A 54,999-nucleotide genomic window follows, 5' to 3' on the forward strand; every position below is an offset into this window, starting at 1 on the left:
AGCACCAGCCCCGAGACGACGAGGGCGCCGAGCACCACGCCCGACAGGACGCGCAGGCCGAGATCGCCGAAGGACCGCCGCGACGGCGCCGCCCCGCCGGCCATCACGGCGCCCGCCGCCGACGGCCGTCCGATGCCCGGAACCGGCGCGCGGCGGATCTCTCATGCAAGCCGGTCACGGCGCGCGCCCGAGCCTCAGACCTGCATGATCTCCTTCTCCTTGGTGGCGAGGACGCCGTCGATCTCGGCGATGAACTGATCGGTCGCCTTCTGCACGTCGGCGGACTGGCGCTTCTCGTCGTCCTCGGAGATGGCGCTGTCCTTGAGGAGCTTCTTGAGGAGGTCGAGCCCGTCGCGGCGGACGTGGCGGACGGCCACCCGCGCCTCCTCGGTGTACTTGTGGGCGACCTTGACCATCTCCTTGCGACGCTGCTCGTTCATCTCGGGGATGCGCAGCCGGATGGTCTGGCCCTCGGTCTGGGGGTTGAGGCCGAGATCGGAGGCGCGGATCGCCTTCTCGACGGCGGTCACCATGCTGCGGTCCCAGACCGAGATCGACAGCAGGCGCGGCTCGGGCACGCTCACGGTGGCGACCTGGGCCATCGGCATCGTCGCGCCGTAGGCCTCGACCTGGATCGGGTCGAGCAGGCTCGGCGTGGCGCGGCCGGTGCGCAGCGATCCGAGATCCTTGGACAGCGAGGCCACCGCGCCCTGCATGCGGCGCTTGATGTCGTTCAGGTCGAAGTCCGGTGTGGCCATGTCGTCAGGTCCCGACATTCTGCGGAGGAATCAGGCCCGCGCCGGTCGGCGGGGCCAGGTGAATGCGTCAGAGGCGAGCGCGTCACAAGTCGGCGCCTCAATGAACGAAAACCCGGTCGCCCGCAAACGGATGCCGATCGTCAGGGCACCACGTGCGTGCAGGGCGCGCCGCCGGTGAGGATCGCGGTGATCGAGCTCGGCGCGTGGACGGAGCCGACCACGATCGAGAGCCGGCTCTCGCGGGCGAGCGCGAAGGCCGCGGTGTCCATCACCTTGAGGTCGCGGGCGATCGCCTCGTCGTGGGTGATGCGCTCGTAGCGGGTCGCGCTCGGGTCGGTCTTCGGGTCGGCGGAGTAGACGCCGTCCACCTGGGTCGCCTTCAGGACCGCGTCGCAGCGCAGCTCCGCGCCGCGCAGCACCGCCGCGGTGTCGGTGGTGAAGAAGGGGTTGCCCGTCCCGCCGGCCAGCACGACCACCTGTCCCTTGTCGAGGTGGTGCAGGGCGGGCTGGCGCGCGAAGGTCTCGCAGATCGTCGGCATCGACACCGCCGACATGGTCCGCGCCTGGACGCCGGCGGCGTTCAGCGCGGTCTCCAGCGCCAGCGAGTTCATCACGGTCGCCATCATGCCGAGCGAATCGCCGGTGGCCCGGTCGATGAAGCCCGCCTGCGAGATCCTCGCCCCGCGGATCATGTTGCCGCCGCCGACGACGAGGGCGACCTCGATGCCGGTCGCGATCGTTCGGGCGATGTCCTCGGCGAGCCCCGCCAGCGTCGGCGGGTGCAGCCAGTAGCCGTCCGGGGCGGCCAAAGCCTCGCCGGAGAGCTTCACGAGGACACGGCGAAAACTCATCTCCGGCATCGATCATCCCCGTCGCCGGGCCGCGCGGGCGGCGAGCCCCTGAACCGGGGGGCTTCTACGCGAAGCCGCCCGGCGGCGTCGAGGGCGCGGAGCGCCTTTGCGCCGTCCCGGGGTTGCGCAGGCATTGCATCGGCATTGCATCGCCTTGGCCACGGCATTGCCCGATCCGTTCGGTAACCGTACAGGCTGGGCCGGCTAGAGGGGTGCCAGCCTCGGGCTGCGCCGGTGCGATTCGCACGCGGAGCCCCGGGACGATCATGGACCGACGGGCCCAGACCAGGGCCCGCACTCGACCGGAGCCGCGCGTGTCGCCCACCACCCTACCGGCCGCGGACCCGATGCGCCCCGCATCCGCCGCCGGCCCCGACGTCGTGATCGCGATCCCGGTCCGCAACGAGTGCGAGCGCATCGCGGCCTGCCTCCGGGCGATCGCCGCGCAGACCGAGCTGGCTCCGGGCCGTCTCGGCCTCGTCCTCTTCCTCAACAACTGCACGGACGGGACGCCGGAGATCGTCGAGGCCGCGCGGCCCGGCCTCGGGATTCCCGTGCGGGTGATCACCGCGACCTACGACAAAGCCCATGCGGGCTGGGCCCGCCGGGCCGCGATGGATGCCGCCGCCGCCTGGATCGAATCCGGGCCGGGCGGGGGCACGCTGCTGACCACCGACGCCGACAGCCGGGTGCCGCCGGACTGGGTCGCGCGCAACCTCGCCGCCCTGGAGGCCGGCGCCGACGCGGTGGCCGGCCGGGTCGAGCTGGCGCCCGAGGAGGCCGCCCTGCTGCCGCCCTCCCTGCCCGCCCGCGGCCGGCTCGAGGACGCCTACGACGCGCTGCTCACCGAGGTCGAGACCCATCTCGACCCCGACCCGCACGATCCCTGGCCCTGCCACCGCACCACCATCGGCGCCTCCCTCGGCGTGCGCCTCGCCGCCTACCGGGCCGTCGGCGGCATGCCGGAGATCCCCCTCGGCGAGGACGGCGCCTTCGTGGCGGCGCTGCTGCAGCAGGGCTTCCGCGTGCGCCACCCGCGCGACGTGGTGGCGATCATCTCGGCCCGCCTCACCGGCCGGGCGCCCGGCGGGGTCGCCGACACCATCAGGGCCCGCTGCGACGAGCCCGACGCCCTCTGCGACGCCCGGATGGAGCGGATCCCGCGCTCCATCCTGCGCTACGCCCTCCGCCGCCGCATCCGCCGCCTGCACGCCGACGGGCGCCTGCCCGGCTGGGCCCGGATCCTCGGCGTGCCAGCCGCGGAGATGGCGCGCATCGCCGGCCTGCCCCGCGCGGCGCTCGCCATCGCGGAGATCGAGCGCCTGAGCGCCCGCCTTGCCTACCGGCCGATCGGACCGCGCCACCTGCCCGGCCAGATCCGCCTCGCCCGCCTCGCGCTGGCGCTGCTGCGGCCGGTCGCGCGCCAGCGCGCCGCGGGCCGCGCGGGACGGTCCGCACCGGCGCCGGAGGCCGAGGCGGCGCTGAAGTAGCAAGGCCCGGTCGGCCCCGGCCTCCTGTCGACTGCGGCCACGCTTCGGCCGATCTCCGTATCCCGACGGGGCTCCGCGGCGCGTCCGCGACAATCGCGGCAGGGCTCGCTTACATATTCTGTATGCAACTTGGCCCGCGGCTTGCTGAGGGCGGCTCCGTAGCGAAGGAGCCTCCATGACGGCAGCCGACACGGCCTCCGACCCGGTCCAGCTCAGCGTGCGCGGGCTGCGCAAGGCATTCCCGGCCCGCGGCGGCCCGGTGCCGGTGCTCGACGGGCTGAGCTTCGACATCCACGAGCGCGATTTCGTCAGCATCATCGGCCCGTCGGGCTGCGGCAAGACGACGGTGTTCAACGTCATCGCGGGCCTGCTCGAGCCCGATGCCGGCACCCTGCTGTTCCGCGGCAAGCCCGTGACGGGCCTGCGCGGGCGCGTCGGCTACATGATGCAGAAGGACCTGCTCTTTCCCTGGCGCACGGTGATCCAGAACGTCACCCTCGGCCTCGAGATGAAGGGCGTCGATCCGGCCGAGGCGCGCGACACCGCGCGCGAGTACCTCGCCCGCTTCGGGCTCTCGGGCTTCGAGAACGCCTACCCGAAGACCCTGTCCGGCGGCATGCGCCAGCGCGCGGCCTTGATCCGGACGCTGATCATGGACCCGGACATCCTGCTTCTCGACGAGCCGTTCTCGGCCCTCGACTACCAGACCCGGCTCTATCTCGAGGGCGTGCTGCTCGACGCGGTCGAGACCTTCGGCAAGACCGTGGTCCTCGTCACCCACGACATCGACGAGGCGGTGGCCTTGTCCAAGCGCGTGGTGGTGCTCGGCGGGCGTCCCTCCCGCGTCAAGAACGTGCACCGGATCGAGCTCGGCGACCGCTCGCCGATCGGCGCCCGCAGCGACCCGCGCTTCTCCGAGCACTTCCACACCCTGTGCGGGGAACTCGACATCCAGACCCGGGCGCCCGCGGCGGCCCGCGTGGAGGCCGCCTGATGACGACGCATCTCATGACCGGCCCCGCGATCGAGCGCGCCGCGGAGGCCGACGAGGCCCATGAGGCCGCCGCGATCCGGCGCGGCCCGGGGCCGCTCGCGCGCGCCATCGACACCACGCTCGGCCGCGCCCTGATCCAGATCGCGGCGGTGGCAATGTTCTTCGCCGCCTGGGAGGTCGCGGTCGATGCCGGCTGGCTCACCGAGTTCCTGGTCGGCGCGCCGTCGGGGATCTGGCGGGTGTTCCGCGCCAGCGTGCTCGACGGCAGCCTCGCCGTCGACACGTGGTACACGGTGATCGAGGCGCTCATCGGCTTCGTCATCGGCACCGCGATCGGGTCGCTCGCCGGGCTCGGGCTCTGGTACTCGGTCCTCGTCGCCCGGGTGGTCGAGCCCTTCATCGTCGCGGTGAACTCGGTGCCCAAGATCGCGCTGGCGCCGATCGTGATCCTGTGGTTCGGCACGGGCTTCGTCTCGAAGGTGGCGCTCGCGGTCTCGCTCACCGCGCTCGTCGCGCTGATCGCGGCCTACCAGGCCGCCCGCGACGCCGATCCCGACCTGCAGGCGCTGCTCGCCTCGATGGGCGCCTCGAAGAACCGGATCTTCCGCAGCGTGATCGTGCCCTCCACGCTGCCGGCGATCATCGGGATGTTCCGCATCAACATCGGCTTCGCCCTCGTCGGCGCGGTGGTGGGCGAGTTCATCTCCTCCCAGCGCGGCCTCGGCCACCTGATCTACAACGCCTCCTCGCTCTACGACCTCAACACCGTCTGGGTCGGGCTGTTCGTGCTGATGGCGGTGGGCTTCGTGCTCTACCACGTCATCGATTTCGCCGAGCGCCGGATCCTGCCCTGGCGGCAGGTCTCGACCGCGGGCGGCGTGCAGGTCTGATCCCAGCCCCCTCGCCCGCCGGCCCCCGCCGGCGGCGCCCACAGCCCCTTGCCCCCTCCCAGCCCGAGAGCCCCGAGACATGACCAAGCCCTTCCGTCCCGTCGCCCTCGTCGCGGCGCTCCTCGCCTGCGCCAGCCCGCTGCCCGCGATGGCGGCCACCCTGAAGGCCACGGTCTCGCAGGCCTTCCAGTCGATGCTCTACCTGCCGCTCTACGTCGCCATCGACGAAGGCCTGTTCGAGAAGGCCGGCATCGACGTCACCAAGGAGACCGCGGGCGCCCCGAGCGTCGCCCTCTCGGCGGTGATCTCGAAGAGTGCGCAATTCTCGATCCACGGGCCCGAATGGACCGCGGTCGCGGCCTCGAAGGGCGCGCCCGTCAACGTGGTGGCCAACGTCGTCAACGGTGCCGCGGTCTGGATCGCGGCCGCGCCGGACTTCCCCTTCAAGGACGTGAAGGACCTGAAGGGCCAGACCATCGTCACGGGCCTGATGCCCACCACCTCGACCTCGCTCTTCCTCAAGCTTCTCAAGGAGAACGGGATGAGCAAGGACGACGTGACGCTGACGCAGGTGGCGCTCGGCACGGAGCCGGGCCCGTTCCTCGCGGGCCAGGCCAAGGTCGCGGTGATGTACGAGCCCGGCCTCGACCAAGTGGTGGCCAAGGGCATGAAGGTGGTGCTGGGCTTCCCCGAGAAGTACGGCCCCTACGCCTTCTCGGCGGTGAGCGCGCGCAAGGACGTCGACCCGGCCGTGGCCCAGGCCTTCGTCAACGGCATGCAGGCGGCGATCCGGCTGATGCAGGCCGAGCCCGCCAAGGCGGTGGCGGTGGCCAAGAAGGAGTTCCCGAACCTCGATCCGGCCGTGGTCGAGGCGGCTGTGAAGCGGATGATGGCCGAGAAGGTCTATCCCGAGACCGTGGACATCGCGCCGGATGCGCTGAAGCTCGGCCTCGACACGCAGATCGCGCTGGGCAACCTCGCGGCGCAGCCCGATTATGCGACCTTCGTGCGGCGGGACTTCATCACCAAGGCGATGGCCGGGAATTGAGGGCATGATGCGGGACGCGGCGCCGATGCACGCCCTCGGCCTCGCCGAGGCGATCCGGGACATCCGGGCCGGGCGGCTCGACGCGGGGGCCTACGCAGCCGCCCTCCACGCACGGGCGCGGCGGCTCGATCCGGCGATCGGCGCCTTCGTGCGCCTCGCCGAGCCCGAGGCCGCGGCCTCGGGCGGCGGGGCGCTCGCCGGGGTGCCGGTCGCGGTCAAGGACCTGATCGCGACGGCCGACCTGCCGACCGGTTACGGCTCGCCCGTCTACGCCGACCACGTGCCAATGGCCGATGCCTGGGTGGTCGCCCGCCTGCGCGATCTCGGCGCCCGGGTGATGGGCAAGACCGTCACCACCGAGTTCGCGTGGCGCCATCCCGGCCCGACGCGCAACCCCTGGAACCCGAGCCATACGCCGGGCGGCTCGTCGAGCGGATCGGCCGCCGCGGTGGCGGCCGGCTTCGCCCCGCTGGCGCTCGGCACCCAGACCTTCGGCTCGGTGATCCGCCCGGCGGCCTATTGCGGCGTGGTCGGGCTGAAACCGAGCTACGGTGCGATCCCCCGCGCCGGGGTGCACCCGCTCGCGGGCTCCCTGGACCATGTCGGGCTGTTCACCCGCTCGGTGACGGATGCCGGACTCGCGCTCTCGCTCCTCGCCGGGACGAGCGCGGCGGACCCGCACGGCCGGCCGCTGCCGCCCTTCCGGGTCGATCCAGAGGCGGGGATCGCGCCGCTGCCCGCGCCCCGCCTCGCCCTGGTCCAGAGCGGGCCCTGGAGCGCGGCCGAGCCCGCCGCCCGGGCCGTGCTGGAGGGCGCGGCGCAGCGCTTCGCGGCCGCGGGCGGCACCGTCGAGACCTTCGAGCTGCCCGCCGCCTTCGCGCCGATGGCCGAGGCGGCCCGCACGATCCTGGCCTGCGAGGCCTCGGCGATCTTCGGCGGCCTCGTCGCGGCGCGTCCGGATGCGGTCAGCGCCGTGCTGACGGATCTGGTGCAGGAGGGCGCCGGAATCGCGGCCCCCGCCTATATCGCGGCGCTCGCGCTGCAGACCGACCTGCGCGCGGCGCTCGGACCCACCCTCGACGGGTTCGACGCGATCCTGACGCTGCCGGCGCCCGGCCCCGCGCCCGAGGGCACCGCCTACACGGGGGACGCGTCCCACTGCGTGCCCTGGACCTTCCTCGGCGCGCCCTGCCTCACGCTTCCCGCGGGGGAGGCTGCGGGCCTGCCCCTCGGCATCCAGCTCGTCGCGCCCTACCGCCACGACCTGCGCCTCCTGCGCACCGCGCGCTGGTGCGAGCAGGTGCTCGACCGGGCGGTGCGCTTCCCCTCCGCCTGACGCGCGGAGGGGAAGCCCGGTTTCCGGCGCCGCCGCGCTTGCGCGGCGCGGAGGATTGGGCTCTTCCGCGCGGCAGGCCGATCCCTCCCCGTCCGCGAGTCGCCCCATGCTGTCCCTGAAAGACCTGCGCGCCGAGATCGCTTCCGGCCGCCTCTCGCCGGAGGGCGCGATCGCCCGCACCCGCGAGGCGATCGCCGCGCGCGAGCCCGAGATCGGCGCCCTCGTGAGCCTCGCCGAGGCGGCACCCGTGCCGGCTTCGGGGCCGCTCGCCGGCATCGCGGTCGGCGTGAAGGACGTGATCGACACCGCCGACCTGCCGACCCAGATGGGCGCGTCGATCTATGCCGGCTGGCGTCCCCGCGCCGACGCGCCGGCAGTGGCCCGGCTGAGGGCGCTCGGCGCCGTACCGCTGGCCAAGACCACCACAACCGCCTTCGCCTTCATGGACCCGACCGCGACCCGCAACCCCAACGCGCCCGGCCACACGCCGGGGGGCTCCTCGGCCGGCTCGGCCGCGGCGGTGGCGGCCGGGATGCTGCCGCTGGCGCTCGGCACCCAGACCGGCGGCTCGGTGATCCGCCCGGCGGCCTTCTGCGGCGCCGTCGGGGTGAAGCCCTCGTTCCGGCTGCTGCCGACGGTGGGCATGAAGTGCTTCTCCTGGACGCTGGACACCCTCGGCCTCTTCGCAGCGGGCGTCGCCGACGCGGCCCATGCCCTCGCGCTGCTGGCCGACCGCCCCGGCATCGACCTGCCGGCGACGGTGGACGCGCCCCGCATCGGCGTGCTGGTGCCCGAGTTCTGCGCCGCGCCCGAGGCCGAGGGCCTCGCCGCCCTCGAGCGGACGGCCCGCGCCGCCGAGGCCGCGGGGGCGCGGGTGCGGCGCGTCAGCCTGCCGCCGCTCTTCGGCGAGGCCTTCGCCCAGCACGGCACCATCCAGGATTTCGAGGGCGCGCAGGCGCTCGCCTGGGAATACGCCGCCCATCGCGAGGCCCTGCCGCCGCTGCTGCGCGCGCAGCTCGACGCGGCGCAGGACATCCCGGCGGCGGCCTACGATTCCGCCCGCCGCGTGGCCCACGGCGCCCGCCGGTCCTTCAAGGATCTGATGCGCAACTCCGACCTCGACGTGCTGCTGACGCTGCCCGCGCCCGGTGCGGCGCCCGCCGGCTACGCCTCGACGGGCGATTCGCGCTTCAACCGGCTCTGGACGCTCCTCGGCGTGCCCTGCGTCACCGTCCCGGTGCCCGGCGATCACCTGCCGCTCGGCGCGCAGATCGTCGCCGGCTTCGGCGAGGACGGGCGGGCGCTCGCCGCGGCGCGGTTCGTCGAGCGGGCGCTGGCCGGTTGAGGGACGGAGCCGGGCCGGGAAGGCGGCGCGCCTATTCGGTCCGCAGATACGCCGACAGGTTCCGGCGGATCCGCTCCAGCGGCACCTCGGACGGGTCCGGCAGGGTGAAGGTCGCGCCCGTGATGGTCTCGTAGGCGCGGATATAGACGGCGGCCGTCTCCAGCACGACGTCCGCCGGGATCTCGGGGATCGGGTCGGCGTAGGGATCGCAGCGGGCCACCACCCAGTTGCGCACGAAATCCTTGTCGAAGCTCTCGGGCGCGGCGCCCGCGGCGAAGCGCTCGGGATAGCTCTGGGCGAACCAGTAGCGGCTGCTGTCGGAGGTGTGGATCTCGTCGGCGAGCACGATCCGGCCCTCGGCGTCGGTGCCGAACTCGTACTTGGTGTCGGCCAGGATCAGCCCGCGCTCGGCGGCGAGCGCCTGCCCGCGGGCGAAGAGCGCGAGCGCCGCCGCCGACACGGTGCGCCACTGCGCCTCGGTGAGCAGGCCCTGACCCAGGATCTCGGCCTCGGTGAGCGGCGCGTCGTGCCCGCCGTCGAAGGCCTTGGTGGTCGGCGTGATGATCGCCTGCGGCAGGCGCTCGTTCGGCCGCATCCCGTCCGGCAGGGTGTGGCCGTACAGCGTGCGCGAACCGGCCTTGTACTGGGTCAGGATCGAGGTCGAAGTCGTGCCCGCGAGGTAGCCCCGCACCACCACCTCGACGGGCAGGATCGCGAGGCGGCGCCCCACCACCACGTTCGGGTCCGGATAGGCGAGCACGTGGTTGGGGCAGATGTCCCCGGTGCGCTCGAACCAGTAGCGCGCGGTCTGGGTCAGCACCTGTCCCTTGAACGGGATCGCCGCGAGCGCCCGGTCGAAGGCGCTGATCCGGTCGCTGGTGATCAGGATGCGGCGCCCGTCGGGCAGGTCGTAATTGTCCCGCACCTTGCCCCGGTAATGGTTCGGCAATTCGGGCAGGCTCGCCTCGGCCAGGACCTGATGCGCGTGGCGGGCGAGGGCGGCCGTATCCATGCGAGACGCTCCGTGAGCTTTCCGGTGCCCCCTCGATGGCGGAGGCTCGCGCCCAGTGCAAACGAAACCGCGATCGAAACGCCGGCCGACTCAGATCAGCGCGACGCTCTTGATCGCGGCGAAGACCCCGAGGCCCGGCGCGAGCTTCATCTCGGCCACCGAGCGCCGGGTGAGGCGCACCACGAGGGCCGCGCCCGCGCAATCGAGCCGCACCGCCGTGCTCGGGTCAGCGGCCCGGCCCTCGGCGATCTCGGCGACGCGGCCCTCCAGCACGTTGAGGGCGCTGGAGCCCTCGGGCCGGGACAGGCTCAGGGTGACGTCGCGGGCCGAGACGAGGATGCGCAGGGGCGTGCCGACCGGGCGGTCGAGGAGCGGCACGTGGAGCGGCCCGGCCCGCGTCGCGAGCCGCGTCAGGGCGAAGGCGCGGTCGTGGCCCTCGATCCGGGCGGCGAGGACGGCGCCCGCCTCCCGCGCCTCCCGGAAGGCCGCGATGTCGAGGCGCGCGCTCACCTCGGCGACCGGCCCGTCGGCGACGACGCGGCCCGCCTCCAGCACCACGATCCGGTCGGCGAGGCGCCCGACCTCGGAGAGGGCGTGCGAGACGTAGACGATCGGCACCCGGGCCTCGTCGCGCAGGCGCTCGAGGAAGGGCAGGATCTCGGCCTTGCGGGCCGCATCGAGGGCGGCGAGCGGCTCGTCCATGAGGAGCAGGCGGGGCCGGGCGAGGAGCGCCCGGCCGATCGCCACACGCTGGCGCTCGCCCCCGGACAGGCCGGAGGGGCGGCGCGTCAAAAGCGACCCGAGGCCGAGGAGATCGACCACGGCGTCGAGGCCGATCCCGTCCTGCCCGCGCGCGAAGCGGCGGCCGAACAGCAGGTTGCCGCGTACGCTCAGGTGCGGGAACAGCCGGCTCTCCTGGAAGACGTAGCCGATGCGGCGCCGGTGCCGAGGCACGGCGATCCCGGCCTGCGTGTCGAGGAGCGTCGTGCCCGCGAGGACGACCCGGCCCCGGTCCGGCCGTACGAGACCCGCGATCACGTTGATCAGCGTGGTCTTGCCGGACCCGGAGGGCCCGAACAGCGCGGTGATCCCGGCCTCCGCCGCGAAGGCCGCCGCGAGCCGGAATGTCCCTTGCGCGTGCTCGACCGCCACCGTGAGCGCCGGCTCGCTCACGCGGCGCTCCGGCGCGCGACGCCGCGGGCCGCGACCTCGGAGAGGACGAGGGCGATCATCGAGACCGCGACGGAGACGAGGGTGAGGCGCAGGGCCCCCGCCTCCCCGCCCGGCACCTGCGTCAGGGTGTAGATCGCCGACGGCAGCGTCTGGGTCTCGCCGGGGATGTTCGACACGAAGGTGATGGTGGCGCCGAACTCGCCCATCGCCTTGGCGAAGGCGAGCACGAGGCCCGCGATGATCCCGGGCAGGATCAGCGGCAGGGTCACGCGGGCGAAGACCTGCAGCGGCCCGGCGCCCAGGGTGCCGGCGGCCTCCTCGAGCCGCGTATCGACGGATTCGATCGACAGGCGGATCGCCCGCACCAGCAGGGGGAAGCCCATCACCGCGCAGGCCAGCGCCGCCCCGGTCCAGCGGAACGCCAGGACGATGCCGAGATGATCGGCGAGGAACGCCCCGACCGGTCCCCTCCGGCCGAAGGCCAGGAGCAGCAGGTAGCCGGTCACCACCGGGGGCAGCACCAGGGGCAGATGCACCAGCATGTCGAGGACGCTCCGGCCCCAGAACCGGCCGCGCGCCAGCAGGTAGGCGACGGCGATCCCGGGCAGCAGGCTCGCCAGCGTGCCCACGCTCGCCACACGCAGGCTGAGGCGGAGCGCCGCCCATTCCTCGGGCGTCAGCCACTCAGTCACGCGCGGCCGAACTCGCGCGGTTCAGCACCGTGAAGCCCTGGCGCTCGAAGGCCGCTTTGGCTTCGGGACCGCGGAGATAGGCGAGGAGGGCCGCGGCGTCGGGGCTCGCCGCCGCCGTCGTGAGCGCCACCGGGTAGACGATCGGCGGGTGGCTGTCGGCCGGGAAGGTCGCCACGATGCGCACGTTGGCGTCCGCCGCCGCGTCGGTGGCGTAGACGATGCCGAGCGGGGCCTCGCCGCGCGACACGAGGAGCAGCGCCGCGCGCACGCTCTCGGCCTGGGCGACCTTGTCCCGCACGCCCGCCCAGGCGCCGAGGGATTCCAGCGCCGCCCTGCCGTACTTGCCGGCCGGCACGGCCTCGACGTTGCCCATCGCGAGCCGGCCCGAGCCCAGGGCCGCCGCGAGATCGAGGCCCGGGCCCATCGCGACCCGCACCGTCGAATCCTTCGGGGCGATCAGCACGAGGCTGTTGGCGAGCAGACTCACCCGCGTGGCCGTGCGGATGAGCCCGCCCGTCTGCAGGTAGTCCATCCAGTCGAGATCGGCGGAGAAGAACAGATCGGCGGGTGCGCCCTGCTCGATCTGCTTGGCCAGCGTGTTCGAGGCCGCGTAGGAGATTCGCGGCGCCGGCCTGCCCTGTCGGGTCCAGGCGGCGGCGGCCTCGTCGAGGGCGTTCTTCAGGCTCGCCGCGGCGAACACGGTCGGGGCCTCCGCGGCGCGCGGACCCGTGGCGAGGAGGCAGGCGGCGAGGCCGGCCAGGACGGCGGCGCGGGTCGGCTTGCGCATCGGGTCGATCCTCGGCAGGCGTGGGACGGAAGGGGGCCCGCGCGTGGCCGCCGCGACGCGTTATATACGACCCGCTATAGCTCCGGCCAGGGGCGCGGCGAGCGGTCGGGCCGGCGGGAGGACGGGCATGGCGCGACTGAGCATCCGGATCGATCTCGGCCCCGAGAACCGGGTCGGGCCGGGCAAGATCCGGCTCCTGGAGGCGATCGCCGAGCACGGCTCGATCTCGGCCGCGGGCCGGGCACTCGGCATGTCCTACCGCCGGGCCTGGACCCTGGTGGAGGCGATGAACCGCGGGTTCGGCCGGCCCGTGGTCGAGGCGCAGACCGGCGGCAAGGCGGGGGGCGGCGCCCGGCTCTCGGCGCTCGGGACGGATCTCGTCGCCCAGTACCGCGCGATCGAGCGCGCGGCGGAGGCGGCGGCCTCACCCTTCCTGGCGCGGCTGGTTCCGGACGCGGAGAGCGCCTGAGACGCGCTCAGCGCTCACGCAGCGCGTCGTCGCGCTGCCGCCGCGTAGGCCGGCACGGCCTCGGCGGGGGCGAGGCGGCCGGCCGGCCGCAGGATCCCGGCGGCGCCCGCGAGGGCACCCTCGCGCAATTCGACGCCGAGGAAGCGCGCGCGCTCGAACGGGCCCGGCATGGCGAGGTCGGCGACGAGCGCCTGATCGAAGCCGAAGCGGCCGTAATAGGGCGCGTCGCCGACGAGGAGCACCGCCGCGTGGCCGAGGGATTCGGCCCGGCCGAGCGCCGCCTGCATCATCACCCGGCCGAGGCCCTGGCCCTGGATCGCCGGATCGACGGCGAGGGGGCCGAGGAGCAGCGCCGGACGGCCGGGGCCGGCCTCGACGTCCCAGAGCCGGACCGTGCCGACGAGGCGGCCGGCGCGGGTCGCCGACAGGGCGAGGCCGCGGGCCGGGATCCGGCCCTCGCGCAGGCGCTCGGAGGTCTTGGCGAAGCGGCACGTGCCGAAGCAGGCGTCGAGCAGGCGCTCGCGCTGGGCGACGTCGGCGGCGTGTTCGGCGCGGATCTCGATCATGAGCGGTCATCCCCGAGGCTGCGGAGGGGTGAGGACATGGCCGGCTCGGGACCGCCCGGAGGGCCGCCTGAGCCGTTCGCTCGGGTGGGGCTGAAAACTTCCCGCGCGGGTCCGGAGTTCCGGCCCGCGCGAAGAGTTCAGATCACGATCTGGCGCAGGGGCGGGAAGCCGTTGAAGGCCACCGCCGCGTAGGTCGTGGTGTAGGCGCCGGTCCCCTCGATCAGCACCTTGTCGCCGATCGAGAGCGAGACGGGCAGCGGGTAGTGCTGCTTCTCGTAGAGCACGTCGACGGAGTCGCAGGTCGGGCCGGCGATCACGCAGGGGCTCATGCGGTCGGCGTCGTGATCGGTGCGGATCGCGTAGCGGATCGACTCGTCCATCGTCTCGGCGAGGCCGCCGAACTTGCCGATGTCGAGATAGACCCAGCGCACCTCGTCCTCGGCGGCCGACTTCTTGGAGACCAGCACCACCTCGGCCTCGATCATGCCGGCATTGCCGACCATGCCCCGACCCGGCTCGATGATGGTCTCCGGGATCTGGTTGCCGAAGTGCTTGGTGAGCGCCCGGAAGATCGCGTCGCCGTAGCTCTCAACGCCCGGCACCGCCTTGAGGTACTTCGTCGGGAAGCCGCCGCCGAGATTGACCATCGAGAGGCCGATGCCGCGCAGCGCGCACTCGCGGAAGATCGTGGAGGCGGAGGCGAGCGCCCCGTCCCAGGCCTCCGTGTTGCCCTGCTGCGAGCCGACGTGGAACGACACGCCGTAGGCGTGCAGCCCCTGCCGATGGGCGTGCTCCAGCACGTCCACCGCCATCTCGGGCACGCAGCCGAACTTGCGCGAGAGCGGCCAATCGGCGCCCGCGCCGTCGCAGAGGATGCGGCAGAACACCTGCACGTCCGCCGTGTCGACGCCGGCCGCCGCGGCCGCCCGGGCGATCTTGTCGGCCTCGACCTCGCAATCGACCGCGAACAGCCGGATGCCGAGCTTGAGCGCCCGGACGATGTCGCGCTCCTTCTTGATGGTGTTGCCGAAGGAGATGCGCTCCGCGGTGGCGCCGGCGGCGAGCGCCATCTCGATCTCGACGACGGAGGCCGTGTCGAAGCACGAGCCCATCTCGGCCAGGAGGCCCAGCACCTCGGGAGCCGGGTTCGCCTTGACGGCGTAGAACACGCGGGTGTCGGGCAGCGCGCGGGCGAAGGCGGTGTAGTTGTCGCGCACGACGTCGAGGTCGAGCACCATCACCGGGCCCTCGTCCTGGCCGAGGTCGCGGCGCAGGCGCAGGAAGTCACGGATACGATCGGTCATGAGCGTTCCCCCACAGGTCGACCGCGCCCGGCTCGGGGCGCGCAAGATCGAGATCGGGCGACTCGTGCGAGCCGCCGGCGTCAGGGGGCGATGCGACGCGCGGGCCCGGCGTGCTTTGGAGACACGCGGATCCGTGCGGGCGCAGAGCACCCGGAAGCTGCCGTGGATTGGATGGGGGAACCCCAACCGCACGCCGGGCAAAGAGAAACAAGCCTCTTCGGTGCCGGCCTTTGGAGGGCCGACGAGACCAAAAAAGCCCGTTCGTCGTTGCTTTAAGCTGCGTCCCCCGTGGAGAGCGGGGTTCGCCGGTTTCGCCTCCGGCTGCCGGTTGTTGTCGGGGTCCGGTGTTTCCACCTGGATGCCGGCCGTAGGGATCCACCCTTGCGACCATCGATCCTTTATGACCCCTGGCGGCTGTCCGGCAGTTGACCGGATGCCCACCAACCGGCACGCGGCCACAGGCACGTGCGAAATTGGGCAGAGGCGATATACGGATCGGCGGCCCGGGCCGCAAGCGGCGGACCGGGGATTCCGGGGTGAAATCCACCGCGATCGGCCGAATCCCACCGATGTTGCACAAACGCCGCGGCAGGGACGCGCGCGGGCTTTCCAACGGGGCGCCGAGCGGGCATGTGCTGGGCTCCGCGCCCGCGGCCTCCCGACGGGACTTCCCAGGAGGCGCGGGCCGGTCCGGAGCTCAGCAAGACGCCATGACGTTGCCGACCCCGATCCCGCGGACGCGCCGGTCCCGCCCGTGAGCGTGGCCCGGTCGAGGCGGCAGCCGCCGGAAGAGGCCCGCCTGGTGCTGCGGACGGCCACGCGCGCGGACCTCGATGCGCTGGTCGCCCTCGAGCATGCCGCCTTCGTGACCGACCGGGCGGAGCGCCGGGCCATCCGTCACGCGATCGATTCCGACACCATGAGCGTGATCGTGGCGCTGATCGAGGACGAGCCGGGGGCGCTGCTGGTCGGGGCGGCGGTGCTGGAGCGGCGGCGGCGCAGCCGGATCGCCCGTCTGTCCTCGATCGCGGTCTCGCCGGCCCGGAGCGGGCTCGGCATCGGGGGCCGCCTGCTCGACGCGGCCGAGGACGAGGCCCGCGCCCACGGCTGCGACCGCCTGCGCCTCGAGGTCCGCGCCGACAACGGCGCCGGCATCCGCCTCTACGAGCGGCGCGGCTACGTCCGCTTCACGGTGCGGCCGGACTATTACGAGGATGGGATGGAGGCGTGGCGCTACGAGAAGGCGCTCGACCGCCGGAAGGAAACCGGGGGGCGCTGACGGCCGGGCCCCGGGCGCCAGCTGGCACCGGGCAGCCCCCTCCCCGTGCGGAGAACCCGCGCGGAGACGAGGCGTGTCGGCCGGTGGGTCGCCGCTCAGTCGCAGCTCTCCTTGTGGACCGTCGTGCGGTCGCCGACCTCGTTGGTCTTCGTCACCGTCTTCGAGGCGCAGCCGTCGCTGCTCTCGCGGGTCTCGACGGTGCGATGCTCGACCGCCGGCCGGTCGACCACCACCGTGTCGGGCGCGTCGCGGCGGATCACCGTGGTCTCGGCGCTGGCGGCCTGGAGGCCGGCGAGGGTCAGGAGGGCCGCGGTCGCGGGCACGAGGAGGCGCATGGGAATGACTCCGTGAGGGATGTGATCTCGGCGCGTGCAACGGCAAGCCTCGCCTTACGGTTCCGCTGCCGGGGCCATACAATCATGAGATGCAGGTTGGCCCCATCCTTGCCCCGATTAGGGGATTTTTACGGGCTCGGCCGCTAGAGCAACGGCACGAACCCTGTCACCGGCCCGTGCGCGGGCGATGCGAGGCTGCCGGATGGCCGTGATCGCCGCTTTCGTCCTCAATGCGGGGCTGAACTTCGCGCTCGGCCTGCTGCTGGCGAAGCTGCTGGGGCCCGCCGATTTCGGCCGCTTCGCCCTGGCGACGGCGGGCGCCATCGTGCTGAACACCCTGCTGTTCGAGTGGCTGCGGCTGTCGGCGACGCGGTTCTATTCCGGCCGGGTGCGGACGGACGAGCCCTGGATCCGGCACGGGCTCGACCGGGCCTACGCGCTGGTCAGCCTCGGGCTGATCGCGGCGGCGGCGGTCGCCTTCGCGTTCGGCGCCGGCACGGGGCCGGAGGCGCGCGGCTCGATGCTGGCCGCCACCATGCTGGCGGCCTTCGGCATCGGCGTGTTCGACTACCACACCGCGCTGGCCCGCGCCCGGTTCGACGGACGGCTCTATCTCGGGCTCGTGGCGGCCAAGAACGCCCTGGCGTTCTGCCTGATGGCGGGGGCCGCGTGGTTCCTCAGGAGCCCGGCCTGGGTCCTGGCCGCGGCCGGCATCGGCCCGGTGCTCACGGTGCTCCTGCTCTACAGCCCCCTGCGCGATCCGGCGGCCCCCGTGATGCGGGATCAGGTCCGCACGATCTGGCGCCTGTTCATGACCTACGGCCTGCCCCTGATCGCGGCCAACGCCGTCTACCAGCTGATGCCGTTCCTCAACCGCAGCACCATCGCGGCGCAGGCGGGCTTCGCCGAGGCCGGCTACTTCGCGCTCGCCTCGGACGTCGCCGGGCGCAGCCTGACCACGCTCGGCACCGCCCTCGACCTGCTGCTGTTCCAACTTGCGGTGCGGGCCGAGGAGCAGCACGGCCGGGCGGCGGCCGAGGCGCAGGTCGGGCGCAACGCGGCCGTGGTCTTCGCCCTGATCCTGCCCTGCGCGGTCGGGTTCTGGGCGGTGCTGCCGGCGCTCCAGGCGCTCGTGGTGCCGGAGGCCTATCGCGGCCCCTTCGCGCTCTATGCCGGCCTGCTGATCCCGGGCCTGTTCTGCCTCTCGATGATGTTCTTCGCTCTGAACCCCGTCTTCCAGATCCGCCGGCGCACTCTGCCGGTGATCGCGGCGGCCGGGTTCGGGCTCGGCGGCGACGCCCTCGGCCTCCTGCTGCTGCCGCCGGTCTTCGGCACGGCGGGCATCGCCATGGCGCAGTCGCTCGGCCTCGCCACCGCCTTCGCCTGGCTCGCGGCCCGGGCGCTCACCGGGCGCGAGCGCCTGCGCCTGCCCTGGCGGGACCTCGCGGTCGCGGCCGTGGCGAGCCTCCTCATGGCCCTCGTGCTCGCGCCGCTGCGCCATCTCGAGCCGGTTCGGGCGCTGGCGCTCAGCGTGCCGACGGGCGTCGCTCTGTACGGAGCGCTCGTCTGGATCTTCGACATCGCGGGCCTGCGCGGCCACGTGGAGGCCCGCTTCCGGCGCCGGCCCGTCGTCGCGGCGGAATGAGGCAGCGGCCGCGCTTGAATCGGCGCTACAATCCCGCATGATCCGGCCTTAAAGGTGCCCCGCCGGACGGGTGCGCCGGCCAGGGCAGGAAACGATGCAATCATACGAGCCCCGCGACGAGGGCGAGGCGGCCGAGATCGTCCGTGCCGCCGCCGCCCGCGGCGAGCGGCTTCGGCTCGTCGCCGGCGACACCAAGGCGCGGCTCGGCCGCCCGGCCCAGGACGAGGCCACGCTGTCGGCGGCGGCGCTCGCCGGCATCACCCTCTACGAGCCCGCCGAGATGGTGGTGAGCGCGCGCGCCGGCACGCCGCTCGCCGAGGTGCAGGCGCTGCTCGCCTCGCGCGGCCAGATGCTGCCCTTCGAGCCGATGGACCACCGGGCGCTGCTGGGCTCCACCGGCGCGCCGAGCTTCGGCGCCGTGGCGGCGGTGAACAATTCCGGGCCCCGCCGGATCAACGCGGGCGCCGCCCGCGACAGCCTGATCGGCGTGCGCTTCGTCAACGGGCGCGGCGAGGCGATCAAGTCCGGCGGACGGGTGATGAAGAACGTCACCGGCCTGGACCTCGTGAAGCTGATGGCCGGCTCCTACGGCACGCTCGGCCTTCTCACCGAGGTCACCTTCAAGGTGCTGCCGGTCTCCGAGCGCACGGCGACGCTGGTCTTCTCCGGCCTCGACGACGCCCGCGCGGTCGAGGCGCTCGCGGCCGCGCTGGGCTCCCCCTTCGAGCTGACCGGCGCCGCCCACCTGCCGGCCGGGCTCGACGCCCCGGGCGTCCCCACCGGGGAGGTCGCCCGCACCTTGATGCGGCTCGAAGGCTTCGCGGATTCGGTCGCCTACCGGCTCGGCGAGCTGCGCCGCCTGCTCAAGCGCTACGGCGCGCCCGAGACCGTGGAGGCGCCGGGCCTCTGGGACGCGGTCCGGGACGTGGCACCCTTCGCGGGCGGCGACGGCGCGGTCTGGCGCATCTCCACCGCCCCGACGAAGGGGCCGGCGCTCACCGCCGCCGTGGCGCGGGCGATCCCCGCGCGCTGGTACTACGATTGGGGCGGCGGGCTGATCTGGCTCGAGACTCCGGCCGCAGGCGATGCCGGCGCGGCCGCGATCCGGGCCGCAGCGCGCGCGCAGGGCGGCCACGCCACGCTGGTGCGGGCGCCCGACGCCGTGCGCGCCGCCGTCCCGGTCTTCGAGCCGCTGCCGGACCCCCTGATGCGGGTGACGCAGGGCATCAAGGCGGCCCACGACCCGGCCGGGGTGCTCAACCCGGGCCGGATGTACGCGAGCGTCTAGCCCATCGTCCCGGATACGGCATCCGGGACGATGGGCTAAGATATTGATGGTGCATCCTCTTTTTCCGAAAGCCGCGAACCGCCTTTCGGGATGATGCTCCAACTCAGGACACGGGAACGCCCCTCCCGGACGGGAGCGCGGCGGAGGACAGGCCAGTGCAAACCAACTTCAGCCTCGCGCAGCTCGCCGATCCGGCGATGAAGGCTTCCGAGAAGATCCTGCGCACCTGCGTGCATTGCGGCTTCTGCACCGCGACCTGCCCGACCTACCTGCTGCTCGGCGACGAGCTCGATTCGCCGCGCGGGCGCATCTACCTGATCAAGGACATGCTGGAGGGGGGCAAGGCCGCGAGCGCCGAGGTGGTCAAGCACGTCGACCGCTGCCTGTCCTGCCTGTCCTGCATGACCACCTGCCCGTCGGGGGTGCACTACATGCACCTCGTCGACCACGCCCGCACGCATATCGAGGAGACCCACCACCGCACGGCCGACGACCGGGCCCTGCGCGCGCTGCTGGCCTTCGTGCTGCCCTACCCGCGCCGCTTCCGCCTCGCCATCGCGGCGGCGCGCCTCGGGCAGCCGTTCCGCGGGCTGGTGGCGCGGCTGCCGCGCGTCGGCAACCGGCTCGCGGCGATGCTCGACCTCGCGCCCGCCGAGATGCCCGGCCGCAACCCCACCGACCGGCCCGGCACCTTCCCGGCGGCCCGCGCCGAGGCGCCGGCGCGCCGGGTGGCGCTGCTGCGCGGCTGCGCCCAGAGCGTGCTGCGCCCCGATTTCAACGAGGCGGCGATCCGCCTGCTCAACCGGCACGGCGTCACGGTGGTGCAGGCCCAGGAGGGCTGCTGCGGCGCGCTCACCCACCACATGGGCAAGGCGGATTCGGCGCACGCCCACGCCCGGCAGGCGATCGACGCCTGGACGGCCGAGATCGACCGCGGCGGCCTCGACGCGATCCTGGTCACGGCCTCGGGCTGCGGCACCACGATCAAGGATTACGGCTTCATGTTCCGGGACGACCCGGCCTATGCCGAGAAGGCGGCCCGGGTCTCGGGCCTCGCCAAGGACGTCACCGAGTACGTGGCCACGCTCGATCTCGCCGAGCCCGCGGCCGAGACCGACCTCGTGGTGGCCTACCACTCCGCTTGTTCGATGCAGCACGGCCAGGGCATCCGCACCGAGCCGAAGGCGCTGCTGAAGCGCGCGGGCTTCACCGTGAAGGACGTGCCGGAGGGCCACATCTGCTGCGGCTCGGCCGGGACTTACAACATCCTGCAGCCCGAGATCGCCAGCCACCTGCGCGCCCGCAAGGTCGCCAACATCGAGCGCACCGCCCCCGACCTGATCGCCACCGGCAACATCGGCTGCGCCACGCAGATCGGGAAGGGCACGGACATCCCGATCGTGCACACGGTGGAGCTCCTCGACTGGGCGACCGGCGGCCCGAGGCCCGCCGCCCTCGACCGGGTGCGCCGCCGCGAGCTGATCGCGGCCGAGTAGGCATTCAGAGCAGCTGGTAGCTGACTGGGATCCAGCGGTAGCCCGCCCCGGCCGGCACGACGTAGCCGAGCGAGGGGAAGCTCGTGTGGTAGCCCGCCACCAGGACCTCCTCGGCGGCGGCGAGGCCGTAGATCCGGGCGCGCGTCGCCGCGCCTGCCGCCTTGTCCATGTCGAACAGCGCGTGCCAGTCCGGCCGGGCGAGAGAGGCGACCTCGTGGTGGGCGCAATCGCCCCAGATCAGGAGGCGCCGGCCCGCGCTCTCCACGTGGTAGGCGAGATGGCCCGGGGTGTGCCCGTAGGCGGCGAGCGCCCGGATGCCCGGCGCGATCTCGTCCCCGGGGCCGACGAAGCGGGTCCGCTCGGCCAGCGGCAGCAGGTGGCTGCGGAAGACGCGCGCCGACCGATACTCGTTGCCCTCCGGTGCCGCGGCGAGGCGCTCGGGCTTCGACCAGAAATCGAACTCCGCGGCGCCCACGACGAACCGCGCGTTCGGGAAGGCGGTCCGTCCGTCCTCCATCAGGCCGCCGATATGGTCGGTGTGGCAATGGGTGAGCACCACGACGTCGATCGTCTCGGGAGCGCAGCCCGCCGCCCGCAGCCGCTCAAGCAGGCGCCCGCCCGCGGGCCGCGGCACGAAGCCGACCGCCCCGTTGCCGGTGTCGAACAGGATCCGCTCGCGGCCGGTCTCGACGAGGACGGGGGTGAAGCCCGGCTGGAAGCGGTCCGGCGGCAGGCGGCTGGCCCGCATCAGGGCCTCGACCTCGGCGCGGGGCCGGTCCTCGCCGACGATCGGCCACGGCCCGTCGATCAGCCCGGCGGCGTCGGGCAGCATCGTCACCGTGAAGGCGCCGAGCGCGAAGCGGTCCTGGGGCCGCGGCGCGCAGGCCGTCTCGGCGGCCGTGGCGCGCGGGGCCGCGAGCGCCGCCCAGCCGAGGGCCGCCGAGGCGGCGAGTCGCCGCCGGGTGAGTGCGATCATCCCGATATCCTCCCGCGCAGATGCGGATAGACTGGCGGTCCGCGCTGCGTCGGACGAGGCGTAGCAGGAGCCGGAGGGGCGCTCCTTGTACGAACCTGCTGCGGGAACCGGGCCGATCTGGCACGTCGAGGGCGACCGGACCTTCTTCGCCGGGCCGCTGCACTACAACGCCGCCCACCAGCACGGCGCCCCGGTCTACCTCGCCGGGCTCTACGGGACCTTCGCCATCCGGATGCGCGGGGCGCCCTGGACGCGCTGCCGCACGGCGCTGGTGCCGGCCGGCGTGGTGCACGAGCTCGATCTCGGCGGCGCCCCGCTCGGGGTGCTCTACCTGGAGCCGGGCGCGGCCGGCGCGGCAGCGCTGGCGCCGCTTCTCTGCGGCACCCGGGAAGTCGGCGGCGCCCTCGTCGGCGATGGCGGCGAGATCTCGGCCCTGCGCGCGCTGTGGGAGGCCGGGGACGCGCCGCTTTGGGCCGGCCCGGCGCTCGCCGACCTGACGGCCTTCTCCGCGGCGCGCGCCCGGCGCCCCCTCGACGGCCGCATCGCCCGCGTGGTCGCGAGCCTCGCCGCCCGGCCCGAGACGGACCGGTCGGCGCCGGTCCTCGCCCGGATGGTCGGCCTCTCGGAGTCGCGGCTGCAGCACCTGTTCACCGAGGCGGTCGGCGTGCCGTTCCGCCGCTACAGGGCCTGGGCCCGGATGCGGCTCGCGCTCCGCGCGGTCGTGGCGGGGGCGAACTTCACCGGGGCGGCCCACGAGGCCGGCTTCGCCGACCAGGCTCATTTCGCGCACGATTTCCGCCGCACCTTCGGAGCCCCGGCCTCCGGCAGCCTGCTCGGCATCCGCCGCTGACGCGATCCGGGACAGGGCGCCGGATCCGCATTATGGAGATGCTGCGCCTCCGGTGTCCTGAAGCCATGCTCCGCGTCCCGCTGCTCCTGACCGCCCTGCTCGGGCTCGCCCCGCCCGCCGCCGCCCAGGCGCCCGCGCCGGTGAGGATCGGGCTGTCGGCGCCCCTGTCCGGGCCGGATGCGGCCTTCGGGCAGGGGTTGCGGCTCGGCGCCGAGCAGGCGGTCGCCGAGATCAACCGGGCCGGCGGCGCGGGCGGGCGCAAGCTCGCGCTGGTCGTGGGCGACGATGCGGGCGACCAGAAGCAGGGGCTCGCGGTCGCCAGGAAGTTCCTGGCCGACGGGATCCGCCTCGTCGTCGGGCCGCTCGAATCCTCGCTCGTGGCGGCCACCGCACCCGTCTACGAGGCGGGGGGCGCCCTCGTGGTGGCGCCCGGAGCGAGCTATCCGGCGCTGACGGGACGCGGGCTGTGGAACCTGTTCCGGCTGAACCCGGGCGACGCCCAGCAGGGCGCCGCGGCGGGCACGTGGCTCGCCGATCACGCAGGCGGTCCGATCGCCGTCCTGCACGACCGCTCGACCTTCGGGCGCGGTCTCGCCGACGCGGTCTCGCGGCGCCTGAAGGCGCGGGACAGGTCCGAAACGGTGTTCGAGAGCCTGCCGCGCGGCAGCCGGGACGCGGGCGATCTCGTCGCCCGCCTCAAGGCGGCGGGGGTGCGGGCGGTCTATTTCGGCGGCCTCGCCCCGGAAGCCGCCGTGCTGGTCCGGGTCATGCGCGAGGCCGGCCTCTCGGCGACCCTGGTGGCGAGCGACGGCATCCTCGACCGGGACTTCGCCGCGACCGGCCCGGCCGGCGAGGGCACGGTGATGACCGTCGGGCCGGAGCGCCGCCTGCCGGAGCCCCGCGGCAAGGCGCCCCCGCGCACGGCGGAGGCGGACCTCGTCGCCGGCTCCGCCTACGCGGCCGTGGAGGTGCTGGCGCAGGGCCTCGCGCAATCCCTCGCCCCATCCCTCGCGCAGCCCCCCGGTCGCACCGTCGATGGCCGCCGGGTCGCCGAGATCCTGCGCGCGGGCGCGATCCGCACCGCGTCCGGGGAGGTCGGCTTCGACCGGCAGGGCGATCCGCCGGAGGCGGCGGTGGCGTTGCGCGTCTGGCGCCGGACGCCCGACGGCCGGCTCGACTACGCGGGCAACGAGGCCGGGCCCTAGCCGGCCGGTGCGCGGGCTGCGGGAGGCCGCCCGCGCGGATTCCTATGGAGCCGCCCGCCACCGTTACGGGTGGGCGCTTGCCGCGGGGGCGTGCGGCGATTACATCCGGCACGCCTGCCGAAGCGCGCGCCCCGTGCCCCGTCACGGATCGGAGCCGCCGCCGCAGCGTTCTAGAGATCGCAACGCAAGACGAGAAGAATGCCGGAACGCCTGTTTCCAGACGGTCCGACTGGAGAAGGTGAATGGCGAAAGAAGAGTTGATGCAATTCGACGGTCTCGTTCTCGAGATCCTGCCCGATGCGCGCTACCGCGTGCAGCTGGACCAGGGCCACGAGATCGTCGCCTACACCGCCGGCAAGATGAAGAAGAACCGCATCAAGACGCTGGCCGGCGACCGCGTGACCGTCGAGATGTCGCCCTACGACCTCGAGAAGGGCCGCCTCGTGTTCCGGCACAAGGACGAGCGCTCCTCCGGCCCGCGCCCCCCCGTCCGCGGCGGCCAGTTCCGGCGCCGCTGAACCCCGGCGGACGCACCGCGGCGCGCGAGCACCCGAGGATTCTGGCGACATGGATCCGCGGGCCGCGCGCGCCTACCTGCTCCTCGTCTTCACGATGCTGGTCTGGGCCGGCAACGCGATCGCGGCCCGCTGGGCCCCGGGGCAGATTTCGCCTCAGGCCCTCACCACCCTGCGCTGGGCCTTCCCCTGCGCCTTCCTGGCGATCGCCGCGCACCGCCGCATCCTGGCCGAGCGGCAGCCCCTCGCCCGCGCATGGCTGCGCATCCTGCTGATGGGCGGCGTGGGCTACACGGCCTACGCGAGCCTGTTCTACGCCGCGGGCGCCTACACCACCGCCGTCAACATCGCGCTGCTGCAGGGCGCGATCCCCGTGCTGGTGCTGCTGCTGAACTACCTCGTCTTTCGTCAGCCGGTCTCCTGGGGGCAGGGCCTCGGCGTCGCCGCGACGCTCCTTGGGGCCGGGATCGCCGCGACCCACGGCGACCTCGCCGCCCTGCGCGCCCTCGACCTCAACCGGGGCGACCTGCTCATGCTCGTCGCCTGCCTGCTCTACGCCGGATACACCGTGGCGCTGCCGGGGCGGCCGAAGGTCTCGGGCCTCAGCTTCTTCGCCGCGCTGGCGGCGGCCGCCTTCATCACCTCGCTGCCGCCGCTCGCCGCCGAGTGGGCGGCCGGGCGCCTGATCTGGCCCGGCCCGACCGGCTGGGCCATCGTCACCTACGTGGCGCTCGGGCCCTCGCTCGCGGCGCAGCTGACGTTCCTGCAGGCCGTCGAGATGATCGGCCCCAACCGGGCCGGCCTGTTCGTCAACCTCGTGCCGCTGTTCGGCGCGGGCCTCGCGGTGCTGATCGTGGGCGAGCCGTTCGGCCGCACCGAGGCCGTGGCCCTCGCCCTCGTGGTCGGCGGCATCGCCTGCGCCGAGCGCCTGCGGGCGCGCCCGCTAGCGCCGACGGAGGCGGCGCCGGAATCCCGGCCGGGCCCGTGAGAGCCGCGGCGCGGACCGCCCGTCGAGGCCGGCCGCGCCGCGGGGTCGGCCCTATTCGCAGACCCGGACGCGCCGGAAGATGACGTCGCCGTAGGGATCGACGTAGCGGCGGCGCTCGAAATGGCAGACCGGGCCGTAATCCTCCTCGACATAGACCGGGCGCGGGGCGCGGTAGACCGGCTTGCCGGGATAGTAGGGATCGGCGGAGGCGGCGCCGATGGCACCCCCGACCGCGAGGCCGCCGAGAACGCCGAGGGCGGCGGCCCCGCCGGGGCTGATCCCGTCGCGGGCCTGGGCGGCCGGGGCGGCCACGAGCCCCCCGACGACGAGAGCGATTGCGAAACTGCGAACCATGTCCTTGTCCTCCGAGCCGGCCGCGCGGAAGCAGCTTTCCGGGAGTCGGCCTGCGGGACGGTTAAGACAGCGCGGATTTTAGGCGATTCTTCGGCCGCAGCTCCGGCAGGGTGCGGCGACACACGCGCGCACCCCAGGCGTGTCTGCGGTCAGAGCCGCGCGACGCGCAGCGCCAGCGGCCAACGCACCCGGCGGCGCGCCCCGGCCGGCCCCCAGGCGGCGGCGAGCGCCTCCGCGAAGGCGGGCAGCGGGTCGGTCCCGAGGGCGGCCCGCGCCCCGCGCAGGGCCGACCACGTCCCCGCATAGGCGACGAGATCGTCCAGGCTCCACTCCGCCTCGATCGCGAGATCGGGCGCGGGCAGCTCGGCGAACGGGAAGGCGAGGCTGCGGTAGCCGGCCTCGACATGGCGGCGCTCCGGCGGCCAGTAGGGCCCGACCACCTCGTCGTAGAAGTGGCGCAGCGCGGCCTCCGCCGCCCCCTCGAGGTGGAGCACCCCGTAGGAGATCAGTGCCAGCACCGCGCCCGGCCGCGCCACGCGCCGGACCTCGGCGTAGAAGGCGTCGAGGTCGAACCAGTGCGCGGCCTGGGCCGCCGTGATCAGGTCGACGCTGGCCTCCGGCAGGCCGCTCGCCTCGGCGGGCGCCACCCGGTACTCGACCCGCGGATGGGCCTCGGCCTCGGCGACCTGCCGGGCGCTCGCGTCGCAGGCGACGACCCGCGCGAACCGGTCGGCGAGCAGCACCGAGAGCTGCCCGTTGCCGCAACCGCAATCGAGGGCGAGGCCGCGTGCGGGCGCGACGGCGGCCAGATGCTCGGCCAGGGCCGCCGGGTAGGTCGGGCGATGGGCCGCGTAGGCCGCGGCGGAGGCCGAGAAATGGTCCTTGAAGAGCGTGTCGCTCACGGCTGACCTCGTGCTGATTCTCGGGAGCCGCCGGGGCGGGCCGCCCTCCCCGCTTGACGGCGACCGCCGATCCGGCCTGAAACGGGCGCGGAACGATCCACGACGGAGGCGGGCTTGGCGACACGAGGCTTCACCGGGCGGCGTCCGCCCGAGGCGACCCGCGAGCGGCTGCCGCCGGGACAATACCTCACCGAGGACTTTCCCGTCCTGCAGATCGGGCCGAACCCGCGGATCGATCTCGCGACCTGGCGCTTCACCCTGCGGGAGGGCGCGCGCCCGATCAAATCCTGGAGCTGGGACGATTTCCAGGCCCTGCCGCGCACCCGCTGGGGCGGCGACATCCACTGCGTCACCAAGTGGTCGAAATTCGACACCGCCTGGGAGGGCGTGAGCGTCGACGATCTGCTGGCCGATGCCGGCATCGCCGCGCCGACGGACTTCCTGCTCGCGGAGGGCTACGACGACTACACCACCAACGTGCCGGTGGCCGACCTCACGGGCGGCAAGGCGATGGTGGCGACGCTCTACGACGGTCAGCCGATCCCCCTCGATCACGGCGGCCCGGCCCGGCTGCTCGTGCCCCACCTCTACTTCTGGAAGAGCGCCAAGTGGGTGAAGGGCCTGCGCTTCACGAAAGTGGACGAGGCCGGGTTCTGGGAGCTGCGCGGCTACCACATGTACGGCGATCCCTGGCGCGAGCAGCGCTTCACCGGTGACTGAGCGACCGCCGCCCGACCGGCTGCCCTGGCAGGCCTGGCGCGAGGCGGTGATCGTGGAGGCCGCGCCGGTGACGCCGCGGGTGCGGCGCTTCCGGCTCCGGGTCGACTTCGCCGACGCGTTCCGGCCGGGCCAGCACGTGGACGTCCGGCTCACCGCCGAGGACGGCTATCAGGCGCAGCGCAGCTACTCCATCGCCTCGGCGCCGGACGACTCCGGCACGATCGAGCTGATGATCGAGGGGCTCGACGGCGGCGAGGTCTCGGGCTTCTTCCAGGACGTGGCCGAGATCGGCGACGCCATCGAGCTGCGCGGTCCGATCGGGGGAGCCTTCGTCTGGGAGCCGGATGACGGCGGGCCGCTGCTCCTCGTCGGCGGCGGCTCGGGCGTGGTGCCGCTGCTCGCGATGCTGCGCCATCGCGCGCGCGCCGCGCCGGCGGTGCCCTGCCACCTGATCTACTCGGTGCGCACCCGCACGGAGGCGATCGCGCTGGCCGAGCTCGAGGGCCGCGCACGGGACGAGCCGGGCTTCGGCCTCACCCTGCTCACCACACGCGAGGGCGAGGGCCGGCGCATCGATGCCGGGACGGTCTCGGCGGCGCTCGCCCGGCTCGGGATGCCCGCCCGCAGCTTCGTCTGCGGCTCGAATCCCTTCGTCGCCGCCGCGAGCGCGCTCCTCCTTCACGCCGCTGTCCCGGAGCGGGCGATCCGCACCGAGCGCTTCGGCGGCTGACCGGCGCGGCCCCGGGAAACGCCCTCACGGGCTGAAGATCAGCACCACGTAGACGAAGAACACGATCAGGTGCACCGCGCCCTCCAGCACCGTCGTCCGGATCCCGGAGAAGGTCAGGGTGCTGAGGATCAAGGTGACGGCGAGGAGCGCCATCTCGGCGGGCTTCAGCCCGAGCACCACGGCCTGGCCGGTGATCAGCCCCACCGCCAGCACCGCCGGCACCGTGAGGCCGATCGTCGAGGTCGCGGCTCCGAGACAGAGGTTGAGCGCCCGCTGCAGCTCGTTGCGGGCGATGGCCTTGAGGGCCGAGATGCCCTCGGGCGTGAACACGATCGCGGCGATCAGCACGCCGCCGAGCGCCGAGGGCGCGCCCAGCGCCGCGATGCCGTGGTCGAGGATCGTGGCGAGACTCTTGGACAGGATCACGATCGGCAGGATGTTGGCGAGCAGCAGGGCCATGTGCAGCAGGATCTGACCCGGCGCCGCGGAGGCCTTGGCGGGCGCCTCGCGCGCGGCGTTGCGGGCCGCCTCCGCCTGGGCGCGGGGATCCTTGAAGAAGTCGCTGTGCCGCCCCGTCTGGATCAGCAGGAACACGCCGTAGAGCGCCACCGTGAAGACCGAGAAGGTCACGGCCTGCACCTTGGTCAGCGAGCCGTCGCTGGTCGAGCTGGTGAAGTTCGGGATGATCAGCGCGATGGTGGCGAGCGGGATGATCACCGAGAGAAAGGCCGAGGCGCCCTGCAGATTGTAGCTCTGCTGGTGATGGCGCAGCCCGCCGAGGATCAGCCCGAGGCCCACCACCCCGTTCAGCACGATCATCAGCACCGCGAACATCGTGTCGCGCCCGAGCGTCGGCGCGTCCTTGGCCGAGAGCATCACGGCCGAGACCAGGGCCACCTCGATGATGACGATGGCGAGCGTGAGCACCAGGGTCCCGAGCGGCTCGCCCAGCATCTCGGCGAGTTCCTCCGCCTCGTGCACCACGCCGAAGGCCGACCACAGGATGACCCCGAGCAGCCACGCGAACAGGGCGACCGCCCAGAGCGGGCTCGCAAGATCGGCGAGCCAGCCCTTGCCGAACCACCAGAAGGCGGCGACGCTCGCCCACGCCACCACCAACCTCAGGATCGCGCCCATCATGTCTCCTCGTCCGCTCATTGAGCGTTTGCGGGCCGGGCGGTTGCTGGCGCAAGTGCGGTCGCTCACAATATGCGCGAACGTTCACAAAGCGGGTGCACGGGAGCCGACCCGTGTGCACGCAAGCGCGCCATGCGGCACAGGCCGTGGCGCAATCCGCGCGAACCGGATAAAGGATCAAGCTCCGCAACCCGATTCGAGACCGCTGAACCCGTCCGCGATCCGCGCGAGAATCCGCGCGGCCGGCCGATGCCCGGTCGTGAGAGCCTGATTTTGCCGTTTCCTACCCTGCCCGCCCCGATCGCGCGGGCGCTCGCCGAGCGCGACTACGCCGAGCCCACCCCGGTTCAGAGCGCCGTGCTCGAGGCGGCCTCCGACGGCCGTGACCTTCTCGTCTCCGCCCAGACCGGCTCGGGCAAGACCGTCGCCTACGGGCTCGCCATGGCGGGTACGCTGCTCGGCCCCGAGGAGGCCCTGCCCCAGCCCGGCGCGCCGCTCGCCCTCGTGATCGCGCCGACGCGCGAGCTCGCCCTCCAGGTCCAGCGCGAGCTGTCCTGGCTCTACGCCGCGGCCGGGGGCCGGATCGTCGCCTGCGTCGGCGGCATGGATCCGCGCCGCGAGGCCCGGATGCTCTCGGACGGCGTCCACATCGTGGTCGGCACCCCGGGCCGCCTGCGCGACCACTTGGAGCGGCGCAACCTCGACCCGCGCAGCCTGCGCACCGTCGTCCTCGACGAGGCCGACGAGATGCTGGATCTCGGCTTCCGCGAGGACATCGAGTTCATCCTCTCGGGCACGCCCGCCGAGCGGGCGACCTTCCTGTTCTCGGCGACCTTGCCGAAGGCGATCGAATCGCTGGCCGAGCGCTACCAGCGCAACGCCCTTCGGCTCGCCGTGAAGAGCGAGACCCGGGGCCACGCCGACATCGCCTACCGGGCGATCCGGGTGGTGCCGCGCGAGATCGAGCACGTGGTGCTCAACGTGCTGCGCGAGGCCGACGCCCCGACCGCGATCGTGTTCTGCAACACCCGCAACGCCGTCCGTCACCTGCAGGCGAGCCTGACCGAGCGCGGTTTCTCGGTGGTGGCGCTCTCTGGCGAGCTCGGCCAGGGCGAGCGCAACGCCGCGCTCCAGGCGCTGCGCGACGGGCGGGCCCGGGTCTGCGTCGCCACCGACGTCGCCGCCCGCGGCATCGACCTGCCGACGCTGAGCCTCGTCATCCACGCCGACCTGCCCCACGACGCCGAGGTGCTGCAGCACCGCTCCGGCCGCACCGGCCGCGCCGGGCGCAAGGGCACCAGCGTGCTGCTGGTGCCCAACGCCCGCCGCCGCCGGGCCGAGCAGATGCTCGCCATCGCCAAGGTGACGCCGGACTGGACGCCCCCGCCCTCGGCCGACGAGATCCGCCGCCTCGACGGCGAGCGCATGCTGGCCGACCCGCTCTTCTCCGAGCCCCCCTCCGAGGAGGATCAGGCGCTGGCCGAGACGCTGCTGGCCGAGCGCAGCCCCGCCGACCTCGCCGCGCTCCTCGCCCGGGTCTACCGCACCCGCCTGCCCGCCCCCGAGGAGGTGACGGATCCGGGCGACACGGGCGGGCGCGGCACCCGGCCGCCCTACGATCCGATGGATCCCGAGCGCATTGCGGCGCTCGGCCCGGCGGTGTGGTTCCGGCTCAATCTCGGCCGGCGCGACGATGCCGACCCGCGCCGCCTGCTGCCGCTCCTCACCCGCCGCGGCGGTGTCGACCGCGAGGTGATCGGGGCGATCCGCATCTTCGACCGCGAGACCAAGTTCGAGATCCGGGGCGGCGCCGCTCAGAAGTTCGCCGCCGCCTTCGCCCGCAACGGCTCGCCCGAGATCCAGGTGGAGCCGCTCGCCGGCGAGGCGGCCCCGGCCCCGCGCGGACCGCGCGGAGACGCCAAGAGCCCGCGCTCGAGCAAGCACGCCCGCCACGTCGAGAAGGCGGGCCCTAAATCCGCCGATGCCAGGCCCGCGCGCCGGCCACGGTAGCGCCCGCGCGGGTTTCCGCGGCCCACAAATCCCGCATCCGCCCGGATAGGGCCGCGGCGCCTCTGCGGGCTATCGGGATCATGGCGGGGACAATGACCATCCGCGCCGCGGCGCGGCACGCCCGAGCGTCGGCGTGGGGCTTTGCGACGGGTCGAGGCCGTGGGAAGACGCGGCGTTCGGGCGAGCCTCGGCGAGCCCCAGGCCCCTGATCCGATACATTTCGGCATGTCGCACGCCGCCCCGCCCGTCGTTCCGGAACTCGACGTCGCGGATCTCGACCGCTCCTTGCGCTTCTACGTCGAGGCTCTCGGGTTTGATTGCCGCGTCGAACGGCCCGAAGAGCGCTTCGCCTACCTGACGCGCGGCCCCGTCCACCTGATGCTCCAACAGGCGGATGGCCCGGGACGTCGATTCCGGACCGCGCCGCTGGAGTACCCGTTCGGACGCGGGATCAACCTCCAGATCGAGGTGCCGGACGTCGATAGCCTTCACGACCAGGCGACGCGGGCCTGCGCGACGTTCTACTTGCCCCTGGAGGAGCGCTGGTATCGCCAGGGTGTCGAAGAGGCGGGCAACCGGCAATTCGTCGTCATCGACCCGGATGGCTACCTGCTTCGCTTCTTCAGCAATCTCGGGCGACGATCGGTCGAAGGGGACCGGCGATGATGCGGATCGCCATCAGCGCGCGCTCCTGTCCGCCTGCCTGATCGCGATCATCGGCGCCGGCCGCTCATCACGGCACGGCTTGCGACGCGCCGCCGAGGGCCGATGAAGGCTCGATGCGACCGCGCGGTCTCACCCAGGGCCGATCAGAACCGATCCGGCAGGCTCTTCACCGCGTCGCCCAGCGCCTCGACGCCCGCGCCGATCTTGCGGCCGGCGGCGGAGAGGGTCGGCATGCGGATCCCGAGCACCTCGGTTTCCTCGGGCTCGGCCGGGGTCGCCTCGGCGACCGCACCGGCCGGCGCCGCGAGCGGCTTGCGCGCGGCGACCGTCCTGGGTTTCGGCTTCGCCGATTCCTTGGCCGATTCCTTGGCCGGCTCCTTCGCCGCCGCTTCGGGCTTCGCGGCCGGCAGGGCGGCCCTGGGGCGGGCCGTCCGCGCGTCCTGAGCCGGCTCGCGCGACGCCTCCTCGACGGAGGTGGCCGGAGCGGCGACGCCGGGCGCCGCCGGCGCCTCGGGCGGCAGCGCCGCGAAGGCGGTGGGCGCGCTGCGGGCCCGGATCGTCTCGCTCGGTCGGGCCGCGACGAGCGGCACCGTCCGGCCCGCCGGGAGCACGCTCACCTGCCGGACGGGGCCGATCACCGGCGCCTCGACCAGGGCGGGTGCGGGCCGGGATGCCGGCTCGGCCTTCGCCGGAGCCGGCTCGACCTTGGCGGATGCGACCTTGTCGGAAGCGACCTGGGTCACCTCGCTCCCGATACTGCCGGCCTTGAGCGGATCGGGCGTTCCGGTCACGACCGGCGGCAGGGCGGCGGTCGCGGGTCGCGCCGGACCCGTCGGCTCGGCCGCCGGAAGGCCGGCGAGGGGCGCGGGAGCGGCGAGCGCGGGCTGCCCGTCCTTGAGATCCGGCCAATCGGCGGCGCTCAGCTGCGTGGCGGGCGGGACGGGCCGGCGCAGCGTGGCAGGCCCGGCAAGGCCCGACATCAGCGTCGTCGCGCCCGCGAAGGCGGCGAGGCCGAGCGCGCCGAGGGAGGCGGCGCCGATCAGGAGGCGCGCGCGCGGGGCGCTCGGCTTCGGCGCCCTCGCGACGCGGGCGGGCGCGGCTTCCCGGCCGGCGCGGGGCGGACGGGTTTCCGACGGGTCGAGAGCGAGATCGTTCATAGGCGGGGTCTCTGACGCGACGCGGATCTGAACGGCCGCTCCCCCGAAACCCGGCCGCCCGCCTCTTGCTTTCGAGGCGAATCCTGACCGCGGATATCAGGGCCGACAATACGGCACAAAGATGTCGGCCGGACCATTGCACCCGGATTCCGTTCAGGAACAGGTAACCGTGTGTAGAGCCGTGGGGTTTAACAATCGGTGACTTGCGTTGCGGCTCGACCGCTCCGGCGGGCGCCTCGACGCCGCGACCGGCCCGTCGCCCCCTGGAGGGCCGGTGGACAGGGCGGCCCGGCTTCATCAATGCTCGTCCGTGTGAACGCTCCATCGACCCGCATCGAGACGCCGCCCCGCCCCGCCCAGGCGCGGCCCCTGCCCTGGTCCGGCTGGTCCACCCGGCGGCGGCTGATCGCCGTGGTGCTCGTCATCGACGTGCTGGCGGCGCTCGTCTCCTGCGCGGTGATCGTGCTGAACGCGCGCTCGGCCGTGAAGGTCGAGACGCGGGCCTCGCTCAGCACCGTGGAATCGCTGGTGGCCGACACGATCCGGCTGTCCGACTCGGTCGCGCCCGACACCCTGCTGCAGACCCTCGACCTGCGCTTCCAGGCGCTGCGCCACGTGCGCGTCGGCGTTCTCGACACGGACGGCGACCGGATCGGCAGCCCGCTCAGCCGGCCGCGTCCGGAGCGGACGGCGCCCGCTTGGTTCGCCGACCTGATCATGCCGCCGATCGAGCAGCACGTCCTGCCGATCGTGGCGGGCGGGCGAACCATCGGCTCGGCCCGCATCACCACCCAGCCGATGGACGAGATCGACGAGATCTGGAGTTACGCGCGGGCCCTCGCCATCACCACGCTGTCGATCAACGCCGCGATGCTGGCCGCGCTCTACCTCGCCCTCGGCCGGGTGCTGGCCCCGCTCGGCAGCCTCGCCGCCGGCCTGACGCAGCTGGAGCGGCACGACTACACCGCGCGGCTGCCGCCGCCCGACACCCGCGAGCTCGCGGTGATCGCGGGGCGGTTCAACAAGGTGGCGGAAGCCCTCGGCGAGACCCGGGCGGCCAACGGCCGGCTCAACCGGCAGCTCCTCACCGCCCAGGACGACGAGCGCCGCCGCACGGCCCTGGAGCTGCACGACGAGTTCGGCCCCTGCCTATTCGCCCTGGAGGCCAACGCCGCCTCGATCGCCCGCATCGCGGCCGGGGAGGCCGAGCCGAACCGGCAGAAGCTCGCCGCGCGCGCCGCCGACATCGCGGCGATCGTCGGACAGGTGCAGGGCCGCAACCGCGATCTGCTCAACCGCCTGCGCCCGCACGCGCTCGGACAAGTGCCGCTGCCCGATTGCCTCGACCTGCTGATCCGCGACTTCGCCCGGCGCCATCCCGGCACCCGCTTCGAGGGGCGCTTCGCCGAGCTCGGCGCGGGCTACGGCGACCTCGTCGACCTCACGGTGTTCCGCTGCATCCAGGAGAGCATGACCAACGCCGTGCGCCACGGCCGGGCCACCCTGATCCGGGCGGAGGCCGGCGCGCGGGACGGGCTGCTGCAGGTGACGGTGGCCGATGACGGGGCGGGCCTCGCGCCGGGCCACGATACCGGGCTCGGTCTCTCGGGGATGCGCGAGCGCGTCGGCGCCCTCGACGGACGGTTTGCCCTTGACAACGGCACGCGGGGCGCTGTTGTCCGGATCAGCATCCCGGTTCCGGGCGACCGGGGCGGGGATGCGGACCCGATTGCGCCGTCATGACCCGCCTCGCGTGAACGCCCTCGCATGAACGCCCTCGCCACGAGACCCGACATCGCCGGCACGCGCCTGCCGGTCCTGGTGATCGACGACCATCCGATCGTGCTGCAGGGCTGCCGCCGGGTGCTGGAGGATGCCGGGATCGAGACCGTGGCCGAGGCCACCACGGTGGTCGGCGGCTACCGCATCTTCCACCGCCTGCGCCCGCCGATCGTGATCTGCGACCTCACCTTCCAGGGCAGCGGACTCGCGGGCCTCGGGCTGATCCGGCGGATGCGCGCGGTGGCGCCGGAGACCCGGATCCTCGTCTTCAGCATGCACAACGACCCCGTCATCGTCGCGCGGGCGCTCGAAGCGGGCGCGCTCGGCTACGTGCTCAAGGACCACGCCTCGCAGGAACTCTACGAAGCCTTCGCGCGCGTCCGCTCCGGCGAAGTCTACCTCGACCGCCGCCTAGCAACGGAAGTCGCGATGCTGCGCACCGACGCGCGGCGCGCGCCGGAGACCCAGTTGACACCGCGCGAGCAACAGATCTTGGCGCGACTGGCACAGGGCAAATCCTATGGTGCCATCGCGCAGGATCTCTCGGTCAGCTATAAGACTGTGACGAATACCTGCTCTCAGATGCGCCAGAAGCTCGGCGTACGAACCCTCGCCGAACTGATCCACGTGGCCGTCACCCAGGCCCAACGCCAGGGCTGAGGCGCGCGGCCCGTCGCGCGCCGCACTTTCCAGTAGCCGGCAGATTCATCGTGCACTAGTGTACTGTGCATCATCGCGAATCAATGCCGTCTTCTGTGGACGAATTCTTGATTCCGAGCGGTGCCGAGGCCGAAGCTGGGCGTCGTCGATCAGCTAAAGCGGCCTACTCCCTTCGCGCAGGTTCAGCGTTTCGGTCGCGGTGTCTCGCATGCGCTGAATCAAGGCGCATCGGAACGCCATTGCGGAAGGTTCGCGCGGGACACGGACCAATACGAACGCCTAACGGCTCACTGCGGACGCACAGCGACGGTCTCTACGGCACAGTTTTCGCATCTTGGCCTGGGCACAACCGTTCGGATTGCACAATTGGTCGTCTAAATGTGCCAATCTGTAGTTTTTCTTACCGACGTCGACAGGCGCCCGACGACGCGAAGTCCTCGACCTTGCAAAATGATGCGGTCAAAAACCGAACATGTTCTGGTTTTTGACCGCCATTCGAACGAGCAAAGGACTTATTCAGGCCCCGGAACAGCGGCGGATCCACTGATGACCGGCGGCGGAGCCGTTTATTTGAGGTTCGCCAACCGAACCAGATCGTAGGGGACGACGTCTCGAAATGGCGACCGTCGTTTCTCCGGACCGCCGAGGACTGAAGAGACCAGGCCGGAATCAGAGACCTGACGGCACTTGACATCAAGCAAGCGCCGTATCACCCATTGGTAAATAAAATATCTCAGCCATTCCTGCAGATGGTAACTTTCGTTAAGTTTACCACTGACACGACGGCTACTCGCGTCCTTCTCGGCGACATGCGGTTTGCTCCGAACTCTTCGGGGCACCGGAAGCAGGCCTCACGCGAAGGGAGTTTGTTTGATGCTGAGTCACATCGAACCGCAGTCTGATTTCCTACCGAAGAACGCGCCGGTCCCCCCGGTCGCGCGCGTCGTCGAGAGGCCCGCGCGGGCCGGCATCGCGACGGTGCTCATCGGAGCTGGCGGTCTCTACCAGGACGGACTGATCCGGATCCTCGAAGAGCACGGCTACGACGTCGTCGACGCCATCGAGCGGGTGGACGCCTTCGACCCGGCGAGCGAGCCGGCCCTGCTCCTGCTGAGCGAGTTCGGCGCGGAGGAGATCAACGGATCGGCGATCCCGTTCCTACGCAATCTCGCCCCGCAGGCCCGGATCGCGATCCTGACCGAGCCCTCGGACCCGGCGACGCTGAGCTACCTGCTCAAAGCGGGCGTCCAGGCCTGTCTCGACCATCTCACGCAGCCCTCCGCGCTGATCAAGTCGCTCAACGTCGTGATGAACGGCAACATCGTGCTGCCGATGGAGGCCGTCCCGCATCTCGGCCAGCGCTCCTTCGGGAGCGTGCCCAGCGCGAGCCCGGCCACGCCCGCCCCGGCTCTGCCGCCGCCCTCGGATTCCCTGACCGGCCGGGAGACCGAGATTCTCGCCTGCCTCGCCGGCGGCCTGCCGAACAAGATGATCGCTCGCCGCCTCGCCATCGCCGAGGCCACGGTGAAGATCCACGTGAAGAACATCCTCCGCAAGACGGGTGTCCGGAATCGCACCCAGGCCGCGATCTGGACCCACCGGCGCGGCATCCTCCCGGCGACGCCCCGGAGCGGCGCGGCCTGACTGCGCCGATCCAGACCCGCCCGCGCCTGCACCGACAAGGGGCAACCGACCCTCGAGGAGCCGTTCCCGTCGCGATCGGGCACGGCTCCCCGCTCCGCGCAGCCTCCCGCCGAATGGCCCGGCCCGTCGGCGCCCCGCGCGCCTTCCGGCTCGACCGGGCTCCGGCCTGAGCGGGGCGAACGGGATTATCTCTCCGGATTCGTGCCGAGACCGCGCGGCGGGCCGCGAGGCCGCCCGGTGCGGCTCGGCCGCGGACCCCTCCGCTTCCCCTGCGCAGCTCCCTGAGCGAGCCGTTCCGAGGCGGCGCGGGCGCCCGAGCGCAGCCGAAGCCCATCCTTCCGGAGAGATCGCCGGAACCGGTACGGCGCCCGACGAGACGCGGTCGCCGCCCCGGACGGCCCGTGCCTGTCTGGGCGCGGATTCGCCTCGGCGCCCGGGCGTCATCCGGTCGATGGAGCCGCGCCATCGGGGCACACCCGGACCCGGCGGACCGCGGCCGGACCGGGCAGGGTCGTGCGCTTCGCGGTGCGATCAGGAGCAGCCCGGTACGGCACGCGGCAGCGGGACGCGGCGAGGGCGCGCCGATCGGAGCGCAGGCCCGCTCAGCGCGCTCCCTTGCCGCCGAGCACCGCCGGGATGGTGGCGAGCAGGATGTAGAGATCCAGCCAGAGCGACCAGTTCCGGATGTAGTAGGTGTCCTGGCTCTGCTGGACCGTGAGGTCGCCGTCGCTCCGGGACGAGATCTGCCACAGGCCGGTCATGCCGGGGGGCACGCTGGTGCGCAGGGACCGGAACGGAGCCTCGAAGCCGTCCATGTGGTAGCCCGGGAAGGGGCGCGGGCCGACGAGGCTCATATCGCCGCGCACGATGTTCCAGAGCTGCGGCAGCTCGTCGAGGCTGGTGCGGCGCAGGAAGGCTCCGATCCCGGGCAGCACCCGGGGGTCCCGGGCGAGCTTGAAGAAGCGCTGCCATTCCGCCCGGGCCTCGGGCGAGGCCTCGAGGTGGTCGCGCAGGCGCTGCTCGGCGTCGCCGAACATGGTGCGCAGCTTGAGCACCCGGATCGGCCTGCCGTTCCAGCCGACCCGAAGCTGGGCGTAGAAGGGGTTGCCCGGGTCGCGCTGCCAGACGAGGAGCGCGAGCAGCGCGACGAGCGGCGCGACGAGGATCAACCCGAGGCCCGCGAGGGTGACGTCGAGCGTCCGCTTCAGCATCAGGTTGTGCCGACGGTAGAGCTCGCGCCGGATCTCGAGCCCGACCGCGCTGCCGAGCGGACGGACCTGCACCCACATGTTCTGCAGATCCTGGATCTGCTGCGCGAGGACGAGGCGCGTCTCCGGCAGCGTGCCGGCGCGGCCGAGATCGTGCCGCGCGAGATCGGCGCAGGACGAGAAGATCGCGACCTCGACGGGCCCCTCGGCACCCTCGAACGCCGCGAGGGTGCGCAGGTCGTCCGTCCGGGACGCGGCCTCGCGCCCCCGCTCGCCGAGATGACCCACGGGCCGCAGGCCGTATTCCGGCTGCGCGCGGAGATGCTCGGCGAGCGCCCGTCCGGCCGCGTCGGCACCGACGATCACGGTGGGCGCGCCCCACAACCCGCGGCGGATCAGGAATCCGCGGGCGGCGAGCTCGGCGTAGAAGCCGAGCACGAGGAGAAGCCCGCAGACGAGGGCAATCCGCGCGAGGCTCGGGAGGTCCGGCACCGTGCCGACGAGGAGCAGACAGGCAGCCGCGTAGAGCAGCGTCGCCAGCGCGCGCAGGCGCAGCCGTTCGGGCGGGCTCGGCCCGAAGGCGACGTAGAGCCCGACCGCGGCGAGCATCGGCAGGATCGTGACGGGGGCCAGCGGCAGGTCCGGCGCCGCGAGCGCGTGCGCCGTCAGCGAGGCGAGCGCGCCGACGGCGAGCGCGACCGCGAGGTCGGCCGTCAGCAGGGTGGCGGCGACCGTCGCCCGGCGGGAGAGCCGCAGGCGGCTGCGCCGTCCGGTCGGAAGCGCGCCGCCGCGCGCGGGGTCGGGAACGCGCGCGAGGGCGGAAGCGACGGTGTCGGTCGGGGGCATGGCCGGACTCCGGGAGGGAAGACGGCGGGGCCGGCGAGGGCCGGGGCGGTGTCCCGGCCGGCGGCCCGCGCGGGGCTCAGCGGCGCGGGAGCGGCTCGGAGGCGAAGGGCCGCGCGAGGAGCTGGCCGCCCGCGAGCAGGAGGAAGTGGGGCACGATGCGGGCGTAGCGCCCGAACAGGCGCCTCGGCTCGCTGCACATCCGGTAGAGCCATTCGAGGCCCGAGCGCTGCATCCAGACCGGGGCTTGGCGCTTGGTGCCCGCCAGGAAGTCGAAGGCTGCGCCGACCCCGATCATCACCGGGGCCTCGATGCGCCCGCGATGGGCCGCCATCCAGGCCTCCTGCTTGGGCGTGCTCAGCCCGACCCAAACGATGTCGGGGCGCGATGCGTTGATCGCCGCCACGATCGCCGCGTCCTCGGCCGCCGTCAGCGGGCGGAACGGCGGGCAGTAGGTGCCGACGACGTCGAGCCCGGGATGGCGGGCCGAGAGCCGCGCGGCCAGCGTCTCCGCGACGCCCGGCGCGCCGCCGTAGTAGAAGTGCCGGTAGCCGCGCCCGGGCGAGAGCGCGGTGACCGCCCGCATCAGGTCGGGCCCGTAGACCCGCCCGATCGACCGGAAGCCGAGGAGGCGCCCCATCCAGACCAGAGGCATCCCGTCGGGGGTGACGAGGTCGGCCGCGTTGTGGATCGCGAGGAGCCGAGGGTCCTTGCGGCTCTCCATGACGCCGTGGACGCCGGTGATGCAGACGTAGTGCGGCCGGCGCGACCGGATGAAGGCCTCCACCGCCGCGACCGCGTCCGCCAGCGTGATGACGCTGACGCCGAGCCCGAGGACCTTCGCCCGCGGGCCCTCCCAGGGAGGCTCCGGGCCTTCCCGGGACGAGTCGGCGCTCGTCCGGGACGGGAGGGAGCCGCTCACCGGACGCCCGCCTGCTGCAGGACGGAGGGGCGCAGGAGCTGCACCTGCGGGGCGTTGCGGGCGAGCAGCCCGTCGAAATACGCGATGGTGCGGGTGAGGCCCGTCTCGAGGTCGACGCGCGGCGTCCAGTGCAGGCGCTCGCGGGCGACCGTGATGTCGGGGCAGCGCCGCCGCGGATCGTCCTGCGGCAGGGGATGGCAGACGATCGACGAGCGCGAGTCGCAGAGCGCCACGATGCGCTGCGCGAGTTCGAGCACGGTGATCTCGGTGGGGTTGCCGAGATTGACCGCGTGGCCCGGCTCCTCGTCCACCGCCATCAGGCGCAGCAACCCCTCGACGAGGTCGTCCACGAAGCAGAACGAGCGCGTCTGGGAGCCGTCGCCGTAGATGGTGATCGGCTGGTGGTTGAGGGCCTGGATGATGAAGTTCGAGACGACGCGGCCGTCCTGCGGGTGCATGTGCGGCCCGTAGGTGTTGAAGATCCGCGCGACGCGCACCGACATCCGGTGCTGGCGCCTATAATCGTGGAACAGCGTTTCGGCGCAGCGCTTGCCCTCGTCGTAGCAGGCGCGCGGCCCCGCGATGCTGACGGAGCCGTGATAGCCCTCCGTCTGGGGATGCACCTCCGGATCGCCGTAGACCTCGCTGGTCGAGGCCTGAAGGATGCGCGCGCGCACCCGCTTGGCCAGTCCCAGCATGTTGATCGCGCCCATGACGCTGGTCTTCGTGGTCTGGACCGGGTCCCGCTGGTAGTGGATCGGCGAGGCCGGACAGGCGAGATTGTAGATCTCGTCGACCTCGACGTAGAGCGGGAAGGTCACGTCGTGGCGCATCAGCTCGAAGGACGGGTTGCCGATCAGCGCCTCGCAATTGGCGCGGGTGCCGGTGAAGAAGTTGTCGACGCACAAAACCTCGTTGCCCTGCCGCAGCAGGCGCTCGCAGAGATGGGAGCCGATGAAGCCGGCCCCGCCCGTCACCAGAATGCGCTTCATCCCTGCGATCCTCTTCGTCCCCAAAGGAAATCCCTGCCCGGCAGTGCCGCCGCGGGCCGGAATGCGGGGTCGAGGATGGTCCTGCCGGTCGGATCGCGGCAATGGGCGCATCCGGTGGAGATCCGGTGCGTCGTCAGGTCTTTGAGCAGTAATCCCAGCGCTCACCGACAGACAGGAAAGCATCCGGCACGTAGCGGCCCCGATCGCCGACCGGATGTTGCTGCGGAACACCGGCCTCCGGTCCCACATCGTCCGGACGCTCCACGCGCCCTGACGATGCCGGGCGTCACCGTGCCTGCGAGAGGGCGTCGCGCTCCGCGGTCAGGATCGCGACCAGACGCGCGACGAGGGCGCCGGGCGGCCTGAGGGCCGGGCGCAGCAGCAGGGTCTCGATCGGCAGGCGGGGCCGGAACGGCCGCAGCACGATCGGCAGGCCGGTGAGTTCGCGGGCGGGGACGGGATCGACGATGGCGAGGCCGAGTCCCTCGGCGACGAGCCCGCAGCGCGCCGCGGTGTACTGCGCCATCAGGGGAAACTGCGGCTGGAGCCCGGCTTCCGCGAAGCGGGCCTCGACCGCCTGCTGGAACACGCCCGCGCCCCCCGCGATCATTGGCTCGCCCGCGAGATCGCGGGGACCGAGCGTCCGGCGCGCGGCGAGGCGGTGGCCGCGCGGCAGGGCGCAGACTGCATCGAGCGTGAGGAAGGGCTCGGCGGCGACGCCGGCAAAGCCCGGGCGCGGCCGCGCCAGGCCGATGTCGCATTGTCCCGACGCGGCCCAGGACCAGATCGTGTCGGGCGCCGGCACGTGCAGAGCGACGCGCACGCCCGGATGCTCGGCGCACAGGCGCCGGATCGCGCGCGGCAGCAGGCGGGCGGCGAGCGAGGGCTGGCAGGCGACCCGCAGGGGTCCGGTCCCGAGCTCCCGGATCTGGCGCGCGGCCTCGCGCAGATGATCGAGCCCCGCATAGGTCCGCTCGACCTCGCGGGCGAAGGCCTCCCCCTCAGGGGTCGGCAGCGCGCTGCCGTGCCCGCGCACGAACAGGCGGAAGCCGAGCGCGCCCTCGAGCTGCGCGATCGCCCGGCTGACATGCGGCTGGCCGATGCCGAGGGCGGCCGCCGCCCGCGTCATGCCGCCGTGGCGCATCACGGCGCGGAACAGGTCGATCTGCCCGGGGCTCATCATGCCTTGGCTGCCATGCCCTATCCGCATCGAAACGGCGCGCGCGGGCATTTGACGGCATGGCCCGGCGGTGGTTGTCAAGGCGGGTGGGTCGCGACGGCGGCCGAGGAAAGGTCCCGATCCGATGCCCGGCCTCCTGCTTCCCGCCCTCCTCGCCGCGCTCGCCGGGGTCAGCATCGTGGTTCAGCAGGCGCTGAACACGAGCCTGCGCGCGGCGCTGAACTCGGCCGTCTGGGCGGGCCTTGCGAGCTACGGCACCGGCCTCGCCTGCATGGTCCTGCTCGCCCTCGCCGCGCGCGAGCCCCTGCCCGCCCTGAGCCTGGCCGCGCGCCTGCCGTGGTGGGCCTGGAGCGGCGGCGTCTTCGGAGCGATCTATGTCGGCCTCGCCATCGTGCTCGTCCCGCGACTCGGGGCGAGCGCCTTCGTCGGGCTCCTCGTCGCCGGCCAGATGCTCGCGGCGACGGCGGCCGACCATTTCGGCTGGCTCGGCCTCGCCCAGCGCCCCGTCGATGTCCCGCGGCTGGTCGGCGTCGCCCTCCTGATCGGCGGCGTGGTCCTGATCCGGCGCTGAGAGGAGCGGTCGCGACCGAAGGCTTGCGCCGAGACGGGCTCGGGTTGCCTTCCGTCCGACCGGCTGCCATCCCTCGGCTGTGCGCGCGGGCGCCGTGACGTATAGGCGCGGCGTCCGGCAGCCAATACATAGAACAGCGCTACAAGAACCGGGGAGTGACGACGTGCCGAGGAACATTCTGATTCTGGGGGCCTCCTACGGCTCCCTGCTCGCGACCAAGCTGCTGATGGCCGGGCACAACGTGACTCTGGTCTGCCGCAGGAAGACCGCGGACCTGATCAACGCCGAGGGCACCGAGGTCCGTATCAAGCTGCGCGACGAGCCGGACCATCGGGCGATCCTGTCGCGCGACCTGCCCGGAACCCTGGATGCGATGCCGCCGGAAGACGTCGACGTCTCGCGCTACGATCTCGTCGGGCTCGCCATGCAGGAGCCGCAATACAACAACCACACGATCCGCGTCCTGATGATCAAGATCGCCGCGGCGAAGCTGCCGTGCCTCTCGATCATGAACATGCCGCCGCTGCCCTACCTCAAGCGCATCCCGGCGCTCGCGAGCATGGATCTCGAGACGGCCTACACCAATGCCGGCGTGTGGGACCGGTTCGAGCCGGGGCTGATGTCGCTCTGCTCGCCCGATCCCCAGGCCTTCCGTCCGCCCGACGAGGGCGCCAACGTGCTCCACGTCGGGCTGCCGACGAACTTCAAGGCGGCGACCTTCGCGGACGAGGCGCATAACAGCCTGCTCCGGGAGCTGGAGGCCGACATCGACGCGGTGCGCCTCGACGGGCAGGACGTGCCGGTGAAGCTCAAGGTGTTCGATTCGCTGTTCGTGCCGCTCGCCAAGTGGTCGATGCTGCTGACCGGCAACTACCGCTGCATCACGCCCGGAGAGCCCCGCTCGATCCACGATGCGGTGCACGGCGACCTGGCGCGCTCGCGCGCGATCTACGAGCACGTCGACGCCATCGCCCGGCGGCTCGGCGCCGATCCGGCGGATCAGGTCCCCTTCGAGAAATACGCCCGAGCGGCGGAGAGCCTGCTGAAGCCGTCCTCGGCGGCGCGGGCGGTGGCGAACGGGGCGCCCTTCATCGAGCGGGTCGATCTCCTGGTGAAGCTGATCTCGCACCAGCTCGGCGAGCCCGACCCCGAGATCGACCGCACCGTCGAGACCGTGGACCGCAAGCTCGACGAGCGGATCATCGAGGGCTGATCCCCAGCCGCGCGCGGAGCGGACGCCGCTCCGCGCGCCTTCCGCTCCGCGCCCCGTCGCCCCGGGATCACCCGGGGCAGCAGGGCCGCATCCCCGCGCGAGGCCTAATCCCAACGCGCGCGCCGCCTCCTCCGAATGGCTCTGCGGGCCGCACCGGGCTCTGCCTAGGATTCCAGGGTCCGGGCGACCGGGCATTCCCGCGCCATCCATCGCGAGCGGCCCTGCCATGACCAAAGCCAGGACGACCCATCCCACGGCCCGACAGCGCGCATCCGGCCTCGCCCGAGCTCTGCTGCTCGGCGGCCTGCTCGCCGGACCGGCCTCGGCCCAGGATGCGGGCTACCGCCTGACGGCCGGGGACCGCGTGACGCTCTCGGTCTACGGTCAGTCCGACCTGTCGGGCGAGTTCCCGGTTGGCTCCGGCGGCGGCATCGTCCTGCCCCTCGTCGGCGAGATCGCGGTCGCGGCGCTCACCCTGCCGGAGGCGCAGGCGCGGATCGCCGAGCGGCTCGCCGACGGCTACCTGCAGCAGCCGGTGGTCAGCCTGCGGATCGCCGAGCTGCGGCCGATCTACGTGCTGGGCGACGTGCGGCTGCCGGGCGGCTACCCGTTCCGGCCGGGCCTCTCGGTGCTGAGCGGCATCGCACTCGCGGGGGGATTTCCCCTGCCCGAGACCGTGCAGATCACGCAGCGCACCGACTTCCTGCTCGCCGACGAGCGCCTGCGCGTGCTGGAGACGAATTTCCGCCTCTACGGCGTCCGCCGCGCCCGGCTGGAGGCGCAGCGGCTCGACCGGGACACCTTCGAGCCGCCGCCCGGAGGCGGGGACGCGGCCGACGCGTTCGTGGCGCAGGAGCGGATGATCCTGAGGACGCAGCGGGATGCGCTGCGCCAGTCCGTCGCGATGCTGGAGGCGCAGAAGCCCCGCATCGAGGCCGAGATCGCCGGGGTGAAAGCCCAGCGGGAGGCCGAAGAGACGCAGTTGCGCCTGATCCAGGCCCATCTCGAGGATTACGAGAAGCTGATCTCCAACGGCCTCGCCCGACGCTACCAGGGCATCGAGCTGCAGCGCGAGGAGGCGCGCAACAAGGGCAGCATCGCCCGGCTCAACTCCGATCTCGCGCGCCTCGACCTGGGGCTCGGAGACCTCGCCCTGCGGGTGCAGGAGATGAAGGACACCTATCACCGCCGCGTCATGGCCGAGTTCCAGGAGACGGTGACGCGGCTGGAGGAGACGCGCACGCAACTCCCCAGCGCCCGCGAGATCCGCGAAGCGCGCCTCCAGAGCGGCAGCGCCCTGCCGGGTGCCTCGGCCGCATCCCGGTCCGTCAGCATCACCCGGACGTCCGAGGGCCGCACCGAGACGATCGAGTCCGACATGCGCGCGGCCCTGATGCCGGGCGACATCGTCGAGGTGCGCCGCGGCGGCCCGGAGACCGCCGCCGAGGCCAGCGCGGTGCGCGGCGCGGCGCGGGAGACGGCCGCCCTGCGGTAGGTTGCGGTCCGCCAGAGGGGAGGCCGCCCCGCCGAGCGCCCGACGCCGCGCGGGTCCGTGCCCGGTCCCGGGCGTCCCGCAGAAAGACTTCGGGGCGCGGAGCCGCCCGAATGCCCGCATCCGGTAACACCAAATCCCCCGTTCCAAACCGATTGGCGATCAGCAAGCATATCGCTGCAGAACCTTCGGTGGAGCGCGGTCTCCAGCAAGAATCGTTCGCGGACAGGAGGCGATCATGAGCGAGATCAGGCCGCTGATCATGTACGGCGCGATCGGAACGCGGCCGTGGCCGCAGCGGCGCCGGATCCTGCGCTGATCCCGGCACGGACGACTGCGTGCGGATCGAGGACATCGACGCGGGCGCCTAGGGCCGTTCCGCGCCGGGGCCGGGTCGGCCCCCCGGCCGGCGGATCCTGCCCCGAGCGGGTTCCCGGATCCCATCCCGCGCGCGGAAGCAGATCACCGGCGCGCGGAAGCAGATCACCGGCGGCCGACGGCGCCCCGGGCGAGAGCTCGCAGGCGGCGCCAAGACTCCAAGGCTTCAAGGAGATTCCCGATGATCCGCGTCCTCTCTGCCATCGTGGTACCGCCCCATCTCTCGGTCAGCGGGGGCGCCCGGGCCGGCGAGCGCCTGAGCGCCGCCCTGGCGCGCCACTGCGCCGTCTCGGTCGCCAGCATGATGGCGGCGGATTCGGCCGGCGATGCGGAGATCCGGCGGCTGCCGGTCCGCACCACCCTGCCGCCGCTGGTGCCGTGGTCGCGGCTGTCGAACCGCTACAGCACCCTGTTCTACCGCTCGGACATCCCCCGGACGGTGCGCGCGGGCGGTTACGACCTCGTCCACCTCCACAACCCGATGCCGGCGCTGGAGATGGCGCGGATCGCCCGCGCCTGCCGGGCCTCGCGCCTCCCCTACGTGGTCTCGACGCACGGATTCAACGAGGTCGCCAACGGGGGGGCGATCTACGGCTTCGACGCCCTGCGCCGCGCCGCGTGGCGCCATCTCGTCCAGGGGCCGGTGGCCGAGACGGTGCGGGGCGCCGCCGCCATGCTGGCGCTCTCGCCCGCCGACGTGCCGATCATCCGCGGCATGGGCTTCACGGGAGCGATCGACATCGTGCCGAACGGCGTGGCCCTGCCGGAACCGTCCGACCCGGAAGCCGACCGCGCGACCTGGGCCCGGTTCGGCCTGGAGGAACCGGGCACCGGGGCGGTCACCGGGCTGTTCCTGGCCAACCACACCCCGAACAAGGGCCTGCCGGTGCTGCTGCGCGCCTGCCGCGCCCTGAACCGCCCCTTCACCCTGATCGTCGGCGGCGAGACCCGGCCCGAGATCGACTACGCGGCGGCCCGGAGCGCGGCCGGTCCGGGCCTGCGCATCGTGGTGACGGGGCGCCTGACCGACGCGGAGGTCGGCGCCCTGATGCGGCGGGCCGACCTGTTCGTGTTCCCGACGCTCGCCGACACCCTGCCGCTCGTGGTGTTCGAGGCGATGGCGCACGGGCTGCCGGTGCTGGCATCCGACGTCGGCGGCATCCCCCACCAGATCGATGCCGGCTGCGGGCGGCTCGTGCCTGCGGGCGACGTCGAGGCTCTCAGGGCGAGCCTCGAAGCCCTGGCCGCCGATCCCGCGCAATTGCGCCGGATGGGCGCGCAGGCCCGCGCCCGCGTCGCCGCGGGCTTCACCTGGGCGGCGGCGGCGGAGGCCGCCCACCGCACCTATCTGCGGGTCCTCGCCCGGGAGCCGGTGCGCGCCGCCCAGGCCTCGCGCGCGCCCGTCGCCGCCCCGCCCACCTCCGCACCCTCGGGAGGAGCCGGTGGCGCCCTCCTATCCGAGTGACCTCGCCGCCGCCCGAGCCGCTCGGACCCCCTTTCCGGGCGAGGGGCGGGCGCGGCGTTCCCTCGACGCGAATCCGGTCCGTTCGCCGGAGAACCGCCGGGCCGCGACACCCGACCCCCAGGCGGCGAAGCCGTCGACGGGCGGGTCCAGCATGCCGCCGGTCTCCTCCCTGCAGGGACCGGGCGTGCAGAACCGCCTGCTGCGGGCGCTGCCCGCCGAGATGCTCAACCTGATGCGGCCCCTCTTCGAGGAGGTCGCCCTGGTGGCGGGCGAGCGCATCGTGATCGCCAACGAATCGATCGGCTACGCCTATTTCCCCGAGAGCGGGCTCGTCTCGGTGCTGATCGATGCGGCCGGGCGCAGCCTCATCGACACCCACCTCGTCGGGCGCGAGGGCATGGTGAGCACGGCCCTCGTCCTCGGCGTCGAGTGCGCCCCCCTCGACGTGCAGGTGCGCACCCCCGGAACGGCCCTGCGGATCGGCGCGGGCACGCTGCGCCGCCTGATGGCGCAGAGCGGCACCCTGCACGAGATCCTGATGCGCTACGTCCAGGTGGTGATGCTCTGGACCAGCCAGATGGCGCTGGCCGCCTATTGCCGCCGGTTCGACGAGCGGCTCGCCCTCTGGCTGCTCCTGGCGGCCGACCGGCTCGACGGCGACGACATCGCCCTGACGCACGAGGCCCTGGCCCAGGCGCTCGGCACCCATCGCCCGGCCGTCACGGTGGCGCTGCGCAACCTCGAGAATGCCGACGCGATCGCCACCAGCCGCGGCCGGATCAGCATCCGCGACCGCAGCCGCCTCGTGGCCGCCGCGGGCGAGAGCTACGGGATCGCCGAGGCCGAGTACCGCCGGCTGATCGGACCCTTCGCCTGAACGGCGGCCCGTGACCAGCGAATCGGGATTCCGGCCGAGGTCGCATGGCGCCCCGACGAAGACACGGATCGTCTTCCGTCTGAGAGGTGGGCGATTCGGTTGTAGCCCCCAATGCAAATAGAAATCCTAGTCGAAGCCATGTCACGACACTCCTGTACGAGTTGCAGGAGAGGACAGTCCAAATGAAAAACGTTCTTGTGACTGGTGCCGGCGGCTTCATCGGACACCACCTCGTGAATTTTCTCGTGGAGCGCGGCTACCGGGTGCGCGGCGCGGACATCAAGTACCCCGAATACGCGCCGTCAGCCGCTCACGACTTCGTCCGTTGCGATCTGCGCGAGCACGACGCCTGCCAAGCCGTGGTCGCGGACATGGACGAGGTCTACCACCTCGCCGCCGACATGGGCGGCATCGGCTTCATCAGCGGCTCGCATGCCGAGATCACGCTGAACAACACGCTGATCAGCGCCCACATGGCCAAGGCGGCCCACGACGCCCGCGTCGGCCAGTTCCTGTTCTCGTCCTCGGCCTGCGTCTACCCGATGCACCTCCAGACCTCGCCCGACGTGACGCCGCTGCGCGAGGACGTGGCCTGGCCGGCCCAGCCCGAGGAGGGCTACGGGCTCGAGAAGCTCTACATGGAGAAGCTGTGCCAATACATGAGCGAGGATTGGGCCATCCCGACCCGCACGGTGCGCTTCCACAACGTCTACGGGCCGCTCGGAACCTATGACGGCGGGCGCGAGAAGGCCCCGGCCGCGATCTGCCGCAAGGTGGCCCTGTGCCCGGACGGGGGCACGATCGAGGTCTGGGGCGACGGGCTGCAGACGCGCTCGTTCATGTATATCGATGATTGCGTCGAGGGCCTGTTCCGGTTGATGCAGTCGGATTACGGCGCGCCGCTCAACCTCGGCACCGACGAGATGATCACCATCAACGAGCTGGTGGCGATCGCGAGCGAAATCTCGGGCAAGCGGGTGAACCTGCGCCACGACGTCACCAAGCCCCAGGGCGTGCGCGGCCGCAACAGCGACAACACCCTGATCCGCCACGTGCTCGGCTGGGAGCCGCGGACCACTGTGCGCGAGGGGCTCGTCCCGACCTATCGCTGGATCGAGAGCGAGCTGGCGCGCGCGGCCGAGACCGGGCCGCTGCCACAGGCCGCGGAGTAGGCCGCGGATCAGGCCGCAAAGGGCGGCGGCCGGCCGATGCGGCGGGATCGCTAATCGCCCGCGCCGCCGGCCGCACCCGGCCGCCCTCGATCGCACGCGACCCCGTCCGACCGGGGCCGCGGTGGCGCCGGTCGGGAACCGGCGCTCCGGGACGGCCGGTCGATCACAGGATCCCGGTGCATGGGGCGGACTCCGCGGAGACGCCGCGTGCTCCGGCCGCATCCGGCCGCACGGCCGGGCTTCCGCCACTTCCTCGCGGACCTCTCCGATGCCCCCGAACGCGTTGCCCCGCGCGACCCGCGCCCTCGATGTCCGCCATCTCGTCGTGGAGGAAGTGGAGGATTCGCGCACCAACGGCGTCCACCACGTCGCCAACTTCCTGGCCCGCGAGCAGATCCGCATGGGGGATGCGGCCGGGATCGTCCTCCTGCACGAGCCCGGCCGCAGCCTGGATCTCGCGCATTGGCAGGCCCCGGTGCGGACCGTGCCGCTCGGCGGCCGACGCATCCTCGGCCACATCGTGCAACCCGCGCCCACCATCGTGGAGGCCCTCGCCGCGGGGGCCGGGCCCGGCAGCCTCGTGCACGTCCACGGCGGGCGCAGGCCGCTACTGCCCGCGCTCGGGCGCGCCCTGACGCGCCGAAACCTCCGCTACGTCGTCACCGTGCACGGGCGCTACGCCCACGTCTTCGCGGGCGACCGGCCGGTCCGGCCGGCGGCCGCCCTCTACCTGATGGCCTTCGAGCGCCGGTTCCTGGAAGAGGCGGCCTTCGTGCACGCCCTGAACGAGCCGGAGGCCGCCACGATCCGCCGGATCGCGCCCCGGGCGCGCATCGAGATCGTCGGGAACGCCGCCTACTCGAGCGCCTTCGACGGCATCCCGGCCTGGCCCGAGCGGGCCGGCCCGTCGGCGATCTATCCGGCCTTCGGATTCTGCGGGCGCTACGCCATCGCCCACAAGGGGCTCGATCTCCTGGTCGAGGGCTTCGCGCGGCACCGCGCGGCGGGGGGCGCGGGCCGCCTCGCGCTGGCCGGGCTCGGCAAGATCGGAACGGAGGCCGCCGCGCTCGCCGCGCTCGCCGCCCAGCACGGCGCGGCCGACGGCGTGACGGTCGGCGGCCCGGTCTTCGGGCGCGACAAGGTCCGGGCCCTGCGCAGCTGGGATTACTTCGTTCAGGCCTCGCGCTTCGACGGACAGCCGGTCGGCGCGCTGGAGGCCGCCCTGAACGGGCTGCCCCTGATCGTCTCGCGGGCCACCGGCCTCGGCGAGGCGGTGGAGCGGGCGGGCGCCGGTTTCGTGATCGAGACGAACTCGGCTGCGGGCGTGGCCGCGGTCCTGTCGCGGGCGGCGCGGATGCCCGCGGAGGCGTGGCCGGCGATGTCGCGCGCGGCCCATGCCCTCGCCCTCGAGATCGGCGACTGGACGCGCTCGGCGCAGCGGCTGCGCGAACTCTGCGTGCATCCCTGGAGCGCGGCCCCCAACCCGACGCGCACCGGCCCGCTGCGGGAGACTCTCTCCGGACGGGACGGCCCTGGGCGGGCCGTCCCGAAGCGCGCTCAGTAGCGGTAGCCGTACGAGCGCCGCTCCTCGCGGAAGCGCATCGCCCGGTAGGGGCGGTCACCGCCCCAGCCCTCGTGCCGGCGCCGGCCATAGGCAGGCGCCCAGGGCGGCGGGCCGCCATGGCGATAGCCGTGGCCGTAGCCGTCCCGCGCCCAGGGCGGATCCGCGAAGGCGGCGGTCGAGGTGCCGAGCAGGCCGGCACCGAGCATCAGCGCGGTGGTGGCGGCGGGCAGAAGTCGGAAGCGCATCGGGGGCTCCTCTCGGTCGCGCGGCCTACCGGATCAGCAGCCTTCCTTGTGCACCGTCTTCGAATTGCCCGCGCCGTCCTCCTTGTGGACGGTCTTCGAGCCGCAATCGACGCTGCCGGTGGTGACGTCCCGGTGCTCGACCACGCCTTCGCGGCGCTCGACGGAGACGCTCGGGGCGCTGTCGCGGCGGACAACCGTGGTCTCCTCGGCGCTCGCCGAGGACGCGACGCCGAACAGGGCCACGAGACCGGCGCCGGCAATCAGGATATTCCGCATGGGGATCGCTCCTTGGGTTGACTGAGCCCAGCAACGGCGACCCCCGGAAAAGCGTTCCGCGGCCCAGCTCAGAAAAACGAAAGACTTGAAACGTCGTCGTTGCGAAATTCCGCGCGCGATATGTTCGTGGAACGCTTTCGGCGGAGCTGACGTTTTCAGCGCCTTCAATGGAGGAGACGATCATGAGGCACCTGACCCTGGCTCTACTGGGCTCCCTCGCGCTGACCGGCGCCGCCCTGGCGGCCGAGAACCCCGGCGCGTCGGCGAAATCCCCGGGCCACGAGATGCAGGACAAGGGCAGCCGCGCCGGCAGTCCCGGGGCTTCCGGCTACGCGCCGGGCCACGAGATGAAGTCGGACACCACCGGCACCACCTCGCATTCCGGCTCGACGGGTTCCACGGGCGGCTCCACGGGCTCGACCTCCGGCGGCTCCACCACCCGGCGCTGACGCCTTCGCGGCTCCCGCCTTCGGGCGGGGGCCATCACGCCCTTTGCGCCCGGCCAGGACCTTCGCTAGCCTCCGGCCCGCCACGGCCGGTCGAGGGTGCCAGGATCATGCGGGTGTTGCGGGTCGCTCTGCACCGATGCCTCCAGCCGGTCCTGGTCGCCGCGGCCCTCGGTCTCCCGATGGCCGAGGCCGCCCCGGAAGCGCGGGCGCCGGAGGCCGATCAGGCGCCGCAGGCCGCACAAGGCCCGCAGGCCGGATCGGCCCCCCAGGCGGCCCCGCAGCAGCCCGCGCCCTTCGCCGCTTGCCGCGACACACTCGCGGACCAGGCGCGGGAGCGCGGCCTCCCGCACGCGCTGATCGAGACGCAGCTCGCAAACCTCGCCCCGGATCCGGGGGCGATCGCGGCCACCCGGCAGCAGGCGGAATTCGCGCGGCCGATCTGGGCCTATCTCGATGCCGCCATCACCGAAGCCCGCGTCGCCGAGGGCCGGCGCCAGCTCGACGCATGGGCGGACGTGCTCGCGCGCATCGAGCAGCGCTACGGGGTCGACCGCTTCGCGCTGGTGGCGTTCTGGGGCGTCGAATCGAGCTACGGCGCGGTTCTGGCGGATGCGGGGATCGTCCGCCCGGTCATCCCCGCGCTCGCGACCCTCGCCTGCGGGGATCCGACGCGGGCCCCCTATTGGCGCGACGAGCTGATGGCGGCCCTGCAGATCCTCGCGCAGGGCGACGTGTCCGCCGACCGGCTCACCGGCTCCTGGGCCGGCGCGATGGGCCACACGCAGTTCATGCCGACGGTCTATCAGGCGCAGGCCGTCGATTTCGACGGCGACGGCCGGCGCGACATCTGGAATTCGGTGCCGGACGCCCTCGCCTCGACGGCGCATTACCTCGCGGCGGCGGGTTGGCGACCGGGCGAGAGCTGGGGCCTCGAAGCGCTGCTGCCCGAGGGCTTCGACTACGCCCTGGCCGACGAGAGCACCGAGCGCAGCCTCGCGGAGTGGCGGGGGCTCGGCGTGCGGACCGTGCGCGAGCCCGGCCCGGCGGATGCGAACGCCCCGGCGCGCCTGATCCTGCCGGCCGGGGCACGGGGGCCGGCCTTCCTGCTGCTCCCCAATTTCCGGACGATCCTGCGCTACAACACCGCCCTGTCCTACGCCCTCACGGTCGGCCACCTGTCGGACCGCCTGCGCGGCGCGCCGGCCTTCGCCCGGGACTGGCCCCGCGGCGACCGCATGCTCGACGCCGGCGAGCGCAGCGACCTCCAGGCCCGGCTGAGCGCGCTCGGCCACGCGACGGGCGGCGTCGACGGCAAGGTCGGCCCGAAGACGCGGGCGGCGGTGCGGGCCTACCAAGGCTCGGTCGGACTGGTGCCGGACGGCTATGCCGATGCCGCGCTCCTCGACCGGCTCAGGAGCCTGCCCTGAGCGGCGTCCCGGCTGCGGCCTGTAGCCCGCCCGGGCGCCGCGGTGCGGCCGGCGCGTCCCCGGCGATCAGCCGGGCGAGCAGCCAGCGCGCCGCGAGGAGGCGCACCAGCGCCGCGAGGCAGAGCGCGAGGCAGGCCCCCGTGACGCCGTAGCCCGCGACGAGGATGCCGGCCGCGGCGAAGGTCGCCCCCGTGCCGGCCGCGTTGACGGCGAGGGCGAGCCGGGCCGCCTCCACACCGTGCAGGTAGGAGCAGACCATGTCGGCGGCGTAGCCCGCGAGCGCGGCGAGCGCCAGGAGACGGACCGGCAGGGCGAGGCCGAGATAGGGCGAGCCGGCCCCGTACACGGCGCGCAGGGCGAGCTCGGGCGCGGCCACGAGGACGAGGCAGAACAGGCCCATGATCGGCGCGCCTGCCAGGGCGAAGGGCCGTGCCGCCCGCCAGGCCGCCGCCTTCCCGCCCGCTTGCGCACCCATCGCGCGGGCAGCCGTCTGCGGGATGATGTTGCACAGGCCGATCACCAGCGGGTTGACGAGATTCGCGAGGTTCATCCCGGCCTGGAGCTCGGCGGCCGTCGCCGTCCCGGCCAGCGCCACGAGGCCCCAGAGCAGGACCTGGCTGCGCAGGAGGCCCAGAAGGTTGTTGGCGAGCGACCAGCGTCCGAGCCGCCAGAAATCGCCGATCCGCGCGGCGAGCGCGGCCGCGGCGGGTCGGACCGCGAGGCCGGACACCGCCGCCTGATGCAGGGCCGCGGCGGCCGAGGTCGCGGCCATGGCGGCGAGGGCCGAGGCCGGGCTCAGCAGGCCGGCCCGGTCGAGCCCGAGCACGAGGAGCACTTGGCCGAGATAGCTGACGGCATCGCCCGGCACCGCCGCGGAGAACCGGAGCTGCGCGAACAGGCAGCGGCGGAAAGCCTCCTGCACCTGCCAGGAGGCGAGGTAGACGATGGCCGGAAGGATGAGTTCGTCCCGGCCGAGGCCATGGAGCCCGAGGCCGAGGGGAATCGCGGCGGCGCCGCAGACGGCCCCGACGCCGGCAAGGACCGCACCCATCAGCGCCGCCCCCTGCTCGGGCGCGGCGGCCCGGATCGAGAGCGGGTAGAACAGCAGCGCTGTCGTCGCCATCTGCACGAGCATCAGCCAGCCGAGCAGGAGCACGAAGGCGCCGTAGGCGTCCGGCGGGAGGCTGCGCGCCAGCACGATGGTGATCCCGAACGTGCCGACGCTGGCGATCCCCTGATCGACCAGCGGCCAGCCGACCCGCGCGGCGGCGGAGCGCAGCCGCGGCGAGAGGGTGCGCCCCGCGAACGGGACGCGGAGGCTGCGGCCTGCCCCGGTCTCAGCGGGCATCGGCCATCTCGGGCGCGACCGGGGCGACCGGCGGCTCCGACGGGCCGGTGGCGCGCCGGGCGGCGCGGCGGAGATCGCCGAAGGCCCATTCGAGATAGGGCTTCGTCTCGCGCATGCCCGCGGCGAAGCTGAAGCGCGGGGCGTAGCCGAGCAGCGCCCGCGCCTTCCCGATCTGCGCTGCGCCCTGCGTGCTGTAGAGGGCGGCCTTCTGCGGATCGGGTACGAAGACCTCTCCGAAGGCGCGCCCGCCGGTGCCGAAATAGTAGCGGTCCACCAGAGCCCGCAGGGGCTTCGGCAGGGCGTCGAGCCCCGCTTGCAGGACT

The 54,999-nt window shown here is 73.1% G+C and carries 54 protein-coding genes (2 of these 54 running past the window's edge); 31 read left to right on the forward strand and 23 right to left on the reverse strand.

Features of this window, described 5'->3' with window-relative positions; all coding sequences use genetic code 11:
* The 3 genes from ACS5RC_RS06160 to pyrH all read right to left on the reverse strand — a co-directional run.
* Nucleotides 1–104, reverse strand: partial view of a phosphatidate cytidylyltransferase gene (locus tag ACS5RC_RS06160; protein ID WP_478342945.1) — the 5' portion only. 745 nt of this gene lie to the left of the window's left edge; the window shows 104 of its 849 coding nt (coding positions 1–104); it begins with the start codon at nt 102–104; its stop codon lies beyond the left edge, outside the window.
* A gap of 90 nt (nt 105–194) precedes the next feature.
* Nucleotides 195–758: a ribosome recycling factor gene (frr, locus tag ACS5RC_RS06165; protein WP_478342946.1), complete on the reverse strand. Its 564-nt coding sequence runs from the start codon at nt 756–758 to the stop codon at nt 195–197.
* A gap of 140 nt (nt 759–898) precedes the next feature.
* Complete coding sequence (pyrH, locus tag ACS5RC_RS06170; protein WP_478342947.1) at nt 899–1,618, reverse strand: UMP kinase; 720 nt, start codon at nt 1,616–1,618, stop codon at nt 899–901.
* 338 nt (nt 1,619–1,956) lie between these two features.
* Between pyrH and ACS5RC_RS06175 the strand changes: the two genes are divergently transcribed.
* The 6 genes from ACS5RC_RS06175 to ACS5RC_RS06200 all read left to right on the forward strand — a co-directional run bounded on the left by ACS5RC_RS06175 (nt 1,957) and on the right by ACS5RC_RS06200 (nt 8,712).
* Nucleotides 1,957–3,099: a glycosyltransferase family 2 protein gene (locus ACS5RC_RS06175; protein ID WP_478343424.1), complete on the forward strand. Its 1,143-nt coding sequence runs from the start codon at nt 1,957–1,959 to the stop codon at nt 3,097–3,099.
* Between the two features lie 175 nt (nt 3,100–3,274).
* Nucleotides 3,275–4,093: an ABC transporter ATP-binding protein gene (locus ACS5RC_RS06180; protein ID WP_478342948.1), complete on the forward strand. Its 819-nt coding sequence runs from the start codon at nt 3,275–3,277 to the stop codon at nt 4,091–4,093.
* Nucleotides 4,093–4,983 (forward strand): ABC transporter permease, encoded by an 891-nt coding sequence (locus ACS5RC_RS06185; protein ID WP_478342949.1) that lies wholly within the window; start codon nt 4,093–4,095, stop codon nt 4,981–4,983. Before ACS5RC_RS06180 ends, ACS5RC_RS06185 begins: the two co-directional genes overlap by 1 nt.
* A gap of 79 nt (nt 4,984–5,062) precedes the next feature.
* On the forward strand, nt 5,063–6,031 hold the full coding sequence (locus tag ACS5RC_RS06190) for an ABC transporter substrate-binding protein (RefSeq protein ID WP_478342950.1): 969 nt from the start codon (nt 5,063–5,065) through the stop codon (nt 6,029–6,031).
* A 4-nt stretch (nt 6,032–6,035) separates the two neighbouring features.
* A complete protein-coding gene (locus ACS5RC_RS06195; protein WP_478342951.1) occupies nt 6,036–7,367 on the forward strand; it encodes an amidase in 1,332 nt (443 codons plus the stop codon).
* Between the two features lie 106 nt (nt 7,368–7,473).
* Nucleotides 7,474–8,712, forward strand: coding sequence for an amidase (locus tag ACS5RC_RS06200; protein WP_478342952.1), 1,239 nt, complete (start codon nt 7,474–7,476; stop codon nt 8,710–8,712).
* 31 nt (nt 8,713–8,743) lie between these two features.
* On the opposite strand, the gene ACS5RC_RS06205 is transcribed toward ACS5RC_RS06200, so the two are convergent.
* From ACS5RC_RS06205 to modA, 4 genes are all read right to left on the reverse strand, one after another.
* Nucleotides 8,744–9,724, reverse strand: coding sequence for a phosphoribosylaminoimidazolesuccinocarboxamide synthase (locus ACS5RC_RS06205; RefSeq protein WP_478342953.1), 981 nt, complete (start codon nt 9,722–9,724; stop codon nt 8,744–8,746).
* Nucleotides 9,725–9,814: 90 nt separating this feature from the next.
* Nucleotides 9,815–10,897, reverse strand: coding sequence for a molybdenum ABC transporter ATP-binding protein (gene modC, locus ACS5RC_RS06210; protein ID WP_478342954.1), 1,083 nt, complete (start codon nt 10,895–10,897; stop codon nt 9,815–9,817).
* Nucleotides 10,894–11,589 carry a molybdate ABC transporter permease subunit gene (gene modB, locus ACS5RC_RS06215; RefSeq protein ID WP_478342955.1) on the reverse strand — a complete coding sequence of 232 codons (696 nt, stop codon included), beginning with the start codon at nt 11,587–11,589 and terminating at the stop codon, nt 10,894–10,896. Before modB ends, modC begins: the two co-directional genes overlap by 4 nt.
* The gene (gene modA, locus ACS5RC_RS06220; RefSeq protein WP_478342956.1) at nt 11,582–12,376 is read right to left on the reverse strand and encodes a molybdate ABC transporter substrate-binding protein; all 795 of its coding nucleotides are present in this window, start codon (nt 12,374–12,376) and stop codon (nt 11,582–11,584) included. Before modA ends, modB begins: the two co-directional genes overlap by 8 nt.
* Before the next feature lie 127 nt (nt 12,377–12,503).
* Here modA and ACS5RC_RS06225 point away from each other — a divergent pair, with 127 nt between their 5' ends.
* Nucleotides 12,504–12,845, forward strand: coding sequence for a winged helix-turn-helix domain-containing protein (locus ACS5RC_RS06225; protein ID WP_478342957.1), 342 nt, complete (start codon nt 12,504–12,506; stop codon nt 12,843–12,845).
* A gap of 14 nt (nt 12,846–12,859) precedes the next feature.
* Here the strand turns inward: ACS5RC_RS06225 and ACS5RC_RS06230 are convergent, their stop codons facing one another.
* Together ACS5RC_RS06230 and ACS5RC_RS06235 are read right to left on the reverse strand one after the other, a co-directional pair.
* Nucleotides 12,860–13,411 carry a GNAT family N-acetyltransferase gene (locus ACS5RC_RS06230; protein WP_478342958.1) on the reverse strand — a complete coding sequence of 184 codons (552 nt, stop codon included), beginning with the start codon at nt 13,409–13,411 and terminating at the stop codon, nt 12,860–12,862.
* 137 nt (nt 13,412–13,548) lie between these two features.
* A complete protein-coding gene (locus ACS5RC_RS06235; protein WP_478342959.1) occupies nt 13,549–14,715 on the reverse strand; it encodes a type III PLP-dependent enzyme in 1,167 nt (388 codons plus the stop codon).
* 799 nt (nt 14,716–15,514) lie between these two features.
* Here ACS5RC_RS06235 and ACS5RC_RS06240 point away from each other — a divergent pair.
* On the forward strand, nt 15,515–15,994 hold the full coding sequence (locus ACS5RC_RS06240; RefSeq protein WP_478343425.1) for a GNAT family N-acetyltransferase: 480 nt from the start codon (nt 15,515–15,517) through the stop codon (nt 15,992–15,994).
* Nucleotides 15,995–16,089: 95 nt separating this feature from the next.
* Here the strand turns inward: ACS5RC_RS06240 and ACS5RC_RS06245 are convergent, their stop codons facing one another.
* A complete protein-coding gene (locus tag ACS5RC_RS06245) occupies nt 16,090–16,329 on the reverse strand; it encodes a hypothetical protein (RefSeq protein ID WP_478342960.1) in 240 nt (79 codons plus the stop codon).
* Between the two features lie 202 nt (nt 16,330–16,531).
* Here ACS5RC_RS06245 and ACS5RC_RS06250 point away from each other — a divergent pair, with 202 nt between their 5' ends.
* The 3 genes from ACS5RC_RS06250 (at nt 16,532) to glcF (ending at nt 20,758) form a co-directional block, all read left to right on the forward strand.
* Nucleotides 16,532–17,974, forward strand: a complete 1,443-nt coding sequence (locus ACS5RC_RS06250; protein WP_478342961.1) for a lipopolysaccharide biosynthesis protein — start codon at nt 16,532–16,534, stop codon at nt 17,972–17,974.
* A 94-nt stretch (nt 17,975–18,068) separates the two neighbouring features.
* A complete protein-coding gene (gene glcE / locus ACS5RC_RS06255; RefSeq protein WP_478342962.1) occupies nt 18,069–19,262 on the forward strand; it encodes a glycolate oxidase subunit GlcE in 1,194 nt (397 codons plus the stop codon).
* A gap of 155 nt (nt 19,263–19,417) precedes the next feature.
* On the forward strand, nt 19,418–20,758 hold the full coding sequence (gene glcF, locus ACS5RC_RS06260) for a glycolate oxidase subunit GlcF (protein ID WP_478342963.1): 1,341 nt from the start codon (nt 19,418–19,420) through the stop codon (nt 20,756–20,758).
* A 4-nt stretch (nt 20,759–20,762) separates the two neighbouring features.
* Here the strand turns inward: glcF and ACS5RC_RS06265 are convergent, their stop codons facing one another.
* Nucleotides 20,763–21,734, reverse strand: a complete 972-nt coding sequence (locus ACS5RC_RS06265) for an MBL fold metallo-hydrolase (RefSeq protein WP_478342964.1) — start codon at nt 21,732–21,734, stop codon at nt 20,763–20,765.
* Between the two features lie 85 nt (nt 21,735–21,819).
* Between ACS5RC_RS06265 and ACS5RC_RS06270 the strand changes: the two genes are divergently transcribed.
* The 4 genes from ACS5RC_RS06270 (at nt 21,820) to ACS5RC_RS06285 (ending at nt 25,292) form a co-directional block, all read left to right on the forward strand.
* Nucleotides 21,820–22,584: an AraC family transcriptional regulator gene (locus ACS5RC_RS06270; RefSeq protein WP_478342965.1), complete on the forward strand. Its 765-nt coding sequence runs from the start codon at nt 21,820–21,822 to the stop codon at nt 22,582–22,584.
* Nucleotides 22,585–22,649: 65 nt separating this feature from the next.
* Complete coding sequence (locus tag ACS5RC_RS06275) at nt 22,650–23,789, forward strand: branched-chain amino acid ABC transporter substrate-binding protein (protein ID WP_478342966.1); 1,140 nt, start codon at nt 22,650–22,652, stop codon at nt 23,787–23,789.
* Between the two features lie 242 nt (nt 23,790–24,031).
* Nucleotides 24,032–24,307 (forward strand): translation initiation factor IF-1, encoded by a 276-nt coding sequence (infA, locus tag ACS5RC_RS06280; protein WP_142584784.1) that lies wholly within the window; start codon nt 24,032–24,034, stop codon nt 24,305–24,307.
* Nucleotides 24,308–24,356: 49 nt separating this feature from the next.
* Nucleotides 24,357–25,292: a DMT family transporter gene (locus ACS5RC_RS06285; protein ID WP_478342967.1), complete on the forward strand. Its 936-nt coding sequence runs from the start codon at nt 24,357–24,359 to the stop codon at nt 25,290–25,292.
* 51 nt (nt 25,293–25,343) lie between these two features.
* Here the strand turns inward: ACS5RC_RS06285 and ACS5RC_RS06290 are convergent, their stop codons facing one another.
* Nucleotides 25,344–25,646, reverse strand: a complete 303-nt coding sequence (locus tag ACS5RC_RS06290; RefSeq protein WP_478342968.1) for a hypothetical protein — start codon at nt 25,644–25,646, stop codon at nt 25,344–25,346.
* Between the two features lie 149 nt (nt 25,647–25,795).
* Nucleotides 25,796–26,548 (reverse strand): class I SAM-dependent methyltransferase, encoded by a 753-nt coding sequence (locus ACS5RC_RS06295; RefSeq protein ID WP_478342969.1) that lies wholly within the window; start codon nt 26,546–26,548, stop codon nt 25,796–25,798.
* 114 nt (nt 26,549–26,662) lie between these two features.
* Here ACS5RC_RS06295 and ACS5RC_RS06300 point away from each other — a divergent pair, with 114 nt between their 5' ends.
* Together ACS5RC_RS06300 and ACS5RC_RS06305 are read left to right on the forward strand one after the other, a co-directional pair.
* Nucleotides 26,663–27,268: a sulfite oxidase-like oxidoreductase gene (locus ACS5RC_RS06300; RefSeq protein WP_478342970.1), complete on the forward strand. Its 606-nt coding sequence runs from the start codon at nt 26,663–26,665 to the stop codon at nt 27,266–27,268.
* On the forward strand, nt 27,261–27,998 hold the full coding sequence (locus ACS5RC_RS06305) for an FAD-binding oxidoreductase (protein WP_478342971.1): 738 nt from the start codon (nt 27,261–27,263) through the stop codon (nt 27,996–27,998). Before ACS5RC_RS06300 ends, ACS5RC_RS06305 begins: the two co-directional genes overlap by 8 nt.
* Nucleotides 27,999–28,022: 24 nt before the next feature.
* On the opposite strand, the gene ACS5RC_RS06310 is transcribed toward ACS5RC_RS06305, so the two are convergent.
* Nucleotides 28,023–29,135 (reverse strand): calcium:cation antiporter, encoded by a 1,113-nt coding sequence (locus tag ACS5RC_RS06310; protein WP_478343426.1) that lies wholly within the window; start codon nt 29,133–29,135, stop codon nt 28,023–28,025.
* A 273-nt stretch (nt 29,136–29,408) separates the two neighbouring features.
* Here ACS5RC_RS06310 and ACS5RC_RS06315 point away from each other — a divergent pair, with 273 nt between their 5' ends.
* Both ACS5RC_RS06315 and ACS5RC_RS06320 read left to right on the forward strand, forming a co-directional pair.
* Complete coding sequence (locus ACS5RC_RS06315; RefSeq protein ID WP_478342972.1) at nt 29,409–31,145, forward strand: DEAD/DEAH box helicase; 1,737 nt, start codon at nt 29,409–29,411, stop codon at nt 31,143–31,145.
* A 225-nt stretch (nt 31,146–31,370) separates the two neighbouring features.
* Complete coding sequence (locus tag ACS5RC_RS06320) at nt 31,371–31,811, forward strand: bleomycin resistance protein (protein ID WP_478342973.1); 441 nt, start codon at nt 31,371–31,373, stop codon at nt 31,809–31,811.
* Between the two features lie 143 nt (nt 31,812–31,954).
* Here ACS5RC_RS06320 and ACS5RC_RS06325 read toward each other — a convergent pair whose 3' ends face one another.
* A complete protein-coding gene (locus tag ACS5RC_RS06325; protein WP_478342974.1) occupies nt 31,955–32,968 on the reverse strand; it encodes a hypothetical protein in 1,014 nt (337 codons plus the stop codon).
* Nucleotides 32,969–33,268: 300 nt separating this feature from the next.
* On the opposite strand from ACS5RC_RS06325, the gene ACS5RC_RS06330 reads away from it, so the two are divergent.
* The 3 genes from ACS5RC_RS06330 (at nt 33,269) to ACS5RC_RS06340 (ending at nt 37,054) form a co-directional block, all read left to right on the forward strand.
* Nucleotides 33,269–34,711 (forward strand): ATP-binding protein, encoded by a 1,443-nt coding sequence (locus ACS5RC_RS06330; protein WP_478342975.1) that lies wholly within the window; start codon nt 33,269–33,271, stop codon nt 34,709–34,711.
* Between the two features lie 24 nt (nt 34,712–34,735).
* Nucleotides 34,736–35,410, forward strand: a complete 675-nt coding sequence (locus ACS5RC_RS06335; protein WP_478342976.1) for a response regulator — start codon at nt 34,736–34,738, stop codon at nt 35,408–35,410.
* Between the two features lie 873 nt (nt 35,411–36,283).
* Nucleotides 36,284–37,054: a LuxR C-terminal-related transcriptional regulator gene (locus tag ACS5RC_RS06340; protein WP_478342977.1), complete on the forward strand. Its 771-nt coding sequence runs from the start codon at nt 36,284–36,286 to the stop codon at nt 37,052–37,054.
* Between the two features lie 602 nt (nt 37,055–37,656).
* On the opposite strand, the gene ACS5RC_RS06345 is transcribed toward ACS5RC_RS06340, so the two are convergent.
* The 4 genes from ACS5RC_RS06345 to ACS5RC_RS06360 form a co-directional block, all read right to left on the reverse strand.
* Nucleotides 37,657–39,108, reverse strand: coding sequence for an exopolysaccharide biosynthesis polyprenyl glycosylphosphotransferase (locus ACS5RC_RS06345; protein ID WP_478342978.1), 1,452 nt, complete (start codon nt 39,106–39,108; stop codon nt 37,657–37,659).
* Nucleotides 39,109–39,184: 76 nt separating this feature from the next.
* Nucleotides 39,185–40,027, reverse strand: a complete 843-nt coding sequence (locus tag ACS5RC_RS06350; protein ID WP_478342979.1) for a WecB/TagA/CpsF family glycosyltransferase — start codon at nt 40,025–40,027, stop codon at nt 39,185–39,187.
* Nucleotides 40,024–41,019: a UDP-glucuronic acid decarboxylase family protein gene (locus ACS5RC_RS06355; RefSeq protein ID WP_478342980.1), complete on the reverse strand. Its 996-nt coding sequence runs from the start codon at nt 41,017–41,019 to the stop codon at nt 40,024–40,026. The genes ACS5RC_RS06350 and ACS5RC_RS06355 overlap by 4 nt, the downstream gene beginning before the upstream one ends.
* Before the next feature lie 286 nt (nt 41,020–41,305).
* A complete protein-coding gene (locus ACS5RC_RS06360; RefSeq protein ID WP_478342981.1) occupies nt 41,306–42,202 on the reverse strand; it encodes a LysR family transcriptional regulator in 897 nt (298 codons plus the stop codon).
* A gap of 121 nt (nt 42,203–42,323) precedes the next feature.
* Here ACS5RC_RS06360 and ACS5RC_RS06365 point away from each other — a divergent pair, with 121 nt between their 5' ends.
* The 7 genes from ACS5RC_RS06365 (at nt 42,324) to ACS5RC_RS06395 (ending at nt 50,931) form a co-directional block, all read left to right on the forward strand.
* Nucleotides 42,324–42,770 (forward strand): DMT family transporter, encoded by a 447-nt coding sequence (locus ACS5RC_RS06365; protein WP_478342982.1) that lies wholly within the window; start codon nt 42,324–42,326, stop codon nt 42,768–42,770.
* A 163-nt stretch (nt 42,771–42,933) separates the two neighbouring features.
* Nucleotides 42,934–43,983: a ketopantoate reductase family protein gene (locus ACS5RC_RS06370; RefSeq protein WP_478342983.1), complete on the forward strand. Its 1,050-nt coding sequence runs from the start codon at nt 42,934–42,936 to the stop codon at nt 43,981–43,983.
* A 226-nt stretch (nt 43,984–44,209) separates the two neighbouring features.
* Complete coding sequence (locus tag ACS5RC_RS06375; protein WP_478342984.1) at nt 44,210–45,478, forward strand: polysaccharide biosynthesis/export family protein; 1,269 nt, start codon at nt 44,210–44,212, stop codon at nt 45,476–45,478.
* Between the two features lie 556 nt (nt 45,479–46,034).
* Nucleotides 46,035–47,318, forward strand: a complete 1,284-nt coding sequence (locus ACS5RC_RS06380) for a glycosyltransferase family 4 protein (RefSeq protein ID WP_478342985.1) — start codon at nt 46,035–46,037, stop codon at nt 47,316–47,318.
* A gap of 151 nt (nt 47,319–47,469) precedes the next feature.
* A complete protein-coding gene (locus tag ACS5RC_RS06385; RefSeq protein WP_478342986.1) occupies nt 47,470–48,195 on the forward strand; it encodes a Crp/Fnr family transcriptional regulator in 726 nt (241 codons plus the stop codon).
* Between the two features lie 182 nt (nt 48,196–48,377).
* Entirely contained in the window at nt 48,378–49,367 is a 990-nt protein-coding gene (locus ACS5RC_RS06390; protein ID WP_478342987.1) for an NAD-dependent epimerase/dehydratase family protein, read from the forward strand.
* Nucleotides 49,368–49,635: 268 nt separating this feature from the next.
* Nucleotides 49,636–50,931: a glycosyltransferase family 4 protein gene (locus tag ACS5RC_RS06395; protein ID WP_478342988.1), complete on the forward strand. Its 1,296-nt coding sequence runs from the start codon at nt 49,636–49,638 to the stop codon at nt 50,929–50,931.
* Here ACS5RC_RS06395 and ACS5RC_RS06400 read toward each other — a convergent pair.
* Together ACS5RC_RS06400 and ACS5RC_RS06405 are read right to left on the reverse strand one after the other, a co-directional pair.
* The gene (locus ACS5RC_RS06400) at nt 50,925–51,176 is read right to left on the reverse strand and encodes a hypothetical protein (protein ID WP_478342989.1); all 252 of its coding nucleotides are present in this window, start codon (nt 51,174–51,176) and stop codon (nt 50,925–50,927) included. The genes ACS5RC_RS06395 and ACS5RC_RS06400 overlap by 7 nt on opposite strands.
* A gap of 33 nt (nt 51,177–51,209) precedes the next feature.
* A complete protein-coding gene (locus tag ACS5RC_RS06405; protein WP_478342990.1) occupies nt 51,210–51,452 on the reverse strand; it encodes a hypothetical protein in 243 nt (80 codons plus the stop codon).
* A gap of 182 nt (nt 51,453–51,634) precedes the next feature.
* Between ACS5RC_RS06405 and ACS5RC_RS06410 the strand changes: the two genes are divergently transcribed.
* On the forward strand, nt 51,635–51,901 hold the full coding sequence (locus ACS5RC_RS06410; protein WP_478342991.1) for a hypothetical protein: 267 nt from the start codon (nt 51,635–51,637) through the stop codon (nt 51,899–51,901).
* Nucleotides 51,902–52,014: 113 nt separating this feature from the next.
* A complete protein-coding gene (locus ACS5RC_RS06415) occupies nt 52,015–53,328 on the forward strand; it encodes a lytic murein transglycosylase (RefSeq protein ID WP_478342992.1) in 1,314 nt (437 codons plus the stop codon).
* Here the strand turns inward: ACS5RC_RS06415 and ACS5RC_RS06420 are convergent.
* Both ACS5RC_RS06420 and ACS5RC_RS06425 read right to left on the reverse strand, forming a co-directional pair.
* Nucleotides 53,312–54,676 carry an MATE family efflux transporter gene (locus ACS5RC_RS06420; RefSeq protein ID WP_478342993.1) on the reverse strand — a complete coding sequence of 455 codons (1,365 nt, stop codon included), beginning with the start codon at nt 54,674–54,676 and terminating at the stop codon, nt 53,312–53,314. The genes ACS5RC_RS06415 and ACS5RC_RS06420 overlap by 17 nt on opposite strands.
* Nucleotides 54,666–54,999, reverse strand: partial view of an NAD-dependent epimerase/dehydratase family protein gene (locus tag ACS5RC_RS06425; protein ID WP_478342994.1) — the 3' portion only. It continues 1,913 nt past the right edge of the window; the window shows 334 of its 2,247 coding nt (coding positions 1,914–2,247); its start codon lies beyond the right edge, outside the window; its stop codon occupies nt 54,666–54,668. Before ACS5RC_RS06425 ends, ACS5RC_RS06420 begins: the two co-directional genes overlap by 11 nt.

Source organism: Methylobacterium sp. HJ2, assembly GCF_056431005.1.

What these genes read in the sequence shown, in the direction of transcription:
- ACS5RC_RS06385 (WP_478342986.1), top strand. Translation starts at nt 47,470, where the DNA reads ATGCCGCCGGTCTCCTCCCTGCAGGGACCGGGCGTGCAGAACCGCCTG.
- ACS5RC_RS06225 (WP_478342957.1), top strand. Translation starts at nt 12,504, where the DNA reads ATGGCGCGACTGAGCATCCGGATCGATCTCGGCCCCGAGAACCGGGTC.
- ACS5RC_RS06290 (WP_478342968.1), bottom strand. Translation starts at nt 25,646, where the DNA reads ATGGTTCGCAGTTTCGCAATCGCTCTCGTCGTCGGGGGGCTCGTGGCC.
- ACS5RC_RS06230 (WP_478342958.1), bottom strand. Translation starts at nt 13,411, where the DNA reads ATGATCGAGATCCGCGCCGAACACGCCGCCGACGTCGCCCAGCGCGAG.
- ACS5RC_RS06335 (WP_478342976.1), top strand. Translation starts at nt 34,736, where the DNA reads ATGAACGCCCTCGCCACGAGACCCGACATCGCCGGCACGCGCCTGCCG.
- ACS5RC_RS06200 (WP_478342952.1), top strand. Translation starts at nt 7,474, where the DNA reads ATGCTGTCCCTGAAAGACCTGCGCGCCGAGATCGCTTCCGGCCGCCTC.
- ACS5RC_RS06190 (WP_478342950.1), top strand. Translation starts at nt 5,063, where the DNA reads ATGACCAAGCCCTTCCGTCCCGTCGCCCTCGTCGCGGCGCTCCTCGCC.
- ACS5RC_RS06285 (WP_478342967.1), top strand. Translation starts at nt 24,357, where the DNA reads ATGGATCCGCGGGCCGCGCGCGCCTACCTGCTCCTCGTCTTCACGATG.
- ACS5RC_RS06365 (WP_478342982.1), top strand. Translation starts at nt 42,324, where the DNA reads ATGCCCGGCCTCCTGCTTCCCGCCCTCCTCGCCGCGCTCGCCGGGGTC.
- ACS5RC_RS06395 (WP_478342988.1), top strand. Translation starts at nt 49,636, where the DNA reads ATGCCCCCGAACGCGTTGCCCCGCGCGACCCGCGCCCTCGATGTCCGC.
- ACS5RC_RS06345 (WP_478342978.1), bottom strand. Translation starts at nt 39,108, where the DNA reads ATGCCCCCGACCGACACCGTCGCTTCCGCCCTCGCGCGCGTTCCCGAC.
- ACS5RC_RS06310 (WP_478343426.1), bottom strand. Translation starts at nt 29,135, where the DNA reads ATGGGCGCGATCCTGAGGTTGGTGGTGGCGTGGGCGAGCGTCGCCGCC.
- ACS5RC_RS06175 (WP_478343424.1), top strand. Translation starts at nt 1,957, where the DNA reads ATGCGCCCCGCATCCGCCGCCGGCCCCGACGTCGTGATCGCGATCCCG.
- ACS5RC_RS06420 (WP_478342993.1), bottom strand. Translation starts at nt 54,676, where the DNA reads ATGCCCGCTGAGACCGGGGCAGGCCGCAGCCTCCGCGTCCCGTTCGCG.
- modA (WP_478342956.1), bottom strand. Translation starts at nt 12,376, where the DNA reads ATGCGCAAGCCGACCCGCGCCGCCGTCCTGGCCGGCCTCGCCGCCTGC.
- ACS5RC_RS06340 (WP_478342977.1), top strand. Translation starts at nt 36,284, where the DNA reads ATGCTGAGTCACATCGAACCGCAGTCTGATTTCCTACCGAAGAACGCG.
- ACS5RC_RS06325 (WP_478342974.1), bottom strand. Translation starts at nt 32,968, where the DNA reads ATGAACGATCTCGCTCTCGACCCGTCGGAAACCCGTCCGCCCCGCGCC.
- ACS5RC_RS06250 (WP_478342961.1), top strand. Translation starts at nt 16,532, where the DNA reads ATGGCCGTGATCGCCGCTTTCGTCCTCAATGCGGGGCTGAACTTCGCG.
- infA (WP_142584784.1), top strand. Translation starts at nt 24,032, where the DNA reads ATGGCGAAAGAAGAGTTGATGCAATTCGACGGTCTCGTTCTCGAGATC.
- ACS5RC_RS06185 (WP_478342949.1), top strand. Translation starts at nt 4,093, where the DNA reads ATGACGACGCATCTCATGACCGGCCCCGCGATCGAGCGCGCCGCGGAG.
- frr (WP_478342946.1), bottom strand. Translation starts at nt 758, where the DNA reads ATGGCCACACCGGACTTCGACCTGAACGACATCAAGCGCCGCATGCAG.
- ACS5RC_RS06180 (WP_478342948.1), top strand. Translation starts at nt 3,275, where the DNA reads ATGACGGCAGCCGACACGGCCTCCGACCCGGTCCAGCTCAGCGTGCGC.
- ACS5RC_RS06195 (WP_478342951.1), top strand. Translation starts at nt 6,036, where the DNA reads ATGATGCGGGACGCGGCGCCGATGCACGCCCTCGGCCTCGCCGAGGCG.
- ACS5RC_RS06245 (WP_478342960.1), bottom strand. Translation starts at nt 16,329, where the DNA reads ATGCGCCTCCTCGTGCCCGCGACCGCGGCCCTCCTGACCCTCGCCGGC.
- ACS5RC_RS06320 (WP_478342973.1), top strand. Translation starts at nt 31,371, where the DNA reads ATGTCGCACGCCGCCCCGCCCGTCGTTCCGGAACTCGACGTCGCGGAT.
- ACS5RC_RS06205 (WP_478342953.1), bottom strand. Translation starts at nt 9,724, where the DNA reads ATGGATACGGCCGCCCTCGCCCGCCACGCGCATCAGGTCCTGGCCGAG.
- ACS5RC_RS06405 (WP_478342990.1), bottom strand. Translation starts at nt 51,452, where the DNA reads ATGCGGAATATCCTGATTGCCGGCGCCGGTCTCGTGGCCCTGTTCGGC.
- ACS5RC_RS06390 (WP_478342987.1), top strand. Translation starts at nt 48,378, where the DNA reads ATGAAAAACGTTCTTGTGACTGGTGCCGGCGGCTTCATCGGACACCAC.
- ACS5RC_RS06330 (WP_478342975.1), top strand. Translation starts at nt 33,269, where the DNA reads ATGCTCGTCCGTGTGAACGCTCCATCGACCCGCATCGAGACGCCGCCC.
- ACS5RC_RS06235 (WP_478342959.1), bottom strand. Translation starts at nt 14,715, where the DNA reads ATGACCGATCGTATCCGTGACTTCCTGCGCCTGCGCCGCGACCTCGGC.
- ACS5RC_RS06410 (WP_478342991.1), top strand. Translation starts at nt 51,635, where the DNA reads ATGAGGCACCTGACCCTGGCTCTACTGGGCTCCCTCGCGCTGACCGGC.
- ACS5RC_RS06400 (WP_478342989.1), bottom strand. Translation starts at nt 51,176, where the DNA reads ATGCGCTTCCGACTTCTGCCCGCCGCCACCACCGCGCTGATGCTCGGT.
- pyrH (WP_478342947.1), bottom strand. Translation starts at nt 1,618, where the DNA reads ATGCCGGAGATGAGTTTTCGCCGTGTCCTCGTGAAGCTCTCCGGCGAG.
- ACS5RC_RS06375 (WP_478342984.1), top strand. Translation starts at nt 44,210, where the DNA reads ATGACCAAAGCCAGGACGACCCATCCCACGGCCCGACAGCGCGCATCC.
- ACS5RC_RS06265 (WP_478342964.1), bottom strand. Translation starts at nt 21,734, where the DNA reads ATGATCGCACTCACCCGGCGGCGACTCGCCGCCTCGGCGGCCCTCGGC.
- ACS5RC_RS06380 (WP_478342985.1), top strand. Translation starts at nt 46,035, where the DNA reads ATGATCCGCGTCCTCTCTGCCATCGTGGTACCGCCCCATCTCTCGGTC.
- glcE (WP_478342962.1), top strand. Translation starts at nt 18,069, where the DNA reads ATGCAATCATACGAGCCCCGCGACGAGGGCGAGGCGGCCGAGATCGTC.
- ACS5RC_RS06275 (WP_478342966.1), top strand. Translation starts at nt 22,650, where the DNA reads ATGCTCCGCGTCCCGCTGCTCCTGACCGCCCTGCTCGGGCTCGCCCCG.
- ACS5RC_RS06360 (WP_478342981.1), bottom strand. Translation starts at nt 42,202, where the DNA reads ATGATGAGCCCCGGGCAGATCGACCTGTTCCGCGCCGTGATGCGCCAC.
- ACS5RC_RS06355 (WP_478342980.1), bottom strand. Translation starts at nt 41,019, where the DNA reads ATGAAGCGCATTCTGGTGACGGGCGGGGCCGGCTTCATCGGCTCCCAT.